The 57,671-nt window shown below is 49.8% G+C and carries 44 protein-coding genes, 2 tRNA genes, 2 rRNA genes and 23 pseudogenes (1 of these 71 running past the window's edge); 47 read left to right on the plus strand and 24 right to left on the minus strand.

Features of this window, described 5'->3' with window-relative positions:
• The 16 genes and pseudogenes from JZM30_RS15215 to JZM30_RS24795 form a co-directional block, all read left to right on the plus strand.
• The coding region (locus tag JZM30_RS15215; protein ID WP_252319698.1) for a hypothetical protein at positions 1-475 on the plus strand (475 nt) is incomplete at its 5' end.
• Positions 465-1,005 (plus strand): annotated as a pseudogene (locus JZM30_RS15220) (phage tail terminator protein). The gene JZM30_RS15215 and the pseudogene JZM30_RS15220, both read left to right, overlap by 11 nt.
• Entirely contained in the window at positions 1,002-1,175 is a 174-nt protein-coding gene (locus JZM30_RS15225; protein ID WP_252319702.1) for a DUF2635 domain-containing protein, read from the plus strand. The pseudogene JZM30_RS15220 and the gene JZM30_RS15225 overlap by 4 nt, the downstream one beginning before the upstream one ends.
• Before the next feature lie 93 nt (positions 1,176-1,268).
• Positions 1,269-2,768: pseudogene (locus tag JZM30_RS15230) on the plus strand (phage tail sheath subtilisin-like domain-containing protein).
• On the plus strand, positions 2,768-3,133 hold the full coding sequence (locus JZM30_RS15235; protein ID WP_252320575.1) for a phage tail tube protein: 366 nt from the start codon (positions 2,768-2,770) through the stop codon (positions 3,131-3,133). The pseudogene JZM30_RS15230 and the gene JZM30_RS15235 overlap by 1 nt, the downstream one beginning before the upstream one ends.
• Positions 3,130-3,453 carry a phage tail assembly protein gene (locus JZM30_RS15240; RefSeq protein WP_252320577.1) on the plus strand — a complete coding sequence of 108 codons (324 nt, stop codon included), beginning with the start codon at positions 3,130-3,132 and terminating at the stop codon, positions 3,451-3,453. Before JZM30_RS15235 ends, JZM30_RS15240 begins: the two co-directional genes overlap by 4 nt.
• Positions 3,454-3,537: 84 nt before the next feature.
• A pseudogene (locus tag JZM30_RS15245) lies at positions 3,538-5,422 on the plus strand (phage tail tape measure protein).
• A gap of 21 nt (positions 5,423-5,443) precedes the next feature.
• Entirely contained in the window at positions 5,444-5,695 is a 252-nt protein-coding gene (locus tag JZM30_RS15250) for a hypothetical protein (protein ID WP_252319704.1), read from the plus strand.
• Between the two features lie 5 nt (positions 5,696-5,700).
• On the plus strand, positions 5,701-5,955 hold the full coding sequence (locus JZM30_RS15255; RefSeq protein WP_252319706.1) for a hypothetical protein: 255 nt from the start codon (positions 5,701-5,703) through the stop codon (positions 5,953-5,955).
• A gap of 52 nt (positions 5,956-6,007) precedes the next feature.
• Positions 6,008-7,327: pseudogene (locus JZM30_RS15260) on the plus strand (DNA circularization protein).
• Positions 7,324-8,282 (plus strand): annotated as a pseudogene (locus JZM30_RS15265) (phage baseplate assembly protein); the annotation flags it as partial. The pseudogenes JZM30_RS15260 and JZM30_RS15265, both read left to right, overlap by 4 nt.
• 38 nt (positions 8,283-8,320) lie before the next feature.
• Positions 8,321-8,569 (plus strand): hypothetical protein, encoded by a 249-nt coding sequence (locus tag JZM30_RS15270; protein ID WP_252319708.1) that lies wholly within the window; start codon positions 8,321-8,323, stop codon positions 8,567-8,569.
• A 5-nt stretch (positions 8,570-8,574) separates the two neighbouring features.
• Positions 8,575-8,985, plus strand: a complete 411-nt coding sequence (locus JZM30_RS15275) for a phage GP46 family protein (protein ID WP_252319710.1) — start codon at positions 8,575-8,577, stop codon at positions 8,983-8,985.
• A pseudogene (locus JZM30_RS15280) lies at positions 8,975-10,023 on the plus strand (baseplate J/gp47 family protein). The gene JZM30_RS15275 and the pseudogene JZM30_RS15280 overlap by 11 nt, the downstream one beginning before the upstream one ends.
• Positions 10,024-10,028: 5 nt before the next feature.
• Entirely contained in the window at positions 10,029-10,619 is a 591-nt protein-coding gene (locus JZM30_RS15285; RefSeq protein ID WP_252319711.1) for a YmfQ family protein, read from the plus strand.
• Between the two features lie 157 nt (positions 10,620-10,776).
• On the plus strand, positions 10,777-11,637 hold the full coding sequence (locus JZM30_RS24795; RefSeq protein WP_438801510.1) for a hypothetical protein: 861 nt from the start codon (positions 10,777-10,779) through the stop codon (positions 11,635-11,637).
• 387 nt (positions 11,638-12,024) lie between these two features.
• Here the strand turns inward: JZM30_RS24795 and JZM30_RS15295 are convergent, their stop codons facing one another.
• Together JZM30_RS15295 and JZM30_RS15300 are read right to left on the minus strand one after the other, a co-directional pair.
• Positions 12,025-12,543 (minus strand): tail fiber assembly protein, encoded by a 519-nt coding sequence (locus tag JZM30_RS15295; RefSeq protein WP_252319712.1) that lies wholly within the window; start codon positions 12,541-12,543, stop codon positions 12,025-12,027.
• Complete coding sequence (locus JZM30_RS15300; RefSeq protein ID WP_252319713.1) at positions 12,543-12,992, minus strand: hypothetical protein; 450 nt, start codon at positions 12,990-12,992, stop codon at positions 12,543-12,545. Before JZM30_RS15300 ends, JZM30_RS15295 begins: the two co-directional genes overlap by 1 nt.
• A 185-nt stretch (positions 12,993-13,177) precedes the next feature.
• Between JZM30_RS15300 and JZM30_RS15305 the strand changes: the two are divergent.
• The 6 genes and pseudogenes from JZM30_RS15305 (at position 13,178) to JZM30_RS15325 (ending at position 17,391) form a co-directional block, all read left to right on the plus strand.
• A pseudogene (locus tag JZM30_RS15305) lies at positions 13,178-13,732 on the plus strand (recombinase family protein).
• 395 nt (positions 13,733-14,127) lie between these two features.
• Positions 14,128-14,475: a dermonecrotic toxin domain-containing protein gene (locus JZM30_RS15310; protein WP_252319714.1), complete on the plus strand. Its 348-nt coding sequence runs from the start codon at positions 14,128-14,130 to the stop codon at positions 14,473-14,475.
• Positions 14,457-14,627 (plus strand): dermonecrotic toxin domain-containing protein, encoded by a 171-nt coding sequence (locus tag JZM30_RS24365; protein ID WP_498038016.1) that lies wholly within the window; start codon positions 14,457-14,459, stop codon positions 14,625-14,627. Before JZM30_RS15310 ends, JZM30_RS24365 begins: the two co-directional genes overlap by 19 nt.
• A gap of 479 nt (positions 14,628-15,106) precedes the next feature.
• On the plus strand, positions 15,107-15,781 hold the full coding sequence (locus JZM30_RS15315) for a hypothetical protein (protein ID WP_252319715.1): 675 nt from the start codon (positions 15,107-15,109) through the stop codon (positions 15,779-15,781).
• The gene (locus JZM30_RS15320) at positions 15,741-16,274 is read left to right on the plus strand and encodes a scabin-related ADP-ribosyltransferase (protein ID WP_252319716.1); all 534 of its coding nucleotides are present in this window, start codon (positions 15,741-15,743) and stop codon (positions 16,272-16,274) included. Before JZM30_RS15315 ends, JZM30_RS15320 begins: the two co-directional genes overlap by 41 nt.
• A gap of 922 nt (positions 16,275-17,196) precedes the next feature.
• Positions 17,197-17,391 (plus strand): annotated as a pseudogene (locus JZM30_RS15325) (helix-turn-helix transcriptional regulator).
• Positions 17,392-17,446: 55 nt separating this feature from the next.
• Here the strand turns inward: JZM30_RS15325 and JZM30_RS15330 are convergent.
• From JZM30_RS15330 to JZM30_RS15360, 8 genes and pseudogenes are all read right to left on the minus strand, one after another.
• Positions 17,447-17,523 (minus strand) — tRNA-Arg (locus JZM30_RS15330).
• 190 nt (positions 17,524-17,713) lie between these two features.
• Positions 17,714-18,133 carry an autotransporter outer membrane beta-barrel domain-containing protein gene (locus JZM30_RS15335; RefSeq protein ID WP_252319717.1) on the minus strand — a complete coding sequence of 140 codons (420 nt, stop codon included), beginning with the start codon at positions 18,131-18,133 and terminating at the stop codon, positions 17,714-17,716.
• Between the two features lie 104 nt (positions 18,134-18,237).
• Positions 18,238-18,633: an autotransporter outer membrane beta-barrel domain-containing protein gene (locus JZM30_RS15340; RefSeq protein ID WP_291829043.1), complete on the minus strand. Its 396-nt coding sequence runs from the start codon at positions 18,631-18,633 to the stop codon at positions 18,238-18,240.
• A gap of 24 nt (positions 18,634-18,657) precedes the next feature.
• Positions 18,658-19,155: a hypothetical protein gene (locus JZM30_RS15345; RefSeq protein ID WP_308167188.1), complete on the minus strand. Its 498-nt coding sequence runs from the start codon at positions 19,153-19,155 to the stop codon at positions 18,658-18,660.
• Positions 19,077-20,702 (minus strand): beta strand repeat-containing protein, encoded by a 1,626-nt coding sequence (locus JZM30_RS24035; protein WP_252319722.1) that lies wholly within the window; start codon positions 20,700-20,702, stop codon positions 19,077-19,079. Before JZM30_RS24035 ends, JZM30_RS15345 begins: the two co-directional genes overlap by 79 nt.
• A gap of 45 nt (positions 20,703-20,747) precedes the next feature.
• On the minus strand, positions 20,748-22,367 hold the full coding sequence (locus JZM30_RS15355) for a beta strand repeat-containing protein (RefSeq protein WP_252319724.1): 1,620 nt from the start codon (positions 22,365-22,367) through the stop codon (positions 20,748-20,750).
• Positions 22,368-22,676 (minus strand): annotated as a pseudogene (locus JZM30_RS24370) (autotransporter-associated beta strand repeat-containing protein); the annotation flags it as partial. It lies immediately after the preceding gene.
• A gap of 15 nt (positions 22,677-22,691) precedes the next feature.
• Positions 22,692-23,090: a hypothetical protein gene (locus tag JZM30_RS15360; RefSeq protein ID WP_252319726.1), complete on the minus strand. Its 399-nt coding sequence runs from the start codon at positions 23,088-23,090 to the stop codon at positions 22,692-22,694.
• 1,485 nt (positions 23,091-24,575) lie between these two features.
• On the opposite strand from JZM30_RS15360, the pseudogene JZM30_RS15365 reads away from it, so the two are divergent.
• Positions 24,576-26,890 (plus strand): annotated as a pseudogene (locus tag JZM30_RS15365) (DUF3772 domain-containing protein).
• 43 nt (positions 26,891-26,933) lie between these two features.
• Here the strand turns inward: JZM30_RS15365 and JZM30_RS15370 are convergent.
• From JZM30_RS15370 to dgcN, 3 genes and pseudogenes are all read right to left on the minus strand, one after another.
• Positions 26,934-27,805: pseudogene (locus tag JZM30_RS15370) on the minus strand (D-amino-acid transaminase).
• Positions 27,806-27,874: 69 nt separating this feature from the next.
• Positions 27,875-28,855: pseudogene (gene dgcA / locus JZM30_RS15375) on the minus strand (N-acetyl-D-Glu racemase DgcA).
• Complete coding sequence (gene dgcN / locus JZM30_RS15380) at positions 28,852-29,853, minus strand: N-acetyltransferase DgcN (protein WP_252319728.1); 1,002 nt, start codon at positions 29,851-29,853, stop codon at positions 28,852-28,854. Before dgcN ends, dgcA begins: the two are co-directional and overlap by 4 nt.
• A 666-nt stretch (positions 29,854-30,519) precedes the next feature.
• On the opposite strand from dgcN, the pseudogene JZM30_RS15385 reads away from it, so the two are divergent.
• Positions 30,520-30,806, plus strand: a pseudogene (locus JZM30_RS15385) (alanine transaminase); the annotation flags it as partial.
• Positions 30,807-30,815: 9 nt separating this feature from the next.
• A complete protein-coding gene (locus JZM30_RS15390; RefSeq protein WP_286673630.1) occupies positions 30,816-30,944 on the plus strand; it encodes a hypothetical protein in 129 nt (42 codons plus the stop codon).
• Between the two features lie 26 nt (positions 30,945-30,970).
• On the opposite strand, the gene JZM30_RS23630 is transcribed toward JZM30_RS15390, so the two are convergent.
• Together JZM30_RS23630 and gspB are read right to left on the minus strand one after the other, a co-directional pair.
• Positions 30,971-31,099: a hypothetical protein gene (locus JZM30_RS23630; RefSeq protein ID WP_286673606.1), complete on the minus strand. Its 129-nt coding sequence runs from the start codon at positions 31,097-31,099 to the stop codon at positions 30,971-30,973.
• A 9-nt stretch (positions 31,100-31,108) separates the two neighbouring features.
• Positions 31,109-31,459, minus strand: coding sequence for a type II secretion system assembly factor GspB (gspB, locus tag JZM30_RS15395; RefSeq protein WP_252319730.1), 351 nt, complete (start codon positions 31,457-31,459; stop codon positions 31,109-31,111).
• 617 nt (positions 31,460-32,076) lie between these two features.
• On the opposite strand from gspB, the gene JZM30_RS15400 reads away from it, so the two are divergent.
• The 19 genes and pseudogenes from JZM30_RS15400 to JZM30_RS15495 all read left to right on the plus strand — a co-directional run bounded on the left by JZM30_RS15400 (position 32,077) and on the right by JZM30_RS15495 (position 47,279).
• The gene (locus JZM30_RS15400; protein WP_252319732.1) at positions 32,077-32,499 is read left to right on the plus strand and encodes a hypothetical protein; all 423 of its coding nucleotides are present in this window, start codon (positions 32,077-32,079) and stop codon (positions 32,497-32,499) included.
• The gene (locus JZM30_RS15405; RefSeq protein WP_252319734.1) at positions 32,462-33,475 is read left to right on the plus strand and encodes a pectate lyase family protein; all 1,014 of its coding nucleotides are present in this window, start codon (positions 32,462-32,464) and stop codon (positions 33,473-33,475) included. Before JZM30_RS15400 ends, JZM30_RS15405 begins: the two co-directional genes overlap by 38 nt.
• Positions 33,476-33,505: 30 nt before the next feature.
• Positions 33,506-33,640 carry a hypothetical protein gene (locus JZM30_RS23635; RefSeq protein ID WP_286673607.1) on the plus strand — a complete coding sequence of 45 codons (135 nt, stop codon included), beginning with the start codon at positions 33,506-33,508 and terminating at the stop codon, positions 33,638-33,640.
• 86 nt (positions 33,641-33,726) lie between these two features.
• Positions 33,727-35,713 (plus strand): annotated as a pseudogene (locus tag JZM30_RS24040) (glycosyl hydrolase family 28 protein).
• A gap of 214 nt (positions 35,714-35,927) precedes the next feature.
• The gene (gene gspC / locus JZM30_RS15430) at positions 35,928-36,677 is read left to right on the plus strand and encodes a type II secretion system protein GspC (RefSeq protein WP_252319744.1); all 750 of its coding nucleotides are present in this window, start codon (positions 35,928-35,930) and stop codon (positions 36,675-36,677) included.
• An 83-nt stretch (positions 36,678-36,760) separates the two neighbouring features.
• A pseudogene (locus JZM30_RS15435) lies at positions 36,761-38,143 on the plus strand (secretin GspD/PilQ domain-containing protein); the annotation flags it as partial.
• A gap of 116 nt (positions 38,144-38,259) precedes the next feature.
• Positions 38,260-39,641 (plus strand): annotated as a pseudogene (locus JZM30_RS15440) (GspE/PulE family protein).
• Position 39,642: 1 nt separating this feature from the next.
• Positions 39,643-40,826: pseudogene (gspF, locus tag JZM30_RS15445) on the plus strand (type II secretion system inner membrane protein GspF); the annotation flags it as partial.
• Positions 40,818-41,180, plus strand: a pseudogene (gspG, locus tag JZM30_RS15450) (type II secretion system major pseudopilin GspG). The pseudogenes gspF and gspG, both read left to right, overlap by 9 nt.
• A 25-nt stretch (positions 41,181-41,205) precedes the next feature.
• The gene (locus tag JZM30_RS15455; protein WP_252319746.1) at positions 41,206-41,379 is read left to right on the plus strand and encodes a type II secretion system protein; all 174 of its coding nucleotides are present in this window, start codon (positions 41,206-41,208) and stop codon (positions 41,377-41,379) included.
• Between the two features lie 63 nt (positions 41,380-41,442).
• Complete coding sequence (locus JZM30_RS15460; protein WP_252319748.1) at positions 41,443-41,802, plus strand: hypothetical protein; 360 nt, start codon at positions 41,443-41,445, stop codon at positions 41,800-41,802.
• The gene (gene gspJ / locus JZM30_RS15470; protein ID WP_438801511.1) at positions 41,799-42,731 is read left to right on the plus strand and encodes a type II secretion system minor pseudopilin GspJ; all 933 of its coding nucleotides are present in this window, start codon (positions 41,799-41,801) and stop codon (positions 42,729-42,731) included. The genes JZM30_RS15460 and gspJ overlap by 4 nt, the downstream gene beginning before the upstream one ends.
• On the plus strand, positions 42,728-43,705 hold the full coding sequence (gspK, locus tag JZM30_RS15475) for a type II secretion system minor pseudopilin GspK (RefSeq protein ID WP_252319750.1): 978 nt from the start codon (positions 42,728-42,730) through the stop codon (positions 43,703-43,705). The genes gspJ and gspK overlap by 4 nt, the downstream gene beginning before the upstream one ends.
• An 11-nt stretch (positions 43,706-43,716) precedes the next feature.
• Positions 43,717-43,839, plus strand: a complete 123-nt coding sequence (locus JZM30_RS23645; protein WP_286673609.1) for a hypothetical protein — start codon at positions 43,717-43,719, stop codon at positions 43,837-43,839.
• 67 nt (positions 43,840-43,906) lie between these two features.
• Positions 43,907-44,751: pseudogene (gene gspL, locus JZM30_RS15480) on the plus strand (type II secretion system protein GspL); the annotation flags it as partial.
• Positions 44,752-44,793: 42 nt separating this feature from the next.
• Positions 44,794-45,021, plus strand: coding sequence for a GspL/Epsl periplasmic domain-containing protein (locus tag JZM30_RS25005; RefSeq protein ID WP_498037998.1), 228 nt, complete (start codon positions 44,794-44,796; stop codon positions 45,019-45,021).
• A complete protein-coding gene (locus tag JZM30_RS15485) occupies positions 45,018-45,530 on the plus strand; it encodes a type II secretion system protein M (RefSeq protein ID WP_252319752.1) in 513 nt (170 codons plus the stop codon). Before JZM30_RS25005 ends, JZM30_RS15485 begins: the two co-directional genes overlap by 4 nt.
• Positions 45,520-46,305 carry a type II secretion system protein N gene (locus tag JZM30_RS15490; RefSeq protein ID WP_252319754.1) on the plus strand — a complete coding sequence of 262 codons (786 nt, stop codon included), beginning with the start codon at positions 45,520-45,522 and terminating at the stop codon, positions 46,303-46,305. The genes JZM30_RS15485 and JZM30_RS15490 overlap by 11 nt, the downstream gene beginning before the upstream one ends.
• 127 nt (positions 46,306-46,432) lie before the next feature.
• Positions 46,433-47,279 (plus strand): annotated as a pseudogene (locus tag JZM30_RS15495) (prepilin peptidase).
• 122 nt (positions 47,280-47,401) lie between these two features.
• On the opposite strand, the gene ypdK reads toward JZM30_RS15495, so the two are convergent.
• On the minus strand, positions 47,402-47,482 hold the full coding sequence (ypdK, locus tag JZM30_RS24375; RefSeq protein WP_367115774.1) for a membrane protein YpdK: 81 nt from the start codon (positions 47,480-47,482) through the stop codon (positions 47,402-47,404).
• Positions 47,483-48,021: 539 nt separating this feature from the next.
• Between ypdK and JZM30_RS15505 the strand changes: the two are divergent.
• Positions 48,022-49,108, plus strand: a pseudogene (locus JZM30_RS15505) (alkene reductase).
• Positions 49,108-49,365, plus strand: coding sequence for a hypothetical protein (locus JZM30_RS15515; RefSeq protein ID WP_252319762.1), 258 nt, complete (start codon positions 49,108-49,110; stop codon positions 49,363-49,365). The pseudogene JZM30_RS15505 and the gene JZM30_RS15515 overlap by 1 nt, the downstream one beginning before the upstream one ends.
• A 72-nt stretch (positions 49,366-49,437) precedes the next feature.
• On the opposite strand, the gene JZM30_RS15520 is transcribed toward JZM30_RS15515, so the two are convergent.
• The 4 genes and pseudogenes from JZM30_RS15520 to JZM30_RS15535 form a co-directional block, all read right to left on the minus strand.
• On the minus strand, positions 49,438-49,995 hold the full coding sequence (locus JZM30_RS15520; protein WP_252319764.1) for a hypothetical protein: 558 nt from the start codon (positions 49,993-49,995) through the stop codon (positions 49,438-49,440).
• Positions 49,996-50,448: 453 nt separating this feature from the next.
• A pseudogene (locus JZM30_RS15525) lies at positions 50,449-51,834 on the minus strand (MFS transporter).
• Between the two features lie 669 nt (positions 51,835-52,503).
• The gene (locus JZM30_RS15530) at positions 52,504-52,785 is read right to left on the minus strand and encodes a hypothetical protein (protein WP_252319766.1); all 282 of its coding nucleotides are present in this window, start codon (positions 52,783-52,785) and stop codon (positions 52,504-52,506) included.
• Positions 52,786-53,036: 251 nt separating this feature from the next.
• Entirely contained in the window at positions 53,037-53,366 is a 330-nt protein-coding gene (locus tag JZM30_RS15535; RefSeq protein WP_252319768.1) for a DUF1266 domain-containing protein, read from the minus strand.
• Between the two features lie 35 nt (positions 53,367-53,401).
• On the opposite strand from JZM30_RS15535, the gene JZM30_RS15540 reads away from it, so the two are divergent.
• Positions 53,402-54,622: an ISL3 family transposase gene (locus JZM30_RS15540; RefSeq protein WP_252317421.1), complete on the plus strand. Its 1,221-nt coding sequence runs from the start codon at positions 53,402-53,404 to the stop codon at positions 54,620-54,622.
• A gap of 124 nt (positions 54,623-54,746) precedes the next feature.
• Here JZM30_RS15540 and JZM30_RS15545 read toward each other — a convergent pair.
• From JZM30_RS15545 to JZM30_RS15560, 4 genes and pseudogenes are all read right to left on the minus strand, one after another.
• Positions 54,747-55,534: pseudogene (locus tag JZM30_RS15545) on the minus strand (endonuclease/exonuclease/phosphatase family protein).
• A 175-nt stretch (positions 55,535-55,709) separates the two neighbouring features.
• Positions 55,710-55,786, minus strand: a tRNA-Asp gene (locus JZM30_RS15550).
• Between the two features lie 47 nt (positions 55,787-55,833).
• Positions 55,834-55,949 (minus strand): 5S ribosomal RNA (gene rrf / locus JZM30_RS15555).
• A gap of 188 nt (positions 55,950-56,137) precedes the next feature.
• Positions 56,138-57,671: ribosomal RNA gene (locus JZM30_RS15560) — 23S ribosomal RNA — on the minus strand (it continues 1,371 nt past the right edge of the window).

Raw genomic sequence — 57,671 nt, forward strand, 5'->3', positions numbered from 1 at the left:
CGCAAGGATCCGTCGTGCTTTTGTGAAAGTCGGTCAAATGCACCTGAAAGCAGCACGTCGTCAACTGATTAAGCGGGGTGGCCGTTCACGACCCGGTGAAACCCCACGGTGGCAAACCGGACGATTAGCGCGCTCTATTGGTTATTACGTTCCGAAAGCGGCATCACGACGCCCCGGGTTAATGGTTAAGATCGCCCCCAATCAGAAACGCGGTGTCGGCAGTAAACCGATTGAAGGGGATTTTTATCCTGTTTTTCTGCATTACGGGGTACGTAGCGCTTCTCGCGGCATGTCTAAACAGCACAAACGACAAAAACGTCACCACCAACGCGGTGGTTGGCGTATTGAGAAACGTCAAAATTACATGGTCGCCACGTTAACGCGGCTGAAAAGTTGGACGAGCTACACGCTAAAGAAAGCACTGCGTCAATCACTGCGGGCAGAGCGAAGGAAAGGAAAAAATAATGAAACTTAGTCCAATTATTGCGGCATTACGAACCTTGTGCCCCCGTTTTGAAAACAGAGTGGGCAGTGTCTCTAAAGTATGAGGATTTACCCGATTGCGGCAAACTGGCTTTACCAGCTGCTTACGTTATTCCGGGAGAAGATGTTGTCGATGAACAACGGTCACAAACGGATTATTGGCAATCATTAACCGAAAGTTTTTATGTCGTGGTGATTTTAAATAATGCACGTAATCAAAAGGGACAATATCCCTCTGTCGACACATTAAATGAAGTCAGGTCTGAAATCTGGCGGGCATTACTTGGTTGGCAGCCAGAGCCGGGTTGTGGGGTGATTAATTATGACGGTGCAGAGGAAGCCGATTCAAACCGCGCCGAATATCACTACCTGTTTAAATTTAATACTGAAACAGACATCAACGCCGAAGATACCCGCCACGATGCTGACCTCAAGAATTTACCAGATTTTCATACCGTTGCTATTGATCTAAACGAACAATCAAGCAGCGTAAACTCGCATCTGGAGATGAAGATAAAATGATGGGTACACAACCAGAAATTGTTTTTATAAAACCCAAACACGGGCGAAAAGTGCCTATTCCGCAATATATGCGCGATACCAAAGAGTATTTTGGGAAATATTTGCCTGAAGAAGGATTACCTGTTCAAAAGACCCTTTTTGGATCAGAAGAAAACAGGGCGATGATATAGAAGAAGTAAGTCAATCCGATAATTCCCCAATTGTGCAAGGGTCGACTGATACCACAAGAACCAAATTAAAAAAGCTAAAGAGGAGACGCAGGAATGACCATTAGCTTTAATACCGTGAACGCTAATCTGCGTGTGCCTGGTTTTTATCCAGAAATGGATAACAGCGCTGCCAATACGATGCAAGCCAGCGGCCCGCACTGCTTATTGGGCATGCACTACCCACTGCACAAATGACTTTGAACTCACCGATGATCATGCCCTCGGCAGAAATGATGCAACAATTAGCCGGTCGTGGCAGCCAGTTACACCGTATGGTGCAAGCGTATCGCCGGATTGATGCAGTCGGTGAACTGTTTGTCATTGCCGTACCTGAAACGACGGGCACTGAAGCAAAAGGGGAGATTGCGATAAGTGGCACTGCAACCGATTCCGGTGTCGTCACACTCTATATCGGCAATCAACGTCTTTTAGCGGCCGTCAAGAAATCAGATACCGCGAATACGGTGGCCGCCGCGCTTGGCAAGGCTATTAACGATAATGAGGACTTACCCGTCACCGCGACTATGGAGGCTGAAAAAATCAGCTTGACGGCAAAACATAAAGGGTTAAGCGGCAACGATATTCCGTTGATGCTGAACTATTATTCTCCGACAGGCGGTGAGAATACACCTTCTGGTTTGAATATCGGTATTACGCCAATGCGTGGTGGCGCTGGCTCCCCCGATATGGATAGCATTATCAGCGCAATGGGTGACTTGTTATTTGATTTTATTGGCTTGCCTTTCGCCGATTCTGCTTCCCTGCAAAAGATGGGCGCGGCGATGAACGACAAGAACGGGCGCTGGAGTCCCTATCAGCCGTTGTACGGTCATGTTTATACTGCCAAAAAAAGGGACGGTCGGTGAACTGGTCGCTTTTGGCGATACGTTCAATGATCCGCATCTCACCATCGCAGGATACGAACCCGCCATCCAGACCGCGCTGGATGAAGTGGTTGCTGCACGACTGGCACGGTGCGCGATATTTCTGCGTAACGATCCGGCCATACCCACCCACACGGGCGAGTTAAACGGAGTATTACCCGCACCGTCTGGCAAACGCTTCACCTTGACAGAGCAGCAATCCCTGCTTTAACACGGTATCGCCACCGCCAATGTAGAAGGCGGCGTATTACGCATTCAGCGCGATGTGACGACCTACCAGAAAAACAGTTACGGGGTGGCGGATAACAGCTATCTGGACAGTGAAACACTCTATACCAGCGCTTACCTTTTGCGGCGATTGAAATCGGTGATCACCAGCAAGTACGGGCGACAAAAACTGGCCGGTGACGGTACCAGATTCGGGGCAGGTCAAGCGATCGTAACGCCAGCCGTGATCAAGGGTGAACTCTGTGCGGTGTATCGCCAGTTGGAAAATGAAGGGATTGTCGAAAATTTCGATGCTTTTCGTCAACATCTCATCGTTGAGCGCAACGCCAATGACCCCAATCGAATTGATGTGGTCTTTCCTGCGGATTATATCAATCAACTGCGGGTATTTGCGTTGGTGAATCAATTCAGGCTCCAATATAACCAGGGTGAGGTGGTGTGATGACGGGAAAAAGAAGAATGGGCGGAACCTGCTATTTTAAGGTGGATGGCCAGCAACTCTCACTGAATGGCAGTGTGGAAGTGCCGATGAATCTCACTGTGGGAGAGGATGTGGTGGGTATCGATGGCAGTGTGCATTACAAGGAAACGCACCGTGCGCCTTATATCAAGGCGGAATTTAAGGTCGAGAGACAGTTTCCCCTCCAAAAACTCACCACAGCAGATGAAATGACCATCACCGCTGAATTGGCTAACGGCATGGTTTATGTTCTGTCGGGCGCGTGGCTGTCGGGTGAATCTTCATATAACGCTGACGAAGGTACGGTTGAGATGGAATTTCACGGACAGGAATTATTTTATCAATAAAATCAATTACACTGAGCAAACCTATTCAGATATACAACGAAAAAATTTCAGTACTGGAGATTCAGGAACCGACGTTTGATCAGGTCGAAAAGTTTGGCATTCCTTTCAGTTACTCTGAGCGAGGCGATATGCGGCTGGATACCCGCTCCGCCCTGTCTTATCTGCCTGAACTGGCGGGGATCCCCCGCTCTTCTGCGCAACAGATGGCGCTACATGATGTCTTTCTCGCCTCAATGACCATCGTGAGTTTTTTTACCGGTGCCCAGAGCCTGGCAGTCTCAGACGACGATTCTACAACGTTGCCTGGTTCTGGCGCATAAACCCCTTCGAATTACGCCGACATCCGCTGAGTCAGTTCCTTGAACTGGGGGGAGAGGCTGTTCGCATCAATAAGGAACGACACAGTGGCGAATAGTTTTGAGTTAAAAGCGATCATCACTGCCGTTGATAAACTCTCTGCCCCGCTAAAGGGGATGCGGCGTGAAATGAAGACCTTCAAGAAAGGGTTTAGCGCGGGAATAGCAGGCGCGGCGGCATTAGGGGTCGGGATTGTTACCGCAATGGCTGGCCCTATCAAGCAGGCAATAGACTTTGAATCGACGATGGCTAATGTCCGCAAGGTGGTTGATTTTGATACGCCTGAGCAGTTTAAACAGATGTCGGAAGATATTCTTAAGCTATCGACAGAATTGCCGATGGCCGCAGATGGTATTGGACAGATTGTGGCCGCAGGTGGCCAGGCGGGGATAGCGAAAGAAGAATTAATGTCCTTCGCCCAATCCGCTGTAAAAATGGGTATCGCCTTTGACCAGACGGCTGAGCAATCTGGGCAGATGATGGCACAGTGGCGTACCGCCTTTCGGTTAACGCAAAATTATGTCGTCTCGCTTGCCGATAAAATCAACTACCTTGGCAATAACGGGCCAGCGAATGCCGCCAAAATCTCTGAAATTGTGACCAGTATTGGCCCGCTGGGTGAAGTAGCGGGCCTCGCCTCCGGTGAGATTGCCGCACTTGGCGCAACGATTGCCGGTATGGGCGTCGAGTCAGATGTGGCGGCAACCGGCATAAAAAACTTTATGCCGGCGTTAACCAAAGGGAAATCAGCGACAAAATCACAAAAAATCGCGTTACGCACCTTAAAAAATAAGCCCCAAAAAATTGGCCGCACAGATGCAGAAAGACGCGAAAGGCGCAATGTTGATGGTGCTGGAAGCCATTGAAAAAGTCCCTAAAAAAGATCAGGCCTCATTATTAAATGATTTGTTTGGCTCTGAATCCCTTGTGGCAATTGCGCCGTTGCTCACCAACCTTAAATTACTGGAAGTTAACCTGGATAGCGTCGCCGATAAACAAAAGTACGGCGGCTCGATGCAAAAAGAATATGCTACTCGTGCCGTCACTACCGCAAATGCAATACAACTGTTTAAAAATCAGATGCGTGTTGCCAGCGTAAGTATCGGTAGTATTTTTCTACCTTCAATTGTCGAAGCGACAGAGAAAATCCAGCCGTTGATTGAGCAATTTCGCACCTGGTCAAAAGCTAATCCAGAACTGATTAAATCCTTCGCCAAGTGGGGTCTTTATCTATTGGGAACCGCGACAGCAGTCGGTGTTGTCACCCGTGCTTTCAGGATTTTTAACAGTGTGATGAAAATGTCGACGCTAGGTAAGCTGGTCACGTTAATGGTAATAGGCGGCGGACTTATCGTCGAAAACTGGGAAACGATCGGCCCGATTATTAAAGCGGTATGGCAAGATATTGATGGCGTTATTCAGGCAATTGGCGGTTGGGAAACCGTGCTCGCCGGCATTCTGGTTTTTGTGACGACAAAATGGGCTGTCGATATGGTGAAATCGATTCGGAATGTCACCCGTGAGATGAAAACATTGGCTAAAAACAGTCCCTCAGGCATCAAGGGCGTACTGGGAAAAGCGGGGATGATTGGTGCGGTATCCATGGGAGTCGAACCGCTTGTCGACAAGGGTCTTAATGCGGTGTTTGGGGGTAATGAATGGTTTCAAAACCTTCGGACAGCGAGTGGTTGGGGCGAATTTGGTCGTTCAATTATTGGCAACAGTCACTTGCTTAAGGATGACAAGGGTAACTGGCAATTTAAGGAAGATACCCCTAATACCCTTGATTCATTTGGTAAAAACGAGCCACGAGACGGTGAAGTCAGACTCATCTTTGAAAATACCCCACCGGGCATGCGTGTCGCCCCGGTTGGCAATACCCTACCCTGGCTGAGTTACGATGTCGGCTATAACCGATTTTCCAAACAGTGAGTGAAACAAAGGAGAAGTCATATGAGTTTTTTAACAATAGACGTTGATAATTACGATAATGGAAACGCATACGAACCAACGAAAACGATAGGGATTAATTTTGAGTCTATAAATTCAATAAGAAAATTAGAAAGTTTAGGTATTCCTCAAATATTAATTCTTTCCGAAAGAAAATCCTTTAAAAACACAAAAGAAAGGGATGATTATTTTGACTATATAGCTAGTAAGTTAGAGGCGATTGATTTATCACCAAAAAAAATCACTAAGGAGTAACAATTATGAAATTTGTAAGGATAAAGTATCGTGAAAATAATAAAACCGAAGATGTGATAGTCAACTTATCAAAAATTCCTTATATTGACAGGATATTCCCCAACAAACTTAATCCCAATCTTACTTATGACATTTTATTTCCTGCGTCAGGGGGAGGATTTTATCGATTAAAATTTAATAATAAAACAGATGCCGATCATTATTTTGATTATGTGATGGAAAAACTTCGTACCGTTAAACTGAAAAACAAGCCCTGGTAATACAATAACATTTATTGATTAAAATCACATTTATTTAAATATAGATGGTTAGATGACGAGCTGGAAAGATAACCTGCGTCCAGCGTCCTTTCGCGGCGTACCGTTTCAGGTAGACGACGAGGGGACTTTCGGACGGCGAGTACAAGTTCACGAATACCCGAACAGGGATAAACCCTATACAGAAGATCTGGGACGCGCCGCACGACGATTTACTATCAACGCCTATCTGGTCGGTGATGATTTCTTCGAGGTCAGAGATCGGCTGATAGTGGCTATTGATACACCGGGACCGGGGACACTGGTTCATCCCTACTACGGTGAAATTGCCGTTTGTATTGACGGTTAAGTGAGGGTAAGCCATAGCGGGCGCGATGGCAGGATGTGTCGCGTTAGCTTTAACGTGGTTGAGGCTGGAGAGCTATCTTTCCCAACAGCTGGTATTGCCACAGGCCAAACGCTAATTTCTTCCAGCTCAGTCTTGAATAATCGCATTGGTGAGGCATTTGCTAACGTGGGCTTAAAAGGTTTACCGGATTTTGCACAGGTTGGCGTGTTAGCGCGTACTAAAAGCATGATTAACAACGTCACTAAAGCTTTTGACACTATTGATAGCGGCATTACTGCCGCTTCAAGGCTACTGCATGGCGATATTTCGGTGATCTTAAAGCCAGGCTCATCCGGTAAAATCCTGGTCGAAGCGATACAGCGTATGTGGCGTGCGGGCAGACGTACTGGGCAAGATGCGGCGACACTGGCACAGCAAATTAAAACGCTAGCGGGTGTTACGCTAGGGCATGATTTAGCGCCGCTGGGCGTCTGGAAAAGTGATAGGCCCAGTGTACAGGCTGAACGTAGGCACAGTAATCGTATTGCGGCTTTGTTGCGTACGACGGCGATCCATGAGGCAACCTGGCGACTAACACAATTGCCACCGCCACGTACTGCCCTATTACCGATTAATCAACGTGTAAAACGTCAGATGCAGGTCAATATTTCTCATCCCGCATTGCATACTGTTTCTGCTACGACAGATAGCCCAATTGAAAGGATAGTGTTGGTCACGTGGGATGCCTTGATTGCAGTGAGAGAAACATTAAATCAATCCATCGAGCACGAACAGGCGTCAACGCTTGACGATGCGTTATTCCTCGCCTTGCAACAGGTAAAAACCGATGCCAACCGGGATATTGCAACACGACTGGCGCAAGTTGAAAAAACAGTTACCCGTACGCCAGAAACGGTGCTACCCGCGCTGGTGTTGGCTGCTACCTGGTATGACAATGCCGCACGAGAAACCGATATCACCCGCCGAAATGCCGTTAACCATCCTGGCTTTATACCGGTTAAACCCTTGAAAGTACCTGCAAGATGAGTGATTACGTGATATTGCGCGTCAACGGGCGCGAATGGGGAGGTTGGACGCGCGTCCAGATTTCGGCGGGTATCGAACGATTATCACGCGATTTCAATGTGGAAATTACTCGCCAGTGGCCCGGTGAATCGGGAAGTGTATCGTTACAGCCCAGAATTAAAAAGGTGAACTTGTCGAAGTTCTGATGGGTCAGTATAAAGTCTTAACCGGCTGGATTGAAGCCACCCCGATACGCTACGACGCTAAAAGTATCCAGGTTGGCATTAGTGGCCGGAGCAAGACAGCCGATTTGATTGATTGCGCCGCCAACTCGACAGTATTTACGAGGGAAACACTTTATCAAATCGCGTCAGAACTGACAAAACCCTTCGGTATTAAGGTCATTAGCCAAAAAGCCCCCAAAACGCCGCTACAGGTTTTTCAGGCTGATTATGGGGAAACAGTCCATGAAGCGCTAAACAAGGCGCTAGGAAGCCAACAGACGCTAGCCTGGGATGATGAAGACGGCAATCTGATAATTGGTACTGTCGGCAATGATCGTGCGACAACAGCGCTTGTCTGGGGAGAAAATATTCTCACCTGTGATACGGAACAGAGTATCCGTGAACGCTTTTCCGAATATCAGGTTGCGGGTCAACGATCGGGTGATGATGACGATTTCGGGGAAGCGACATTAACCGCCATTCGGGCCAAAGCTAAAGATAGCCAGATAACGCGCTATCGTCCACAGTACATTCAACAATCCGGCAATACAACCGGGGCCAGTTGTCGCGCACGGAGTAAATTTGAAGCGCAGCAACGGGCCGCCAGAACCGAAGAAACCACTTATACGGTGCAAGGTTGGCGGCAAGGTGACAGCAGTCTGTGGAAACCTAACCAGCGGGTTATTGTTTTTGATCCCGTGCTCGGCTTTAACAATCGGGAATTGGTCATTAGCGAGGTTGTTTATACGCAAGCGAGGTTGTTTATACGCAGGATGAAGGCGACAGCATCATGCTCAAGCGTGGGCGATTGATAGAAGCGACCACGGACACTTTTATTATTCACGCCAAAACCAAGATCGTGCTGGACACACAACAAGTAGAAACGCCGGGAAAGATCACTGCGGCAGAATCCATCGTTTCACAGGCAGAAGTACAGGACAAAACCGGCTCATTGAGCACCATGCGGATGCAGTACAACACCCACGATCACAAAGGTGATAGCGGTGGCGTAACAGGCAAACCCAATCAACCGATGTAAATAATATGCTGATGAATAAAAAAGTGAATACGGCGTTACCCGATCAGGAACGGCTCAGGCGGGCAGTGATGATCTCGCTTTTCACCTGGCGACGCGCTGAACCGGATGATGACACGGATACGCCGTTTGGGTGGTGGGGCGATACTTGGCCGACCGTACAAAATGACCGGATTGGCTCTCGATTGCACTTGTTAAAACGTAGCACTTTAACTAACCAGACGGCGCAAAAGGCGAAGGAATATATCGCTCAGGCACTCACATGGATGACAGACGACGGTATCGCGCTTCGGGTTGATATTGAGGTAGTACGCTCAGGCATCGATAGATTAATCGCAACTGTCATCCTGATGTTACCTGACCATAACATAAAAACGATGACCATCAACAACCTGTGGCGCGTAATCCATGCAAACTAGCGGCTTTTCGCGCCCGACACTGCCACAACTGATAGACACTATTCGTGGTGATTTGTTGACGCGATTTAATGAAGATAGCGTGTTGCGTCGCCTCGATGCGGAGGTGTACGCAAGAGTACAGGCCGCCGCCACTCACACTCTGTATGGTTATATCGATTATTTAGCGCGTAATATCTTGCCGGATTTAGCCGATGAAGACTGGTTGACCCGACACGATAATATCCAGCGTTGTCCACGAAAAGGGGCAACCAACGCGAGCGGATTTGTTCGCTGGGAAGGTGTACAAAATGCTATATCGCTGCCCACTGACACTGAAATGCACCGTGATGATGGGCAAATCTACACCGTAACAGCGATAAAAAAAGCGGCAAACGGTGTACTTCGTGTGCCCGTCGTTGCAAAAAGCAGCGGTCAGGCGGGCAATTGCGAAGACGGCAACGCGCTACGACTCGCTACGCCTATTTCCGGTTTATCGTCGACCGGCTATGCCGATAGCATCAGGACGGGAACGGATATTGAAGACCTTGATAACTGGCAACAGCGTATTATGGCTCGCTGGTACGATACGCCACAAGGGGGTGCTGATAGTGATTATGTTCGCTGGGCGAAAGAAGTACTGGGAATCAGCCGGGCATGGACACATCGACACAAGAACGGTATCGGCACCGTTAGGGTCATGGTTGCTAGTGATAATGTAGACCATCCTGCCCCCACACAGGAGATATTAACCAAAGTCAAAGAGCACATCTTACCCCTTGCCACCGTTGCCGGAAGTGGCTTAACGGTTTTTGCGGTAACAGAAAAAGCGTCCCCCTCTCGCTTGCCTTATCGACGGATACATCAGAAATTCGAGCCGCTGTCATGACAGAAATCAAAGCCTTCTTACTGCGAGAAGGCGAACCCGGCAGCAAGGAGACCATCAGTCTTGCGGCAGGTGAAGTCGCCCATCGTCTTATTGTGCCAACAGCAGACATTGAATTAACCCAGACGGAAGTGCCGGTATTGGGTGAGGTCACGTGGGCAAAATATAAAGAGTGAGCACCATGGCAAATCTGGACGACGAATACACACAATTGTTGAGAACGTTATTACCACCAGGCCCCGCATGGGATGAAGAAGATCCGCTCATTAAAGGGCTAGCTCCTTCACTGGCCCAAGCCCATCAACATGCTGATAGCCTTATGGTTGAAATTAACCCGACCCAATCGGTTGAATTAATTAACCGCTACGAAAAATTATGCGGGTTGCCGGACAAATGCCTGGCAAATAGAAAGCAGACGATAGAAGAACGGCAACAAGTGCTTGATGCCAAGGTGAATACGGTTGGTGGTATAAGCGAAGCATTCTTTAAAAAGCAGTTAGAAATATTGGGTTATCCCACGGCAACAATAGAACAATTTCAACATCTTGATAGTACACCCGATCCGTCTTGGGGTGACAAGTGGCGCTACTACTGGCGAGTCAATATTCCTGCTGAAGCGAATGTACACTGGATGAGTTGTACCAGTTCTTGCAATGAGTCGATTCGGACGTGGGGAGATAACGCTGTGGAATGCGTTATTGAGCGTCAGTGTCCTTCACATACCCAAGTACTTTTTGCCTACATAAAAGGAGGAAATGATGCATCTCATTGATACCCCAACCGCACAAAAAGATAAATTTGGTCAGGGGAAAACGGGTTCACCAACGGCGATCCCACTACTGGCACACCGTCAACAAAATTGAATAAGTGATATTTATGATGCACTACAGGAAGAAGTTTGTACTGTGGTTGAGCGTTCAGGTATCCGATTGGATAAAAGCCAGCATGACCAGCTTTATCAGGCGGTGAAAAAATTGTCTGTGGCAGAAGCGAATAAAGCGACCATCGCGTTAGTTGATGGTGCGACAGTAGATTTGAATACGCTAAACAAACTTGCAAAAGCCCTTGGCAATGATGCGAAATTTTCGGAAACAGTGATTAATTTATTAAATCAAAAATTAGCAAAAAATCAAAATGGCGCAGACATCCCGGACAAAAATCTTTTTATAAAAAACCTTGGTTTGTTGGAAAAAGAAAATCGTTGGATTAATAGACAGACATTTAACACGCTAATCATCGGCAATATTGATGGTAATGCGGACTCGGCAACTCGCCTGAAAACAGCCAGAAAAATTGCAGGCGTGGCGTTTGATGGGACAGCGCATATCAACCTGCCAGGTGTGAACATGGCAGGCAACCAGAGCACCACAGGTAATGTAGGCACGGCTACGAAACTAGCAACAGCACGGAATATTAATGGAGTGGCCTTTTATGGTACAAAAAATATTTATACCGGGTTAGGACTGGGATTGAAGCTGGTAGCAATATTACAAACATCAGTGCATCAGTTAGGGGAAGTATTATTTAAGGCGCTTGATAAGTCTACTTTAGAAACAACATCATCTTTAAATACACGAGGCCGGTTTATTGAAACAGGCAAGACGAAACTGTTGCTTCTCGAGCATATTGCCACCGCATCACGATTTCAAACTGTGGGGAAATATGTGGTAACATCAATCAGTTCCCCAGATAGCTTCACAACAGAAACGATTATCCGCATTCATTATCCGTCGCACGGTGTCCCTACCGGTTCAACAAAAACATTTCGTCTGGGGGGGATTGATTTATAGAGAAATTGGTTGCTCTTTTGATGGACACGTCAATACCGATGACAACGTTAAGTATACGTACCTTATGACGCTCAATGATGAATTATCGTCAAAAAACGTTCCTGTCATGACTTCATCGACCAGTGATTTTTATATCTATAATAATGCCTATGGCACCAGAACGTTGCTTTCTGATCGTCATGCGTCGTTAATTAATACTGACCAGGTGAATACAAAGACAATTTCTTTAATGCTGTAGATAACCAAAGAGACTCGGCATTGAGTCTGGATATGCTGACTATTATGGTGTACGACATTTAAATTGTCTGAATATCACTACCATACTGCTAAAAGAAAAAGATTAGGTTGCCCTGACAGTATTGAACTTTACTCTGGTTTCTGTGGTGATTACGGCCACGCAATATCCGGCGCTTTGCTGATATCGGCACGGTTTAGCAGCACTCGGTATTTTTTCCAGGCCAGCAGTGCAGCTTTTTCGGCTTCTGTAGCGATGTCAAGGTCTGACGCACCCTGCAACGGCGCTATAATTTTTGCTGCCTGCTCAAGCAGATAGTCTCGTTTATGGGTCGCTTGCTCCTTAAGTTTATCTGCTGTATAAACACGAGAAACAACCTCACCATCGACAAAACACCATTTTCGGTTAGGGACTGACTCTTTAGGCCATTCGGATACTTCTGCCACGCTGCACCCTTCAGGACAGAAACCGCTGATATAGTAACCCATCGAGCGTATAACTCCGTCGGCTTCATACTCGACTTTCATCGTATCGGGCTGAAAGCTTTTCTGGCACTCATACCAGTCTTGACCATCTTCCGAGATAAGAAAAATGGCACCAACAGAAAGTTCTAGCGCTTTTTTATCAGCAGAATCAGGATGATATCGCTTAAAGTTTTTAATGCTTTTCATCACATAAACCACACATTTATCCAGTTACCATTAATGTTTTTTTGTAGGACGCGCCGTTGAACATAATCAACATAGGCATCACCATTACCGTTATACACGCCGGTAATCACATACGAAGGTTCATCACGATAGCCTGGTCCATTCCATATCTGAACTTCCTGCATATGCCCCAATCGAATATCACGCACAAAGGTATTATTTAGCCATCCGCTGATATGACCACCCCAGACCGAACCGTGAATATTGCCATCTTCTTGATAGGTAGCGTCTGCGGCATGGAGTGCCTGCGGGGCATAAAAATGCCCGTTTTTATTGAATACCCAATCTCCGCCACCGTCATTGCCGTTATTTAGCCGGACGCCATCACCTCCCTTGTCTTTGTAGAGCCACATGCTAACGCTACCGTCCTTATTATGAAATCCCAGATGCTTGCGGTCATTCCCTTGCAATAAGATTTGGGTGCCTAGTGAGATAATGTTGCCGTTGATCGTTCCGCCGATACGTTTATCCAGTGCATTTTTTGCACAATCTATCGTTTCCGTTAAACCAAGGTTTTATAAAATCGATAAATTAGGTAAAATTTAGACAATAACCAGCGATTACAAGGCTTACAGAGGGGTGGAAAAGGTTAAAAATGGCAAAAATAGGCTATATGCGGGTGTCAAAAAATGACCAAAACACCGATTTACAGCGAAAATCGCTCCTTTGTGCAAATTGCGACCAGATTTTTGAGGATAAAATCAGCGGAAAAACAGACCAGAGACCAGGATTAAAATGCGCGCTAAATGCACTAAAATCGGGGGACGCTTTGGTGGTCTGGAAGTTGGATAGACTGGGTCGCAGCATCAAACATTTGATTGCTTTAATCTCTGAACTCGAAGATAAAGGGATTCATTTTCATAGTTTGACGGATGCCATTGATACCTCTACGTCTGCAGGGCTTTTTTTCTTCCATGTGATGAGCGCGTTGGCTCAAATGGAGCGAGAACTGATTGTTGAACGTACTAAAGCGAGTTTAGCAGCCGCAAGGAGCAGAGGACGTATCGCTGGGAGGTCATGAGTTTTTTCGGTGACAGATCAGACTCAAGCAGCTAGATTGATCGCCAAAGGGCATAATCGAAAAGAAGTCGCGCCCCTCTTTGTTGTCTCTTTGGCGAGTCTGTATAAATATCGTCCAGTTAATCAGTAACAGGACTTACGCAAGAAGATACATTTATATACATACAGTGTTCTGCATCTAGTAAAATAACTGGTTATTCAGAAAAACGCTTAATTACCTAATTTTAAAAGAATAAAATACGCGCCCTACGTAAATCCTGAGCAAAAGTAAAATTTTAAAAATCAATACCACAGGATTAAAAAATCATTTAAATCAGCAAACTACACTTAATCATAAAAAATATAGTGTAATAAGGAACACCTTTAGAAAAATAACCGTTATTTTCCATATTTAATGAAATTTAACATGTACTAACAAAAAAAAGGATGAAACCAAGGCATGAAAAATAAAAATAGTGAAAATAATAATTTTGGAAGTTAGAAATAACTGACTATATAAATTTAAAAAACAGAGTCATCAAAAATATGCCAAACTTGCAGTTGATGGCAAAAAATTTTATGCGTGAGAACATAAAAAAATTAACTGGACAGGATATCGATCCTGATAAGGTGCGCTTGTATTCATTTAAATCCGCTTCAAATTCACCTAAAACATATTCCGGATGGGAATATTGGGACCCAATAAAATCTTTGACATTGACGGAACTTGCATTCAAAAATTTCAGCGCTCACGACCAAGACCTGACTCCAGATGATTTAAAATTAAAATATGGAGTTTATGAGGAAGGCTCAAAAAATACACCGGATTTTTTAGACTTGGGAATGAATATTTTGGAGAAAAAAATCAAGTACGAATATCACCATCTGATTTAAGAGAAATATTAAATGAGAATAACTTTTACAAACAAATAAAAGAGAATCTAAATCAGTTCTGGAAAAATCATGAAGAAGATATTATTGTTTTAAGTAAAGCGGAATTTGTTTCTTCAGCGAGGCGGGCATTGGCAACGGGTCTTTTTTTCTGAAGATGATTATCTTTTCGTTATGCAAGTGGCTTTACCTCATCTTCCACTAAAAAAACCTGTCACAATCCAACAATTAAAATCCGTGAATGTAAATAAACAAAGTGATAGTTATAGCCTGGGATTGTGGTTACCTTTTATCTTTAACATACTAGAACCTGAATATGAACTATACAAAAAAGCATATTTACATGATAAATGTGTGCGTTTTTTCGATATAAATGGGTACAATTCTACTGACATTTTACGTTTTGTAAAAAATGATGTGGGTAAAAAAATACTTTATATACCCAGTGAAAAAAAGTTTTTGAGGTGTTTTCAAATGATAAAGAAATGCGTCACTGGGTTGTAGAACAAGCTAAAAATTCGAATAATATCAACAAACTGGAGCGGCATTTTTCTTTGCATGACCGCCAGGATAGCTTTTTTATACTGGGGTCGATCATGGTCTACAAAAACTGGCATTAGGTATTTGGGATGAATTGGGAAGCAAAATTAATAATAATGAATGTGATTTTTTGTATGGAGATATATTTGCGAGAGTAGTTAAACAAATAAAAGATAGAAACTTTAGCGATGCGGATATAATGATAAAATCAAACACTAAAATCAGTGTACAGCAATGGCTGGAATATATAACAGTAACTAATCAGCTTTTCGGCCCTATATTAGGGGTAGTTGGAGGTGCTGTTGGCGCAGTTTTAGGTGCGGCCGCATTCTTATCTCAAATAGGACTAGAAATTAACCAAGCTGTTAACGGGGATTCAGAAGAAGAACGTCAGCAGGGGCTTTTGGTTGCTAGTATGGATGTCGGTACAACTTTATTGTTCGCTGGATGTGCTGGTTTTCATGGTACATACTCAAACGACATAACAGATATAATTGACAAAGCATATATTAACAATTTCAGTAAAAATACTAATGCAAAAATTTATGCTGATAAAGTTAACCTCCAAGCTGACATAGCATTTAGACCTGATATTGGCAAAGATGTATTTGTCATACTAAATGGTAAAGAAAATGGCCGAGAAGTCTGGGGACAACTAAATCCAGTAACTAGGGAGCCATTTGCTCGTAAGTATTTTCGTAATACTAATGGTGTCTTAGAAGAATGTAATGCTCAGATTTTTAATAAAAAACAAACGACAAAAATATAAATCTGACAGTTTGATTAATTTACAATCCACCCCTGATGATAATTTTATCCCTGTAAATATTATCGGAAATGAAGACAACCCCCAACATGGTCCTGTCAATTTAAAGAAAAGATTTGATGCAAAACGATGGGTTACCAATGAAAAAGAAATTATAGTATATAGGCAAGATAATCGTTCTCTGAATGAAATAATAGAGCAAGGAGGTTTCCAACCGCGCACATTAGAGATTGGAACAATAAAAGATCATATACTTGGCTCACGTAGTCAATACTCTTACATATCTACATCTAGCGGTAGATTAAAAAGCAATTCTTATGGTAGATACGAGTATAAAATAAAACTAGCGCCACACCATGGTATTAATTCTGAAAAAACTCTTGAACGTATTCATGGAAGTATGAATACACTTTCCGCAAAAAATGTGGAATATCTAATCCCTGGAGGGATATCTCCTTCTCAGATTATTGGCTGGAGGGACTGTGTTGCTAGATAAATCAAATGATTGCGATGAGAAATGACAAAAGAGTTGTTATCAGATATAGGTATGCCTCCTCATGTTCAGTATAGTTAAGTTACGCGCGACAAGAACATGTGTGCTCACTTAATGAGTGTATTGATTGATAAATAAGCAGCATGGCTGGAGAAACCCATCCCAAATAATGTTATGTAATCAAAAAATATTGGTATTCGCATCCTGCACGGGGGTCTTACGAGAAAGATTAATTTATATAAAGCATTTTGGTTTTGAAAATAAGTCTGTCAATTTTGTGAAAGAATATTGGCGCAGCTTCCCATAAATAAGGGTAAATAGCCACGCGATAAATATAAAGTTAGTTTAAATATACTTAAAACACTTCAAGATACAGTTACCTATCCAGTAGATTGAACAGCCAGTAAGAGCTTTACTCATCAGCTCCTGCATCTTCGAGTTAATCCGGTATATACTCAAAGCATTTCAAGATGCAGCGACCTATCGAGCAGAAAGTACCCATAATAAGGTCATCACGCTTCCCCTCCCTAATATCTTGAAGTTTATTAATTATATATGGACTTTACTAACCAGCATCTACAAATATTATCCGGTTAATCGTATCGCTAGAAAAGTCCAAAGTACCACTGATCAAAAATAAAAGTTTAATCCCGTTGTACTGACGGCAATAAAAGTAGCCCATCATTTATTCCGTTTTTGGCTTCAAATATTATATTCAGTATCATCCACAGAATATTATTTGGCCGGAACTGCCGCTAAAAAAATCAAGTGGTGAGGATGCCAAGTTAAATAGATGGGTAGCGACATACTGACTCTATTTAATTGCATCACCACACCCTCCATTCCTACGATTCACAATTCTTCACACCTGTTCACCGTCATGATGAATAGTGAAGCTCCTTCATGTAAAGAGAGGTTTATAAAAATGGCAACCCGTTATATTGGACTTAAAGAAATGTGCCAGCTAACCGGCAAAAGTCATCCCACTCTGTGGCGGATGTAGGCAAAAAAGAAAGAATTTCCTGCGCCACAGAAAAGCTTGAGCGGAACGTTTCTTGGATGGCCTGAATCGGTCTATGAAGAGTGGGTAAATAAACAGCATCCTAACAGCACCTGTTAGAACACCTTTTCTTGTAACGACACCCACCAAAATCCTCATAAGCCATTGATTTTATTGGCACGCCCTGTAGGATTCGAACCTACGACCTACGGCTTAGAAGGCCGTTGCTCTATCCAACTGAGCTAAGGGCGCATAGCGAGATGCGGTTGTGTCGTTTGACAACAGTGGGCTGGATTATACCCACACGCCTCAGTGAGTCAACGAATTGGGCCAGATTTTCTGCCGTACGGTGAATCACTGTACAGTTCTATTGCCGAGCCAACCATTCAGTATGCTGTGTGTTAAAGCCGTTATCATTACCGATGATGATAACGGCGAGCGGTTACCAAGAATAATTCACGCCGAGTGAAACCCGTCCAGCCTTATAAGACGACATATTGGTATCTACGCCGACTGCACCCGTTACACTCAGGTTCGGCATCACAGTGCCTTTCACGCCAAATTTGAATTCAGCCCGATCGGCAGGCATCGATTCCCGTACTGCCGTGTCATCCATGCGCATTGTTTGTGATGAGGGCCCATGCCACCAGTTGGCTTCAATGAACCCCTGCATCAACGTTTGGCCATTTCGTTCCAGTCTGTCTTCATAAAGCCGGACCCCCAACCGTGTGGTGGCGCTGTTATCAGACATATCAAATGCTACGGAGCCGCTGGCCGTTGTGAGATCTTTTGCACGATACAGGGAGTAAATGATCTGAGCCTGTGGTTCCAGGTAATACCGTGCCGTGAGTGATTCAGTCATCTTGAGTTTATATCAGCTCTCAATGGACATTGTCGTGTTGTGCGAGCGATAACTCTCGGTACGTTGCCCCTGGCCTGTCACGTCGTTGTCAAATCGCCCATGCATCAACCAGGTATCACAATATAGGGGCCGGTTTGCGGATCGTGGTGACCAAGCCAGGTGCTATAGCTCCCTGCGCTGTAGCCTTTAACGCTATGGGATGAACGTGAGACCTCATCCTCACTGTTGCCGGAACTGGTGCCGTATTGAGCCATCAGCCCAACCCGAATGCTGCCGTCGTGCCCGTCACTGAAACGTGCGATGTCACTCCCTCCATGTAGCACCCAGCGTCTGTCTTCTGTTTCCTGGTTATCAACACCATCGTGTTGAACCATTGAGCCATCCATGCGTAGCCAGGTATACGAATCTTCTTGCCCCGGCACCTGCCACTGTCTGTCGCGCAGAGTATGTTTATGCATCGCTATTGCCGATTGGCGTTCTTGCAGGTATGAGCCGACCACAGGTGAAAGTAGCGAAACCAAATACTAATCTTGCGCCTCTCCACCATCGCCACCGCGTTTTAAACTGTAATTATATGCACCAACGTTCAATATCCCTGTACTGTTGTACCCATCGGAGTTGGGGTCAAGTTGAAAAGCGTCAGCACTGGTCGTACCGCCATTTTCAGTTTGTACCAAGGCAACGCCTTTGTTGGTGAGCCCTCCCAAGCTATTACCTGTTTTTACCAGAAGTGATGTATGGCCCGAGGCGTTGCTGCCATCAATGATCAGGCGATCGGTGGGGGATGCATCCCCGCTGAGCAAAGTATTGACCACAATGATCCCGCCATTCCCCACATAATCGCCTTTCACTGTCAGTGCTGCGCTGGGGCCGCTGCCGTCGGTCATATTTACCGTCCCCGCATTATTGAGTCCGGCAATGATCTGACTTAGCCCATCGAGTGCTAGCGTAGCTGATTGTTCAACAGTAATGATGGAATCTGTGCCGAATAGCCGTAACCCAGTTGCAATGTGCCTGCGGATATCGTGGTGAGCCCCGTGTAGGTATTGTTTGCTGTCAACACCGTTGAGCCCGTGCCTATCTGGTTGACCACACCTGTGCCGGAAATAACACCATCATAGACGAACGTATTATTACGATTAAACGCCAGCGTAGCATTGTTGATCACATTACTGACGATTGAACCGGTGCTGCTGCCGTCGCCAATTTGTAATGTCCCTTGGGTGAGTACCGTATCTCCGGTGTAGGCGTTCTCCCCAGTCAGTGTGAGCAAACCGGTACCGATTTTGGTCAAGGTTCCTGCGCCTGAAATAATACCGCTTGAGGTTAACGGGGAGGCGAGGGCGATATCAATGGTACCGCCGAGGGCGCCCAATAGGGTCGCCCGTGACGTGGACATGATTGCGTCAGTGGCAAGCGTACCGCCATTAAAAGATAGCCCCCCATCGGACTGACCAAGATTGCTGTCGCTAGTGATGTGCAGCGTACCACCGTTAATTGCTGTACCCCCGGTATAAGTGTTAGCTCCGTTAAGCACCAGTGTGCCGAGATCGGTTTCCCCCAACTGCACATCGCCTTGTAAGATGGTATCGATGGTCGCTGTGTAGGCTGCTCCTGGCAGGCTACCATTGCCAACTCGCACCGTGGTTTGCCCTGAGCTGGTTTCAGTTTCTACCAGTGACAGTTCCGCGCCATTCAAAACATATCCATCAGAGGCGAACTGCATTCCCGATGAGGTAACTTGACCTAGGCTATTATCAACCGTGACGTTACCTGCTTCCGCCTGAAAAATGGCAAAAGCACCATCCTGCCAAGGGGCGTTTAATATGCCATTGGAAACTGTCCAGTTGTCATTACCCACAATAGCGGTTTGCCAGATACCGCTACCGCCATTGACTACACCGTTATTTTTATTACCCGCCGCGCCGCCGCCCCACATATTCAGCGTCAAACCGGTGGTATCAACCAGGTTTACCTGATTCGCAACCGATGTTTGTACATATTCAACCCTGCCAGGCGGAATATCACCGAGTTCCAAACCGTTATTGGTCAGGGTTCCTGTGTAGTCAATGACACGATAGATACCGGGACCAAATGAGTCTCCTGTTGTGGCCGTAACGTTGATTGTCCCATCCAGAACCAAATCCCCGTTAACCTTCACCAGATCGTTAAGGGGTCCCCCCACTTCATAAGGTAATCCAAAGTGGTAATCGAGAATTGAACCACTGTTTAACGTAAGATTACCATTGATGGTCAGTTTATCAATGATCCCTCCCACCGCGCCGGGGGATAGGGTAGCTACGTCGGCAATGGTTACATCACCTCCGATAATACCAGTGCCGCAGAGTGTGGCTCCGCTGTTTACCGTGGTGATGCCTGTGGCTGCGGTTTGATTGCCATTGATATACAGCCCACCAGCAGTAACATTGGTTGCTCCCAAATAGGCGTTGCTGCTCGTTAATACCGTGTTTCCTGAACCGGTTTGAGATACAGCGCCATTACCTGAAATGTTGTCACTATAGGTGAGTAAATTACTGCGTTGGAACGCCAGTGTGCCACCACTCTCCACATTGACATCGCTTACTATTGAGCCAGTGTTGCCGTTATCACCGAGTTACAGCGTTCCGGCAGCGACAGTGGTGATGCCCGTGTAAGTATTCTCTCCTGTGAGAAGGGTAACACCACTGCCACGTTGATTGACCTGCCCGCTACCTGAAATGATTCCGCCATAAGAGAAGTTGTTGTTGCGATTGAATGCCAGCACGCCATTGGTGCCTACATCAATATTACTGCTAATGGAACCAGTGCCAAGACCGTTACCTAGCTGTAGCGTACCGTTCAAAATATCAGTTTGGCCTGTATAGTTACTTGTTCCTGTAAGTGTCAACGTGCCGCTTCCCGCTTTGGTGAGTGAGCCTGAACCGCCGATAGCGCCACTCATTATCAGTGTCGTCGTGGGGGCTACAGCAAATGTGCCGCCACCAATACCCAGAGTGACTGCACGAGTTAAGGAGAAGCTGCCCGTTGTGGCGATGGTTCCGGTGTTCATGCTAAGGCTGCTTGCCAAGGCACCGAGATTACTGTCTGTGCTAACTTGCAGAGTGCCGCCTTTGATCGCCGTACCACCGGAATAGGTATTGAGTCCGTTTAATATCAATGTGCCCAGATCGCTCTTCACCAGCGTGGTTGCTCCCTGTAACAGAGCATCAATGATGGCAACATAACCGGTACCGTCTGAGGTATGGTCGCCAACTTCAACTATGGTTTCTCCTGAACCGGCTTCGCTTTCAACTGGCGTTAGCGCTGCGCCATTGAGGGTATAACCGTCTGACGCAAAATGAATTCCTGCTGCGATAAACTGTCCTTCACTGTTATCAATGGTGACTGTACCAGGGTCAGCGGTGAAGATGGCAAACGCAGCATTGCTCCAGGGCGTGTTAATAGTGCCAGCGTCGAGGGTCCAGTTATCGTTACTGCCAGGAGTCGAAGCCTGCCAGATGCCGTTTCCGCCATTAACAATGCCGTCGTTTTTATTGGCCAGTGCTCCACCGTCCCAAAAATTCAGCGTGAGTCCCGCGCTATTGATCAAATTAACCTGATTGGCAACGGATGTCTGAATAAAGATGCCACTCGTTTCAGGGAGGCTTCCGAGATTCAATTGGTTATTGGTTAATGTACCGCTGTAATCGATAAGGCGATAAAGACCGGGAGTAAACGCACCGGTGGCGGTTTCGGTGACGTTAAGTATGCCGTCCAGCGTGAGATTGACGTTAACCACGGTTAAATCGTTGTTACTGCCGTTGATGACACCTGCTTCACCCAAGGTGTAGTTAAGTACTGAAGTGTTGTTAAGATTAAGGTTCCCGTTAATCGTCAGGGTTCCAACACTTCCAGGGGCCGCGCCGGGCGATAAGATACCGCCATTCGCCACGGTGATAGCGCCGCCGATAGTGCCATTGCCACCCAGCATTGCGCCGTTACTGACTGTGGTTGTTCCGGTGGCACCGCTCTGATTACCGTTGATGTACAGGCTGCCATTATTCACTGATGTAGTGCCGCTGTAGCTATTGTTGGCACTCAGCGTTATCGCTCCGCTACCGTTTTGGATGACCGCACCGTTTCCGGAAATAATACCGCTGTAGTTAATCGCATCACTGCGGTTAAAAGCCAGCGTTGCGTTATTGATGATATTGCCGACGATGGAACCTGATGTTGCGCCGTTACCTAATTGCAAGGTACCGCTTGAAAGCGTTGTACCGCCCGTATACTTGCTATTTCCCGTCAGTATGACGGTACCTGAGCCTGTGTTGCGAAGTGCGCCATCACCAGAAATCAAACCACTGTAGGTCAGTGTGCCAGAACGGTTAAAAGAGAGTAATGCATTATTGGCGACAGACGTATTCCCGCTGATTGACCCTGCATTGCCGCTTACCTCAAGGGTACCTTGATTGATGGCGGTGCCATTATAGGTATTGGCACCAGTAAGTGTCAGTACACCGCTGCCATTTTTGGTTAGGGAAGTTCCCGTAATAGTACTGTTGATGGTAACAGCGTTATTCTAGGTATCAAAAATACTGCCTGCGTCAGTGATGTTCACTGCTCTTGTTGCCGACAAGGTGGCATTGCTGATTAATTGCAATGTACCACCATCAAGTGTCAAGGTGCCTGCTGTGCTACCCAGCGCGCCATCTGCGGCAATTTGCAAGATACCTGCCGCCAGCGTCCAGGGGGTGTTAGCTGTTGTGGTGTTAATCAGTCTCCAGATACTTGAGTCAGCTTTATAAAAGCTGGAGAAATTTTGGAATTTGTTGCCGAATTGCGAGACATCAAAGAGGGTCGACCATTGAGTCCCTGTGGTGTTGCTCGTCAGGTTAGTGGTCGAGCCCCATAATATGAATTTGTTAGTAGTGTCTGAATTTGCAGAGATATTGCCATTAAAAAGCCAATTATATTGCAATTCCAGGCTGTTGATACCCTCGGTGAAATAAATTGAATTTACCCGCGTTGAACCATCTGTATTAAATCCACCTTGAATGGTATTATTATTAATAATATTTATATTCTTTCCGGTAATACCGAATCCGCCGACAGGAAGTGTTCCTGTCGCATAATTACCTGCTGCCCCGGCATTACCACCAGAAATTGTTCCACTATTAGTTATGGTGCTATTATCACCGTAGATTCCTACTCCGCCATTCGCTCCGTACCTTCCACGGATAAGTGTTGAATCGCCACTACTGCCTCCTCTGCCACCGTTGCCTCCAGTAATAAGGTGATTTCCTATGTTAAGGGTAACGTTTTGTGCGCGAATAGCAGATCCCCCTTCACCTCCGTAGGCTGCACCACCAATTCCTTCTGCTGACCCCCATTTCCGCCTGACCCACCCGTAATATTAGCCACGGTGCTCATTGTTCCACCAGAGAGCACTGCTCCCGTGCCACCGCCACCATTTCCTTGTGTGCAACCGTTACATACTGCATCACCCCCATTTGAACCCGAAGCACCTATTGGATAAGAGGCTGTTCCTGAATTTCCTCCTATACCTCCATTACCCGCGGTACCCCCTGACACCGAGTTACCATTGCTGCCATTGCCGCCATTTCCTCCTCGAATGTTGCCACCATCGTTTGCAGAAGAGACATTAGGAGAGTCGAGTCCACCGCTTCCGCCACCACCACCGCCAGCACCACCGTTTATGCCAAATTGGTCATTCTAGTTGTAGTCACTGTTTCCCCCATTTCCATCAGCGAATACGGGCGGTATTATGATATAAAGAATCCCAGTTAATAAAAGACATACTTTTTTTCAGTGTTTCTTTATTAAAGTAATTAGAGCGGTCTTGCCTTGTTGATATAAGTTTTAATGTGAGATGAGCCGTATTTTTTCATTACTGGCCTCTGTGTATGTGACTTGTAATATATGCTTTTCTTGCGGGTGTTTAATGCTTAAGTGAATTTTTTCTAATAGCAATAATGCCAGTGCTAGCCAGATGTTTTGATGCAGGTGCAAGTCAAAGATTTCTTTTTATTATGATTCAGTGTGATATATTTTCATTGTAATCAATTTCTTAGATTTGATATGTGTTTATAGGTATCATTTGATGTTGCGTAATTAACTAAAGCTGATGAGTCATTTCCTTCTTTTAGGTTCTTTTCTAAGAATCAACCTAAAGTTCTTGATTTAGACTGCCACCATTTTATCTAACAGCGTATATGGCGTTACAGTACTGACACATCCCCCTTGCGTATAACAGCAATCTATTGTGTATTAAGCACGTGCAGGTCTGACAATTGCCAAGAGAAGAGCCCTATTGATGCAACGAAACCTTTTGATGCGAGTGCCTCAACGCGCTGTGCAGGTATGGCTTCCCGTCATTTTTGCCGTATTGTTTACTCTGTTGTGCGCCTAGCCATCGGCTACGGCCGCTGATAACACCACGCCTGTGGATGTGGCTGCTGCTGCAAAAATCAATGTAGACAGTGAAGTCGCCAAATTGCAAAAGCAGCTAGATGGCATCAAGCAGCAGGTCTCCAACGCTGCCAGCGACAGCAAATAAGGCGAATTGAATGACGCCGTGCAGCAGTTAATCGGCAACACTAACGATCTCGCAACCGCATTAGCACAGCTTCAGGCGCAAGTCGATGTGCTGTGGCCCGCGCCAGAACAGGGGGCAGCGATAACGGAAACCAGAGAGGTCACGCGTAAACGTGCCACGTTGAATGTGCAAAAAACCAAACTGGACGCGCAACTGGAGCAGATTCAGGCCATCCGAACGGGGGCTCTCAATCTCTCGGCGCAGATTATTACGCTGCGTCGCAATGCGCTAAAAACGCAACTGGCGCTTAACTCGGGCAGTATTCTGGGCGCACGTTTCTGGTCCCCGTTGTTGGCGTCTCAGGCCGAAGATGAAAAGCGATTGACGCAGTTTCAGGCGCAGCTCAGCGATACGCTGAGTACGACCTGGGAGCTGGACTGGCGGTATGGAACGCTATTTTATCTGCTGTTAGCGCTGGCGTTAGCCACGGCTGGCCAGCGTCTATTGGAAAAATATCTGGCACGTGCCGGGATCCGTTGGCTGCCGGAAGGACGGTTGCGCCGCAGTTTCCTCGCTTCTGCTACTGTGCTCTCTTCCGTCACTACCATCGGGCTTGCCGCGAATCTGCTGGACTATACGTTAGCGCGCGCCGGCGATGTAACGGCCGCTATCGGGAGTTTTCTCGATAACCTGGTGAGGCTTGCCGTGTTTAGCGCCATGATTGCTGGGTTGGGGCGGGCGTTTCTTTCCAACCATCGTCCATCCTGGCGCTTGCCCGCTATGGCTAACCCGGTTGCCAAAGCGATGGATCCGTTCCCGATTATTGCCGCCAGTCTGATGTTCGTGTTTGGCATGCTTGAACAGCTTAACACCACGGTGGGCACCTCCGTTGCTGTCACTATCGTTGGGAACGGGCTGTCTGCATTGGCGTTGGCGTTAACGGTGGGGGCGATTGCGCTGCGCAGCAATCAGGTGCGACGGCAGATGGTAGAAGCGGGTGAACAGCCGGAAGCGCGCTCTACGCTGTCAGGGTTGGTGCATTTGGCTACTTTGCTGACGGCGATTGCCGTGCTGATTTCATTGGCAATTGGCTATATCTCGCTGGCGCGTTTCTTGATTTATGAGCTGATATGGGTGGGGATGGTGCTTTCCTGCCTGTATCTGCTGATAACCCTGGTGACCGATCTCAGTGAAAGCATTTTTTCGCCGAATACCGCCAGTGGGCGCCGTATTAAACGCTCTCTCAATCTGGACGATCGTCATCTGGCGCAGGCGACTTCCTTGGTGTCGGTGTGTGGGAAAGTCTTTCTTATTCTGATGGGCGCCGTGGCGTTGCTAAACGGCACCTTTGGTACCACGACACCGATCGAGTTGTTACAAAAATCAGTGGAAATCTGGGGCGGTAAGGGGCTGGGGTCGTTAAGTATCGTCCCGGCCAATCTTGTAAATGCCGCTGTTTGTCTGGTGATTGGTATCTATGTTTTACGCTCATCCCTGCGTTGGTTAGAAGATGATTTCCTGCCGAAGACCACGCTGGAAAAGGGGATTCGTGCCTCGCTGGTTACCCTGTTTACCAATATCGGTTATATCCTGCTTATTCTGTTGACGCTGGCTGCGTTGGGGATCCAGTGGAATAAATTGGCGTGGATTGTTAGCGCACTGTCGGTCGGGATCGGTTTTGGTCTGCAAGAGATCGTTAAGAACTTTATCTCAGGGCTAATTTTACTTACCGAACGTCCGGTCAAAGTTGGGGATTTGGTTAATATCAGCGGTGTAGAAGGGGATATCCGACGTATCAATGTGCGCGCGCCGGAAATTCAACTTGGCGACCGCTCCACGGTGATTGTGCCAAATTCACAGTTCATCTCGCAAAACGTTCGTAATATCACCATGGGGAATGCTATGGGAGTGGCAACGCTGGCGCTAACTTTCCCTCTGGATGCCGATCCTGAAACCATTAGGGAGATCCCGCTCAGCGCTTATGGCGATCATGAATCCATTTTGGAAACCCCCGCGCCTTCGGTAACCTTTAGCCAGCTTACGCCGGCGGGGATGGTGCTGAGTGTGACAGGGTATGTCCCAGCCCCCGTATGGTCTCAGGAGCAAAAAGCGACTTGTTGTTTAAGATTATCAAGCGGCTGCGCGCTGCCAGCATTCCGCTGGCATCTCCTCAGAAAATGGTGCTGGAAAACGCCTCGGACACGACCTTGCTGCCGGAATAACAAAAACGCCCATCGTGAAAAAGCATGATGGGCGTTTTACTTATTAGCCTGAAACAAGCTGCTTTAGCGTTGTTATTCGACCTGTGCTTTCACTCGCGCGACGCAGTCGTTTGGCGATCGGGCCTGGCTTACCGGTGCCGATGGTTTTACCATCCAGTAGTGAAACCACTGGCAGCACAAAGATGGTGGCTGAACTGAGGAAAATCTCGCTGGCGTGGTAGGCCTCTTCCGGTGTGAATGGGCGCTCTTCCAGTGCGATATTGTCCTTGGTGGCGAGTTCAAGCAGTGACTGACGGGTGATGCCGTGCAAAATGTCATTGCTCAGTTGGCGTGTTACCACGGTGTTATCGGCCAGCACGATATAGCAGTTGCAGGAACTGCCTTCGGTGATAAACCCGTTTTCCACCAGAAACGCGTCATCCGCGCCTTTGCTGTGGGCCACTTCTTTTGCCAGACAGGCGGCCAGCAGGCTGACGGTCTTGATATCACGGCGGTGCCAGCGAATATCTGGGCAGGTCACTACGTGCAGGCCGTCGGGTTATCGATAACCGAGCGTGCCTGGGTAAACAGCACCAGCGTGGGTTTCACTTCCGCACCGGGAAAATGAAAATCGCGATCGCCCGCGTTGCCACGGCTGAGCTGTAAATAGATCGCCCCTTCGTGCAGTTGGTTTTTGTCGATCAGCGCTAAATGGATCTTTTTCAGTTCATCAATAGAGACTGGCAGCTGCAGTGCGAGTTCACGGCAGGAACGCTGCAAGCGCGTGATGTGGCCGTCATATTCAGCCAGTTTCCCATTGATGACCGCAGTCACTTCATAGACGGCGTCGGCGAACAAAAAACCGCGGTCAAAAACGGAAACCTTGGCGTCCTGCTCTTCTACATACTGACCGTCAACATACACAATACGTTGCATTACAACACCCCTAAAGAAGGTAAATGGCCTGGCAGTAAAAGTGCATGCGAGACCACACGCGAATCAGCACTAGCCCCACAGCGCGGCTGAAGGCGGGTTGATGATGCTGCCTTGGTAGTCCAGCCCGTTATCGCGATCGCGTTGCAGCAACAGCGGGCCATCCAAATCCACCACATCAGCCCCCTGCGCCACGATAAACGCAGGTGCCATCGCTAACGATGTACTGACCATGCAGCCTACCATAATTTTTAGCCCGTGCTTGACTGCTTCATCACGCAGACGCAGCGCTTCGGTTAAACCGCCGGTTTTATCCAGTTTGATGTTAATCATGTCGTAACGACCCACCAGTCCGGCCAATGAATGGCTGTCATGACAGGACTCATCGGCACAAATCGGGATGGGGCGTGGCAGGGATGTCAGCGCCTCATCTTTCCCTGCGGGCATTGGCTGTTTAATCATGGTAACACCCAGTTTGACCAGTTCCGGCACCAGGCTGGTATAAAGTGCTTCATCCCACCCCTCGTTGGCATCCACGATCAGGCGGGCAGAAGGAGCCCTCGCGCGCACGGCGGCGACGCGTTCCAGATCGTGTTAATCGGCCAGCTTCAGCTTTAGCAAAGGGCGGTTTGCCTGCTTCTCTGCCGCCTGGCGCATGTGCTCTGGTGTGTCCAGCGACAGGGTATAGGCGGTTTCCAGCGTGTGCGGTACCGGCAGAGTGAGGAGTTGCCAGATGCGTTGACGATAGAGCTTGCACTCCAAATCCCATAAGGCGCAGTCGAGCGCGTTGCGCGCCGCTCCCGCAGGCAAACGGGATTGCAGCGTGAGTCTGTCCAGGCCGTTGCGCAAGTCGCTCTCAAGCGAAGCGATTTGCTATGTGACACTGTCGACCGACTCACCGTAGCGCGCGTAAGGCAGACATTCACCGTAGCCGGTAATATCACCGGCCCGAAGGGCGGCAACCACCACATCGGCCTGCCTTTTGCTGCCGCGTGAAATGGTAAACACTTCACGCAGCGGCCAGCTTTCACGAGATAAGGTAAGTTCGGTCATAGGCTGGCCAATGCTTCAACGATACGGCCCACACCGTGACGCACCGGATCAACCGCCGGCAGGCCGAATTCAGCTTCAATGTTTGCCAGCAGAGAGAGGGCGGCGTCTTCATCCAGTGCCGAGGTATTCACCGAGATGCCAACAAATCGGGCGTTAGGATTGGTCAGCCGTGCCATCGACAGGTTGAGTGCCATGCAGGCCGCCAGATCGGGGATTGGGTAGTCAACGCCACGCATGGTTTTGCGTGTTGGTTCATGACACAGTACCAGCGCATCCGGTTGCGCACCGTGAATAATCCCGGTGGTTACGCCTGCGAAGGACGGGTGGAACAGTGAACCTTGGCCTTCAATCACATCCCAATGATCTGCATCATTGGCGGGAGCCAATACTTCAACGGCACCGGCGATGAAGTCAGAAACCACTGCATCAATACTGACACCTGCACCGCTGATCAGAATACCGGTCTGGCCGGTGGTGCGGAACGTCGCCTTGCCGCCGCTTGCCAGAATCTCTTTTTCGATGGCCAGCGCCGTGTACATTTTGCCACAGGAGCAATCGGTGCCGACGGGCAACAGGCGTTTGCCGCTGCGCTTGCGGCCGTTTGCCACCGGGTAGGTTTCTGTTGGATGGCGCACGTCAAACAAGGAACGTCCCAGTTTTGCCGCCAGTTCGCACAATTCCGGTACGTCAGCGAGTTTGTTGTGCAGTCCGGCAGCGAGATCCATGCCGCTTTCTAGCACTTCACGCAAAATGGCGATCCATTGCTGAGAAATAATGCCACCCCGGTTGGCTAAGCCAATTACCAAGGTTTGTGCTCCGGCGGCGCGTGCTGCTGCGATATCCAGATCCGGCAGGCCGCAATCCGCGTGACAGTCCGCCATAAGGTATTGGCCCACACAATATTCGGGATGCCATTGCTTGATGCCGATAGCGACCTTGGCGGCTAACTGATCGTGCGCATCACCAAGAAAAAGCAAATAGGGCTTTTTGATATCCATTATTTTTCCTCATTAAATTTTTGACGTAATAAATGATAAATCGCTATCAGGCGCGTCAGTGATTGTTATCTCTGGATAACAGCTGATTACCTTTGATAATATTCATAGGCTTTTTATTGTCAATATGGCGGTGTTTTTAGAATAATGTATGGCCTTGATCGCGTTTTTTGGCGATTGAGTAAATTGGATGTTTTTTACTTGGTGTTTTAGTATGCGTTGTGCGTTATTTTGTTATTTTCTCGGTTTTTTATAAAAATGCACGGTCATACTGTTTTCTTATTCTTTTTATTTTGTTGTTTTTTTAAGTGTTTTTTGTTTTTGTTTGTCTGCTTCATTTTGGCGCAATGCTATAAAGTTGAGCCCACTAATAATGCAGCGAGTCATTATTTTTCAATAAGCGTTAGAGCCTCATTCACGTTACTCATATCATTGTGTTGAAAACAAGAAAAAGTAATGGAAAGTCATTGTGGCGCTTTGGAATAATATGCTGAACCTTGAGGGGTGATGGCAAATGTCAGCATGAAATTTGGCGATAAGCGCTCTCGCTTTACATTTTTCTTGTTCGCACTCTCGACAGACAACAATTTCTACGATAGCGTAATCATTAGCCCACAAGGGCTAAGCGTCGCTCGGATGGTCCGGGCGCTCACGTATCTTGAGGATGTTATGGCTGATTCCAATTCTCCGCGCCGTTTTACGCGTATCGATCGCCTTCCCCCGTATGTATTTAAATTACCGCTGAGCTAAAAATGGCTGCCAGCCGTCGTGGCGAGGATATCATTGACTTCAGTATGAGTAACCCGGATGGGCCGACACCGCCTCACATCGTCGAGAAACTGTGTACGGTAGCGCAGTGGGATGATACCCACGGCTATTCCACTTCACGCGGTATTCCGCGTTTACGTCGGGCCATTTCACGTTGGTATGACGAACGTTATGGCGTCGAGATCGATTTCACACAGTTGGCCTCGCGTAGCGAAAACCTGTATCAAGGGTTATTGCAAGATGGTACGCCGAAAGAGGCGCAGTGTTCAGAGTTCAACCGCTCACTGGCCCCTTTTATTGATTTCATCAGAAAAGGTTTCAGGTAATACGTCTCACAGTATGTCGCCGGGCGCTACTCAGCGCCCACCTCTTTGATATCGCCGCCTGGCCAGTCCGAAAGTGCATACAGAATGAAAATCTCGCCGTCGGCATCGAATAGCATGATGTCCTGCTGAATCTGTTCGATAACCAACCCTTCCATCGGACTATCTCATTCTTGATAACGCACGCCATTGATCGTTACGCTGCGTCGCGACGGGTCCGAGGTGAACACGTGTGCGCTATAAGTCAGCGGCGGCACCTGTCCCTTTTCAACTTTAGCCGGTTTTGGGGTTGCCGTTGGGGGCGGAGAGGGTTCGGCCTTCGGTTCTGACGGCTGGGATACGGTAGCGGCTTGCGCCAATGGCGGCGCAATCTCGCTCGGTGGGGTTTCGCTGTGTGGCTGCGCTGCGCTAGTCGTTGGTGCCACAACGCTTGCGGGCCTTTCTGTCCAGCGTTGGTGAGCAAACCACCCCAGTGATAGCAGCAATAGCGCATAGGTCGCCAACAGATAGCCCGGCATAGCATAAGTCATTGTCAGGGGCATACGTGGCGAAAGGCGAGGGGGAGCTATCGGTTCCACGCGGGATTTTCCTTATTACATTCAACATGTGCCTCTGCTCGTCAGATTGGATGCGAGAAGGGCGGTAGCGGCAGCTTACACAACACGTGTGTATTACGGGTCTCTTTACATGCCCGATTTTATGGCAAATGAACAGCGCTAAATGCTTTTACCTGATGGTTCTGTGACGGAAATTTGATTTCATGAAAAAGTCATAATCTACCTTTGCACTACTAATGAAACCTTGAGCTTAGTCTCAAAAAAAAGGCGTAGATATGCTTTAATGACCAAGCTAATGAAATATAGTTTTTATTAATAAAGATATATAGTTTCTTTTGTGTGGTGTGCTACATAGTGGTCAATAAATGATGTGGAAAATTTGCATGTGAAAATGTAAGTAACTTTTACGTTAAATAAAATTTAACAACCACAAGCCATGGTTACCCTTGGTCAGGGTGTTTTTTATCTAAATAAAAAATATATCAAAGAATCTAAAGAATAATTTTTATATGCGGTGAAAAAAAACCGCAGGGCATTATGTTGTCTTTTTTTGTTACAATACTGAGGGATAAAACTTTATGTTAGTCAAAAATAGTCGGCGTTTCCGTTATAGCGTTCTCTGTGTAGCATTGTCGTCTTTATTTTTATCCGGATGCGATAACAGTTCATCGCATACCGAATTGGCTGATGAAACGCTACCGGTTAAAACCGCACCGTTTGGTTGGGCAGCACAGTATAAGGATGTGTATGGCACGGCAGCGGCCACAACCGGTGGAGAAGGCGCGCGGGCTGAAAGCATTTACGTCGTGAGTTCTCGCCAGGAATTGAAGGATGCGTTAAGCAATGTGCGCAGTCCTAATTACCTTGCCGGGGATGTCACGGCGGAACTGACCGCCAAACTCGAGCCTAAAATTATCTACTGGGTTGGCACCATTCGTGGTGATGATTTAGGCAATGGTACTTATGCGGACGCCACCTATTTACAAAACCAAACCCAATAAAACCACTTTTGATTTCGATCTGTATGTGAAGGCGTTTGATAAGGATTATCTGGCGCAATTGCAAGCGACGATTGATGCCGGTGGCGCAGAGGCTACAGCGGCGCAGACCGAACTCTCTCTGCTGAAAAAACAGAACGGTCAGCGCTCTCAATATGCCAACAACCAGAAAGCACAGATTCAGTTCCAGGTGCCGCCCAACACCACCATTTTGGGCGTAGGACAAGATGCAAGGCTGGAAGAGGGCTATCTGTCAATCAATACCCTGAGCCATACCTTCAACAAAACGGATAACAGCAACATCATTATTCGTAATATTACCTTCCAGGCACCGCGTGACTTTGCTACTGCCTGGGATGCTGGTGATGGCGCATCAGGGAACTGGAATGCGCGTTACGATGCGGTCTCTATCAATGCCAGTAAAAATGTCTGGATCGATCACTGTACCTTTACCGACGGTGAGCACCCGGACAGCAAAGAGCAGGTGCTGTTTGGTAAACACATTCAACGTCATGATGGTTTGCTGGATATCGAAGATGGCGCGGATTACCTGACCATTTCTTATAACGTTTTTGAAGAACACGATAAAACTACCATTATCGGTTCGGGTGACAGCGATGAATGGGAATACCGCATTACCTTTGAGGGTAACCTGTGGAGCAATTTAACCCAGCGTGCACCGCGTGTACGTTTTGGGCAGGTGCATCTGGTGAATAACTACCATCGGGGTGCCACCGATGCTGATTATCCCATTCTTTATTCCATCGGTATGGGATTCGCTTCTTCTATTTTATCCGAAGGAAACGTTTTTAATTTCCAAGGGGCTGGCGCAGAGGAAAGCACCATTATTGGCGCCTATAAAGGCAGCAAGTTTAAAGATAATGGCTCCTGGTTTAATGGCGCACAGGCTAAAAATTTGAACCAGATCGCTATTGAAAAATGCACAGCATTGCAAGAAGAAGAAAAAGCCGCTGCGTAGAGTGCAGGTAAAGCACCAGGAAACTGGGCATTGGAAACCTGTACTAATGATATTGATTGGGAACCGCCCTATACCTATGCCGTGGGGAAATCTATCGCCGCCGTCGAAAAATATGTTTTGGAAAATGCGGGCGCAGGAAAATTGTCAATATCGCTGCCTGACTAATTATTCGCCATGGATGGTTTTTAACACCGCTTTTTAAGGCTAGCAATAGAACAGTTAATATTCACTATTACACGGGAAATGATTTTATGACGCAATTTTTACCCGCAACCTTGGTATTAGCGGGCTGTGATAATAACTCCAGCCATACCACCACGCCGGTTGACCGCTCCGCTGCACCGCAGAAATTGCAGGTGCCTACTCTGGCCTTTGATGACAGCTCGATTACGCTGGCGTGGGAAAAAACCACGGCCGCGAGCGGTGAGATTAAATACTACAACGTGTACATGAACGGCAAACTGCTGGGCAGCACGCTGGACACCCAGGATAAACACTCACCTGCCAAACCGTATATCGACAACTTCTACAGCAAATTTGATGCGGATAACTGGCACGTGCGCGTCAAATTCCACAACTTCACCGCCGACAGCACGGATGGTTTGAAGCCGGATACCGAATACAAGTTTACGGTTCGTACCGTCTATGCAGACGGCAAAGAGTCAGTAGACAGTAAACCATCACGCAGCGCACCAGCAAAACGCCGCACGTCATTGATGTAAAAGCCGACGGGGCGGTGGATGATGGTACGACGGTAAACACCACGGTGATCCAAAACGCGATCGATTCCTGCACCATACAAGCGTACCCACAAGGATGTAAGGTGCTGCTGAGTGGCGGTGTGTTTAAAAGTGGCGCGCTGTTCCTGCACAGCGATATGACCTTTGAAATTGCTGAAGGTGCCAAGCTGCTCGGCTCCGAAAATCCGGCGGATTACCCGGTGGCGAAAGGCTACTACCTTTATTCGTATATTCGTACCTCATTCAAGGCGAGAAGCTGACCAAACGCCCTCCGTCCTTGATCAATGCGCGGGTGGCGAACGACACGGGCAGCAGCCACGCCGGAACCTTCAAAAATATTCGTATCGTGGGTAAAGGCAGTATTGACGGTAATGGTTGGGTGGCAGGGTTGAGCACCAGCAAACTTGCTGCAACCTTCACCGATGAACTGGGCAATGAACTGCCGCAGATTAGTGCCAGTAGCAGTAGCTCGGCCAAAGTTAGCAGCGACGGTATTCTGGCCAAAAACCAGACTCAAGCGGCTGTAGACGAAGGTGTAGCACTGGATGATGCCTATAAAAACCGCCGTTCCTCAATGATGACGCTGCGTGGCGTGAGCAACCTCTATGTGGGTGGCTTGACTGTTCTGAACCCGGCCTACCACGGTGTGATGGCGCTGGAATCAGAAAATGTGGTGATGCACGGACTGCAACACAAAACCTATGACGGCAATAACGCCGATGGTATTGAGTTCGGTAATAGTTAAAACGTAATGGTGTTCAACAACTTCTTCGATACCGGGTATGACAGCGTTAACTTCGCCGCAGGTTATGGTGCGGGGGTTGAAGAGTTTGGTCAGAAAGCCCAAAGCGGTGCCTGGATCTTCAACAACTACTTCCGTGAAGGTCACGGTGCGGTGGTTGCGGGAAGCCATACCGGTGCCTGGATCGAGAAAATTGTCGCAGAAAATAACGTGATGTACCTGACGGACGTTGGTCTGCGTATGAAGGGCCGTCCGTATTACGGTGGTGGCGCACGTGACGTGCTGTTCCGTGATAACGCGATGAAAGATATCGGCGGTAACGAGCCGTTTATTTTCACCATCGCTTACAGTGCGGATACCAACGATACGCTGCCGGCCAAAGAACCGGCCCAGTTCCGCGATATCACCGTGTACAACATCACGATCGATTGCTCCAACAAGAAGAGCAGTATCGCGGTGGATGGTATGACTCAGACTGCAATGGATACCGCGTATGGGTTTGATCTAGGCCGCGACGCGTATCATAAGAACTTCGATTTTGAAGATGTGAAGTTCCGCAACGTCAAAGCGACGGCCATTGGCTTCCTGTATGACAGCCAGTTCAAGAACGTCACGTTTGACAACGTATTGAATGGTGCACAGGCCTGGAGCTTCGGTGAAGGGGTTTCCAACGTCAAGGTGAAAGACAGCTTGAATGATCAAACTATTACCACGACGGGCTCGCAAGCCATCACGCTTGATGACGCAACGCAGTAACGCCGTAGTGTAACGCTATCCCCACGCCTTCACCGGCGTGGGGAAAGGAGAATGTCTCAGGTGATGCAACAACGCGTACAACATTTGCTGACAATCGGCGCGCGCATGCCTTCTTCCTGGCTCAGGCTCGGGATGATGGGGTTGTTGTTACTGATTTGCCAACAGCTCGCCGTCTGGACCTGGCGCGTATTGTTGCCGGCGCAACCGATGGTGAATGCCGTCTCTCTCGCCTGCACATGCCACGTCAGCGCCTTCGCAAACCACCGTGTATACGCTGTTTGGTCGCTCTCCCAGTGCTACTTCGCTCAAGCCTGTTCCAGAAGGCGTATTAGAAGGGGATATCCCCGTTTCTTCCCTGCAGCTGACCGTGACCGGCATTCTGGCAAGCCGACAGACCGATCGCGCCATTGTGATTATCGCCAAATATGGTCGGCAATTCAGCCGTGGCGTCGGTGACGCCGTTCCTGGCTACGATGCCCGGATTGTGACCATCTCTGCCGATCGTATCGTACTTGAACACCAGGGGCGTTATGAAGCTCTCTACCTGTATCGCGATGAGGTTGGCGCAACCAACAGTAATAGCAGTAGTGCGTCCAAGCCGCCGGTGGCGGCACTGAGCGCGGTACATAATACGTTGAAATCAGAGCCGATGAAGGTGATGGAATACCTCTCGATCGTCCCTCAGATGAAAGATAACGCGCTAGCGGGCTATCGCTTGAATCCGGGGAAAAAAACTGAATTGTTCTACCACCTGGGGTTGCATGACAACGACCTGGCGGTGGCGCTCAACGGCATGGATTTGCGTGATGTGGAACAAGGGCAGCAAGCCATGGCGCAATTGCCACAGTTGAGCGAATTGACGTTGACGATAGAACGCGATGGACAGCGCCAGGATATTACGCTGACCCTGGATGGGGCGGCGGACTATGAGAGTGAACAGCACGCTGGCAGAGATGAGCCGTAACGGGAGACGAACAGGTGGCGCAACGTGTTTTTAGCAAAGGGCGGCGGATGACTGGCTTGCGGTTGGCGGGGGCGGGCCTTCTCATGATGGTTTCTGCCTGGTGCTGGTGCGCGGAATTTTCCGCCAGCTTTAAAGGGACGGATATTCAGGAGTTCATCAATACTGTCAGCAAGAATCTGAATAAAACCGTGATTATCGATCCTGCGGTGCGGGGCTCTATTACGGTGCGCAGCTACGACATGATGAACGAAGAGCAGTATTACCAGTTCTTCCTCAGCGTGCTGGACGTGTACGGTTTTGCCGTGGTGCCGATGGATAACGGCGTGCTAAAGGTGATTGCCGCCAAAGATGCCAAAACCTCATCGATACCGGTCGCGACGGACAGCCAGCCGGGTATCGGTGATGAAGTGGTGGCACGCGTCGTGCCGGTTAATAACGTTGCCGCGCGTGATTTAGCGCCGTTGTTGCGCCAGATTAATGACAATACAGGGTCTGGCAGCGTGGTGCATTACGAACCCTCTAACGTGCTGCTGATGACCGGTCGCGCCGCGGTAGTGAAACGCCTGATGGAGATCGTTGAGCGCGTCGACCGTACCGGCGATCGCAACGTGGTGACGGTGCCGCTCTCCTATGCCGCTTTCCACCGTAGTAACCGACGTGGATCAGTACCGTAAAGATGGCACCGTCTCCACCGCACTGGGTACGGCACTCGGCAACTTTAACGGTATGGCAGCTGGATTCTACCAGGGCAACTGGTCGATGCTGCTGACGGCCATTTCCAGCGACAGCAAAAACGACATTCTGGCGACTCCAAGCATCGTAACGCTGGACAATATGGAAGCCAATTTTAACGTTGGTCAGGAAGTGCCGGTACTAGCGGGATCGCAAACCACTTCCGGGGACCATATCTTCCAAACCGTTGAACGTAAAACGGTCGGGATCAAACTTAAGGTCAAGCCGCAGATCAATGAGGGAGACTCTGTACTGATGGAGATTGAACAAGAGGTCTCCAGCGTGGCCGATTCCGCCTCCAGCAGCAGTTCCGAATTGGGGGCGACCTTTAACACCCGAACTGTGAGCAATGCGGTGTTGGTCGGGAATGGTGAGACCGTCGTCGTGGGGGGGGCTTGCTGGATAAGAGCACCACCGAGAGCGCGTCACGCGTGCCAGTATTGGGCGATATTCCGGTGCTTGGTGCGCTGTTCCGCTCCAACAGCAAACAGGTCACTAAGCGTAACCTGATGCTGTTTATTCGACCCACTATCATCCGCGATCGCCAGCAGTACCAGACGGCTTCCAGCGATAAATACCGCTCATTCAGCGAAGGGCGTGGGCAGCAACGTGAATGGGACAACCGCGATAACCTGTTGCATGACAAACAGTTGCGCTTACCGGGCAGCGGTAACACACAAACATTCCTTCAGGTGAAAACCGCCATTACTGCGCTTTACCCCTCGGGGGGGCCGATGAGCGAGCTTAACGCCAGCACGCCGGAATGGCGGCCGCTCTTACCTTTTGCCTACGCGCGCACCCATCTCGCATCCTGCTATTGCAGGATGGCGCAACGCAGCAGCACAGCCTGATGTGTGATGCGGCGACGACGGCAACCGCACTGATGGAGGCACGCCGCGTGGCGGGCAGCGTTTTCACGGTAGCACGCGTCAGTGCACAAGAGTTCGATCGGCAACTGATCGTCTGCTATCAGTGCGATTCCGATGAAGCGCGGCGTCTGATGGAAGATATTGGCAACGAAATGGATTTCTACACCTTGGTGGAAGAGTTGCCGGACAGCGACGATCTGCTGGACGCTGACGATGATGCACCGATTATCCGTCTGATCAACGCCATGCTGACCGAGGCCATCAAAAACAAAGTCTCAGATATTCATATTGAAACCTATGAGCGGCACCTGCTGATCCGTTTTCGCGTGGATGGCGTGTTGCGCGAGATTTTGCGCCCGCAACGCAAACTGGCGTCACTGCTGGTGTCGCGTATCAAGGTCATGGCGCGTCTGGATATTGCTGAAAAGCGTATTCCACAGGATGGCCGCATGGCGTTGCGCATCGGCGGACGTGCCGTTGATGTGCGCGTCTCCACCTTGCCATCCAGCTATGGTGAACGAGTGGTGCTGCGCTTGCTCGACAAGAACAGCGTCCAGCTCGATCTCGCTGCGCTGGGGATGTCGCAAGCGTTGCGGCAACACATTGATGTGCTGATCAACCGTCCACACGGCATCATTCTGGTGACCGGACCGACCGGTTCCGGTAAGAGTAACACGCTGTATGCGGCGCTGAGCCGCTTGAATGCCACCGAACGCAACATCATAATGGTAGAAGACCCTATCGAGTATGAACTGGAAGGCATCGGGCAGACGCGGGTCAATACCAAAGTGGACATGGCGTTTGCGCGTGGCCTGCGGGCTATTTTGCGTCAGGACCCGGACGTGGTGCTGGTCGGTGAAATTCGTGATGGTGAAACCGCGCAGATAGCGGTGCAGGCCTCACTCACTGGCCACTTGGTGCTCTCCACCTTGCACACCAACAGTGCGCTGGGGGCACTGTTGGTGTGCAATATATGGGGATTGAGCCGTTTCTACTGTCCACCTCATTGCTGGCAGTGCTGGCGCAGCGGCGGGTGCGCACCCTGTGTCCTGACTGTCGTGAAGCGCACCCGGCTGATGCCGTGCAGGCGCAGCAAATGGGCATTACGCCACTCAGCACGGTTTATCGGGCGGTTGGGTGTACACAGTACAACTTTACCGGTTACCGGGGGCGTACCTGGATCCATGAACTTTTACTGGTGAATGACGACGTTCGCGCCGCCATCCACCGTGGCGACGGTGAACTAGCGATTGCCCGCCTGCTGGGGCCGGAGCGTCTCACCATCCGCCAGGACGGCATCAACAAGGTGTTGGCCGGTTTAACCACCTGGGAAGAGGTTATTCGAGTAACGCGGGAGGAGTGAGATGGCGCTGTTTCACTATCAGGCATTGGACGAGCACGGAAAACGCTGTCGCGGCAGTCAGGAAGCCGACTCGGCTCGCCATGCGCGACAGCTACTGCGCGAGCGAGGCCTGACGCCATTGGCGTTGAGCGAAGGGCAAGGCAGTGGGGGGTGGCATCCGCTACACCGCGTTTTTCGCTGCGCCGCACCACGCGCATCAGCGCGGCGGATCTGGCGCTGTTGACACGCCAGTTGGCAACGCTAGTGGCAGCCGCACTACCGCCGGAGGAGGCGCTGGATGCGGGGGCGCGTCAGAGTGAAAAGCCGGCCTTGAGCAACTTGATGAGCGGCGTGCGTAGCAAGGTGATGGAAGGGCATTCGCTGGCGGAAGCGATGAAAACGTTTCCCGGCTGCTTTACCCGCCTCTACTGCGTCATGGTCGCCGCAGGCGAAACCTCGGGCCATCTGGATACCGTGTTGAACCGGCTGGCGGATTATACCGAACAGCGCCAGCAGATGCGCCGCCGCATTCAGCAGGCGTTGATCTACCCGTGCGTATTGACGGTGGTTGCCATTGCCGTGGTCAGCATTTTGCTGTCCGTCGTGGTGCATAAGGTGGTCGAACAGTTTATTCACATGGAACAGGCGCTGCCGTTGTCAACCCGTGTGCTGATGGGCCTGAGCGATATGGTGCGCAGTGCCGGGCCGTGGATTGCCATTGCGCTGGTGGTCGGTGCCCTTGTCGCCCGCGCGCTGCTCAAGCAGGAAACGCGTCGCCTGGCGTATCACCGCCGCCAACTCGGCGTGCCGGTGATCGGGTGTATTCTGCGCGGCCTCAATACCGCGCGCTATGCGCGTACACTCAGCATTCTTAACGCCAGCGCGGTTCCGTTGTTGCAGGCGATGCGCATCAGTGGCGATGTGATGAGCAATGATTATGCGCGCCATCGCCTGTCGCAAGCGACGGAGGTGGTGCGCGAGGGCGTCAGCATGCACAAGGCGCTGGAGCAAACGGCACTGTTTCCGCCGATGATGCGCCACATGATCGCCAGCGGTGAACGCAGCGGTGAGCTGGACAGCATGCTGGAACGGGCGGCGGATAATCAGGACAGAGAGTTCAACGCGCAGATGTCCATGGCGCTCGGGCTGTTCGAACCGTTGTTGGTGGTGACGATGGCGGCCGTAGTGCTGTTTATCGTGCTGGCGAGCATGGTGGTCCCCAGTCTGATGGGGAATAAAGGCAAAGCCGATCGCCAGAAAGCGGTGAGTGACATTGTGGCACTCGAAAGTGCATTGGATATGTATCGCCTGGATAACCAGCGCTACCCCTCGACGGAGCAGGGGCTGACCGCATTGGTAAAAAAACCAGTGATCCAGACTGAACCGAAGAATTACCAGCCGGACGGCTATATCCGGCGTTTGCCGCAAGACCCGTGGGGCGCGGATTATCAACTATAGAATCCGGGCAAGCACGGCAAACTGGATATCTTCTCTCTTGGGCCGGATGGCATGCCGGGCACCGAAGATGATATCGGCAATTGGAACATCGGCGGCAAATAGCGTGGGTCACGCAAGGTAGGGCAGGATGGAACAGCAACGCGGGTTCACACTACTGGAGATGATGTTGGTTGCTCTGCTGGCAGGGATTGCTGCCAGCCTGGTGATGATGGCCTTTCCTTCCGACAGGCAGAGTGCAGTGCCCGGCAGATGGCCTATTTTCGCGCGCAGCTCGATTTTGCCGTGGAAGAGAGTCAACTGAACGAGCATGTGCTTGGTGTACGTATTTATCAGAACCGGTGGCAGTTTATCGAGCTGTTGCCGAATGACGGTGGTGAAACGTCACGCTCGCACAGCGATCAGTTTCTGGGCTACCACTGGCAGCCCTGGCGACCACAAAGCATTACGCCCTCTGCGACTTTACCCGCACGCTTGCGCCTTGAACTGCAAGATATCAAAAGTAAAAGCGCTGAAACGCAATGGCCACGAAGAGGTCTCGAACGGGCGTGACGATGAGACTGACATCCTGATTCTGCCCAGTGGAGAAGTAACGCCGTTTCGGCTGGTGTTCAACGCCGAGCCGAAAACGCAGAACGCCTGGGTACAGGTGGATGCTGTCGGCAACATTATGACCTCGCAGGATGTGCAAGAAAAACGCACGACTATCCAGGGGGCTCGGTTATGAAACCGCAGCACGGTATGACACTGCTTGAGGTGATGGTGGCGTTGACGGTGTTTGCGTTGGCGGGGCTGGCCGTGATGAAGACCGCCATCTATCAGGTCAGCGCCCTGAACCGTCTGGGGTTGAAAACCTTCGCAGGCTGGGTAGCAGAAAATCAGCTGGTACAGTTGAAGCTGGAGAAACGCTGGCCGGAAACGCGTTGGGTAAGCGGTGTCAGTTCGCAGGGCGGTGAGCGCTGGTTCTGGCGTTGGCAAGGCGTAGAAACCGGTGATGCGCAGTTATGTGGTGAAACAATGAAGGGCGAGACAGCCCGCCTTGACGGTGTAACAGCAAGGTCGTTGCACATACAGCGCGGTTTTACGCTGGTGGAGATGTTGCTGGCTATCGGGATTTTTGCCGCGCTGAGCGTTAGCGCATTCCAGATACTGAACGGCGTGATGCGTAACGATGAAATTTCAGCGCGCAAAGCGCAGCGGTTATCAGAGTTGCAGCGGGCGTTTGGTCAGGTGGAGGACGATCTTTCACACATCATTGCTCGCCATGGTCGAGGCAGAGCTGCGTTTTTCTTTACCGGCAGTAAGCAAATGCAAAGTGAAGACGACTATCTGCGTTTCACTCGCAATGGCTGGCTTAATCCGCTGGGTATTTTGCCGCGCAGCGAATTACAGGGCGTGGCGTATCGATTACGTGATAACCAACTAGAGCGGCTGTTTTACCGCTATGTCGATCCTATTCCAGGTGAAAAACCGGAACAGAAAGCGATATTGACCCAGGTAGAAGGTTTTCGCTTACGTTTTTACGGCAGTAACGGCTGGCAGAAATCGTGGGGTAACACCGCGCAGTTACCGCAGGGGATTGAGGTGATTTTAACGCTGCGCGATTACGGCGAAGTGTCACGCATGTTCCTTATCTCGCCTGGAGAGAAGACATGAAGTCGCGCCAGCGTGGTGTCGCCTTGTTGGTGGTATTGCTGATCCTGGCGCTGATGGTGACGGTCGCCGCCAGTATCGCTGAACGGCAAGGCAAGGTGTTTATGCGCACCGACCGCCAGTTGGGACACCAGCAGGCTAAATGGTATGCCCTTGGCGCGGAAGCCTTTGTGGGAAAGGTGATCTTGCGTGATGCGCTGACCACGCCGGAACGCACGACGCTGTCGCAAAACTGGGCGCAGCACGGACGCCAGTTTCCGGTTGAGGGCGGGGAGATCCTCGGTTATGTGCAGGATGGGCTGACGTGCTTCAACTTGAATGCGCTTAATAAAACCATTAGTGACGACAGCACGCCGTATCCCGCACAGGTATTTCGCTGGTTGCTGATCAATCTTGGGGTCGATCCGGCACAGGCTGTAACCATTGTGGCGGCAGTGCGCGATTGGATTGACGAAGACAGCCAGCCAATGGCGAACGGGGCTGAAGATGAAACCTATATGGCAGTGCCCGATCCCTACCGTGCAGCCAACCAGTCGATGGTAGATATCAGTGAATTGCGCATGGTGCAAGGGGTGGATGCTGCGCTTTACCAGCGTTTGTTGACGTTTGTCTGTGCACTGCCGACACAAAAGTTGCAGATAAATATTAATACGTTGCGGGACTATCAGGCACCGCTGCTCTCCGCGCTGTTTCTTAACACGCTAAACGCAGAGCAGGCCAAAACGCTGTTGCAGCAACGCCCTGTGGCGGGGTGGCAAAGCGGAGCTGCATTTTTAGCACAAGGCAGTTTTCCCAATATCAATAAAAGCAGCGCGCAGCGAGTGTTGGTGGCGATAAGTGATTGGTTTTTTGCCCATATGCGGGTTCGCATGGGCGAGAGTGGTGATGTCTACCAAACCAGTCTACTGCATCGGGATGGAAAAACAGTGTCCGTGGTACGACGGTACTCAGGCGGTTACCGCACGGTGAATCCATGAACAGGAACAGTATGAAGACGTTTAATTTTCAACGCGTATTTCCCGGCCGAGCGCTGGCTCTTTCACGCCAGATGAATGAAGGCGTACGGGCTTCTGACAAGCCGCGCCTGATAGTGCGACTGGCTGGGGATTAGTCGGATGTTGAATGGCTGATCGCGCACGGTCGTGAGGGACGCGTTGTAACACAAGGGCAGCGCAGTACAGTTGCGCGAACTGCTGGCGGGGTATCCTGGCATTCACTCAGCCACCGTACTGGTGCCGACGACCGCCGTGACGTTTCATTCGCTGACTATTGCTCGGCAGGCTCGCCGCCAGCTACAGCAGGCGCTGCCGTTTATGCTGGAGGAACGGCTGGCCGTTGATGTGGAAACCGTACACTGTGCCGTACTGGTATGGGACGGCGACCGTGCGACGGTTGCAGTCGTCGCAAAGAGCAAGATGGCGCATTGGGTGGCGCTCTGCGCTGCATTGGCCATCAAACCTGACATCATACTGCCCGATGTGATGGCGCTGCCCTTGCCTGTCACGGGGCTCAGCGCGCTCTGCCACCGCGATCTGTGGCTGTTTCGTCACACAACCGGTGATGGCATGGCGAGCTGGCATGCGGCGTTGCTGGCCGCATTGCCCCTGGCTCACCCCGATGATGAACCCGATGCCGCGGGGAGTGACGCCGACCAAGAGATACCAGTCCTGCACGGTGACAGCTACAGCCATCCGGCACCATCCGCCGGTATCTGGGCGTCTCAATCCACCACGCCTTTGCTGCAATTGGCGGCACAGGCACCGACGTTGTCCCTGTTAGGGCTGGACCAGGGGAATTTGCACCGGCGAGAGCATGGCGCAACGGGTGGAATGCCTGGCGTGGAGCGGCAGCGCTGGTTGGCTGCTATCTGCTGTTATTGCTGGCGGATGCTGTCTGGCAGCATTACCAACTGTATCAACAAGCGGTCTACTGGCAGCAAGAAAGCGTGCGTGTATATCGGCAGATATTCCCGGCAGAAACGCAGGTCGTGAATCCTCGGGTACAGATGCAACAGCATTTATAGCAGGCAGGCGGTGAGCGCGATACGCCTCGCCTGCTGCAATCAATGAATCGCTTACAGGCGTTGCTGGGAGAAAATCAGGACATACGCCTCACCACGCTGGCCTATGACGGTAATCGGCAAGAAATTCGTCTGGCTTACAGCGCGCCTGCCTATCCCGAACTGGAACAGTTCCAGCAACAGGCTGAAACCTATTACCAGATCCAACACGGTGAAATTCGCCAGAATGGCACACGCGTTGAAGCACAGATGACGTTAAAGGGGCAACCATGAGAAACGCCGTCATGACGTGGCGGCACCACTATTGGCTTAGCATTACACCACGTGAGCGTCGGCTGCTGATGCTGGCGGGCAGTGCGCTGGTGCTGGCCGCCTGCTATTTCCTGCTATGGCAACCCTGGCAGCAACGCAGCGAGCAGTGGCAGCGCACGCTGGTCAGGGAGCAACAAACGGTCTCCTGGTTGCGCCAGCAAGCCCCTCGTATTGCACAGGCCGCTGCACCCTTGACATCCCAGGCAGCAGAATCGCGTCATGTCAGCTTGCCTGTGCTGATTTCGCAAAGCAGTAGCCGCTACGGCTTGAAAGCGATACGACTACAACCGCAAGGGAATCAGGTTGCCGTGACGCTGGAGCGCAGTGATTTCACCTTGTTGATGCAATGGCCGGGGGAGATGGAACAGTTGGGCATTAACGTGCAACAACTCGATGTGAATGCCGTGGACGGCTCGCCCGGCAGGGTGGATATCAGCAAACTGGTGATGGAGTGTGCCAATGAAAGCTAGTGCCCTCAATACCGATTCGAACACGGGGCGAGATTTCAAAATGAAAGCGCTGGTAGCGCTCGTGTTCATGCTGGGCTATCTGTTTTTCCTGACGCTGGATGCCCCCGCTAGCTTGCTGACGCGGTGGCTACCGCAGGATCTGGCGGTTAATGGTGTTAACGGCACGGTCTGGCACGGGCAGATTGACGCGGTTCGCTGGCGCGGTAGTGATGTGGGCGCGGTGAGCTGGGATGTCACCTTCTCTGACCTGATGCCCGCGCTGGCGGTGGCTTTCGATAGCCCCGATGGGCCGCGCGGAAAAGGCGTGATCCGAGGCTGGCAGCAGGCGCAGCTTTTTCAGTGGCAGGTGTCTGTTCCCGCCGCTTACGTGGTGAATAAGCTGCCGCTCATTGTCCACGTCAGTGCGCAAGGGAACGTGCAATTACGGTTGCAACACGCCGTTGTCGATCCGCGCGGATGCCAATCGCTGTCGGCAACGTTGAACTGGCAGAATGCCGCATTAGGCACGCCGCTTGGCACGGTTGCTCTGGCTCAGCCGCAGGTACAGCTCAATTGCCGTGAGGGTCGTTTGGAAATGGCGCTGCGCCAGCAATCGCCCTATGTGCAAATTACCGGCAAGGGGAGTTTGGCTGCCAGCGGGGAATACCAGTTTGATGGGCGGGTGGCGAGCGGTGATGCCATGCCGCAAGCGATTGGGCGTATCTTGTCCACGCAGGGTAACTCTGACACGCAAGGTGGTCGTTTGTTGCGTTTTCAGGGGCGTTTGGCGCTTTAACTGCGTGCGAGTGCACAAGCTTGCATTTGGGCGTGTTTTACCGGTTGTTGCTCCTTGCTGCCTGTGAAACGATAGCGTGTAAAGGCGATGCCAACCATTACGAGGATGATGATATGCGAGGCACGGCGTGGAACAACTGGTAGCGTTTTCGGAAGCGTATTCTCTGCTCTGGTGCAGCGCGCTTTTGGTGTTGGGGTTGGTCATTGGTAGCTTTCCGAATGTGGTGATTCGCCGACTGCCTGTCATGCTGGAAATGCAGTGGCGTGATGAAGCCGCTTTGAACGTTGAGGGCGACGTACAACTCGCACAGACTCGTTACGATCTGTGGTGGCCGCGTTCCCACTGCCCAAACTGCCATCAGCCAATCGCGCTGCGTTATAATGTGCCGGTACTCGGTTGGCTGGTACTGCGCGGGCGCAGTCACTGCTGTAATCAGCCTATCGCCTGGCGCTATCCGCTGGTGGAAGCGGCAACCGGAATCCTGTTTGTGGCGGCTGGCAGCCTGTGGCCGCCGGGAGTCTCATTGCTGGGGGGCATTGGCTCTGCTTGCCTTTCTCATTGCTCTGGCGGCGATTGATGCCGATACCTTGCTGCTGCCGGATGCGTTGACGCAGCCGCTGTTATGGCTCGGATTGTTCATCAATCTTAGCGACGCCTTTGTGCCATTGGAGAGTGCTGTCATTGGTGCCATGGCCGGACATCTTGCCCTGTGGGTGGTCTACTGGTTGTTTAAAACTCTGACGGGCAAAGATGCGTTGGGGGCGGGCGATTTCAAACTGTTGGCGGCGCTCGGTGCCTGGCTCGGATGGCAAGCGCTGCCGCAATTGGTGCTGTTAGAGGCATTGGGCGGTTTAGTAATGACCTGTCTGTGGAGATGGCGGCACGGGGGCGATTTCGATCAGCCGCTGGCATTTGGCCTCTGGCTGGCGATAAGCGGCGGTATTCTGCTTTTTGTTCCCGGTTTTTCCTTCTGACGTTTTCATTAACGACGCCAACAAAATGGGCTGAGTGATTCTTCACTCAGCCCTTATTCATTTCTTTTATTCGATTTTATTTATTTTATGCTGTTTGGTATCGAACTCGCGATGACCTGTCACTAAATCATCAGCATAAAAGTACCCGCCCACACCATCAGCATGAATGAGATACCCATAAAAAATACTTCACTGATTGTCATCTTCAGCAAACATACGCCTGCAACGATTCCGATTGTGCGTCTTTTTGGAAAGCATTTACCCCTGCGAACCGACGCAGAGCGAGGGCTTTCCGTCCGTCATAAACAGGGCATGCCCGTTATGATGGAATCGGCGCTAAATCTACGCCTGGTGGGGGGTTGAATATCAATAGGGGGAAGGAGGAAAATGCAATAAATAGCATTAAAAAGCAGCCTGTTCGAGAGCGTCTTTGAGCGAAAAAAAAGGCATGTGATGGCGATTAATGCTACCAATAATCGCGCTGTTGACAGGAAAATGCGAGGAAGGATATCTAGCCAGAAAAAGTATTTGAAATTACGCTTTATCGTTCATCCCTCTTACCCCCCGATGTTTCTCATCATCCTTGCGGATAATACCCGCTCCAAAGGGACGTTTTAACCCTATAATGTGATTTGTCTCGCACTATTTGTTGCGAAGCAAACGTGAGTGCCATGATAAAACACCAGACACATTAGGGTTGCCTGAACCAGCCTTGAGGCCGGTTTCTGAGAAAGGAAATGCTATGTCGAATCTATTCGAGCCCGCCGCTATCGGCGAACTGACGCTGCCTAACCGCATTGTGATGACTCCGTTGACGCGCATGAAAGCCTTTCAACGAAAGAACGCCTGGGCCGCTGATGCTGGAATACTATGTACAGCGCGCCAACGCAGGACTGATTATCAGCGAAGCTACCTCTATCTCACCGCAGGGCGTAGGCTATCAGAATACGCCGGGTATCTGGTCTGATGAACTGATTGCCGGTTGGGCGCGCGTCACCGCCGGTGTGCACGCCGCCGGTGGAAAGATTGTCCTGCAACTGTGGCTCGTCGGGCGCATTTCCGATCCTGTCTACCTTGATGGGAAACTGCCGGTTGTCCCCAGTGCGATTGCGCCTGAAGGCCACGTCGCTACGATTCGCCCCTACAAGAACTATGAAGTGCCACGTGCGCTGGAAACCAATGAGATCCCGGGTATTGTTGAGGACTTCCGTCAGGCGGTGGCCAATGCCAAGCGCGCCGGTTTTGATGGTGTAGAAATACACGCGGCCAATGGTTACTTGCTCGATCAGTTTCTGCATGATGGTTCAAACCAGCGAACGGACCGCTACGGTGGTAGCATTGAAAACCGGGCACATTTTCTGTTAGAGGCAGTGGATGCGGTTCTCACTGTCTGGCCTGCTGGCCGTGTTGGCGTGCATCTGAACCTGATGTCCAATACGCACTCCATGAAGGATTCCGATCTGGCGGCGCTGTTTACCTATGTGGCCCAACAGCTGGATGCACGTCGTTTGGCCTTTATCTTTGGCCGTGAAGATATTGCGGGCAGTACGCTTTATGGCACCGTTGGTGCGTAAACATTTTACCGGTGCCTATATTGCCAATGATGGTTTGACGATAGCATCGGCACAGGCGCTGTTGGATGAGGGGGCGCAGATGCTGTGTCGTTTGGGCGTTGGTATATCGCAAACCACGATCTGGTGCAACGCTTGCGCCTCGGTGCGCCGCTCAATGCCTTGAACGCACAGACTATCTATACCAGCGATCGAACGGGTTACACCGATTACCCCAGTCTGGATGACGCTACCGCCAGCCCACAAGAAGGTGCGTGATGGCGAGTATCAAATTAACGGTGAATTACCTGTATCAGTTGCAAGGTAATGAAAAGAAGCCAGCTCATGCAGTGGCGCGGGTCTATGTTGGGGATACGCTGTCGGCAACGGAAGAAATAACGGGAATGACAGAGGAAGCTGTCAGCAAGTATCTGCACCATTCACTTCCTGAAGGACAGACCGTGCGCGTCGAGTGGGATTCCGCAATTAGCGCCGCTGAGGTGCATATGTGCCCCTGCTGTCACGCAGAGGAGTAAACCGCATCACGTCATACGGCAGCCCGCGCGGATAAAGCAGATATCAGCGCGGGCACTGAGCCGTCATCGACATTACTCGTCGCTTCCGTTTTCCTTGCCGAGCAGCTCTTGAATACGTTGATAGACTTCAGCCACCGTGAGACCACTGTAGGATTCATTGCTCTCAAAATTCATTACTTGCTCAGGATCCACGCCGTGCAACACACCGAGCAGAGCCAGATCTTGTTGAGAAATGCGTTTTCCGGTCAAGGAATCAAACATCTCTAATTGTCCATCAGGATATTTAATCACGGAGACCAATTTACCGCCGAACAGAGGAATGCCTGTCATGGTCAATGAATATTCATTGGCCGCAGCGGCTTCGCCATCATCTTGTTGCTGCTCGGCCTGCTTTTTCTCGGCAGCATCACCTCGTGCAGCGCGCGCCTTGTCAGAAGAGAGGGTCACCTTAGTGCTGTTGGCCGGTGAAAATGTATCGTAAGGATCTGAGCCAGTAGATGAAGATCCGGTTTTACTCTCAGTATTGACTGCCGCTACCGCATTGGGTGATTTGATCACATCAACGGTAGAGACGTTAGGTTGAAAAGTGGCGCCATGTAGATTTTGAGTCTGAATATCTGGAATAACCACAATATAACTCCTTTATATATTCATTACTGGCGGTGTTTAATGCCAACACATCACTTTGAAATAAAGCGAAAAAGATAAAAATGTCAGTAAAATATTTCTTAAAAACAGCTAGTTAACATGTTAATGTGCAATCTCAACGCGTTGGGTTTTGAAGAACGCGACGTCTGGCCCAGCAACCGCTGGTTATCGATGATTTAACCATTGCCCACTAATGCATCAAGCTTATCTGTATGTACACAGAACACAAACCCTTGAAATCACTATCGGCCAAAAAAAGAGCTTTTTTAATACTTAAAATGAATAATAGATGATTTCCGTTATTCCGTACGATAACTTACGATAACTGTGGATGTGGAGCGTTTTTTGATAGTTGGCCAACGCGAATTGGCCAGAACCGTCAATGCGAAAAAAACCTGAGCGATAGAGGGAAACCAATTCCGACCGGTAGATTGATCATTTGGGTTTGCGGGAAACATTGTTGCCCGCATCTGCACTTAACTTGATGATATCCCAGAGTGCCAGCGCGGTAATCAGCCCAATCAGGGCAAACCAGATGCGAAAACTGACTCCCGGTATGGCGGGTAGCATAAGCGTCTCGCTGATCCAGGCACCCGAGCGAATACACAGCGCACCGAGCGTGATACCGAGGCCATTAGCCAACTGCAATGAGGTGCTGAAAAGCGTATTGGCCGAGCTCATCTATTGCGCGGGAACATCGGCGAAGGCCAATGAACTGATCCCAGTGAATTGCATGGAGCGAAACAGACCGCCTAAAAACAGTACCACCAATGTCACCATTTGCGGTGTATCGGGGCTTAACAGTGCGCAGCCTAACAACGACAGTACGCAAAGAATACCGTTACCAATCAGCAATTTTTTAAAGCCAAAATAACGGATAAGCGGCGTTGTCGCAGGTTTCATCGCCAGGTTACCGGCAAAAACCGCCAGTACCAACGCACCAGAGTGAAAGGCATCCATACCAAATCCCACCTGAAACATCAGTGGTAGCAGGAAGGGAACGGAACTGATGGTTGCGCGTAAAACAAATCCTCCGCGCATGGTGATGCGGAATGTGGGAACGCTCAATGCGTCAAGGCGAATCAACGGGGTAGACGCGGTGCGCAGGTGTTTTATCGCCCAAAACATGGCGAGCATACCGGCAGCGATGACGGCAAACGCATATGTCGGGTGACTCTGTTGTTGATTGAGCATTTCCAACCCGGAAACCAGGCACAGCATGGTGATCCCGGTAGAGAGAAAGCCCCGGCTATCAAACGGCAGCTTCTCTTTTGGTTTCTGATTTGGCATTAAACGCAGAGCGATAATGATGGCGATAATCCCTAACGGCACATTGAGGAAAAAAATCCAGTGCCAACTGGCATAGGAGGTGATGAACCCTCCCAATGGCGGCCCAATGATCGGTGACACCAGCGCGGGCCAGGTGAGCGTAGCTATCGCCTTAATCAACTGGTCTTTTGGCATGGTTCTTAATACCACCAGGCGACCCACCGGCACCATCATGGCACCGCCAATACCTTGCGCCACGCGTAACAGCACAAACTGCGTTGCGGATTCCGCCAGGCCGCATAGCAACGATGAAAAGGTAAATATCGCCAATGCCACACTGAAAACGGTTCTGGCACCAAAACGCTCTGCCACCCAACCGCTGGCAGGGATCAGCGCCGCCAGCGTTAACAGATAAGCCGTAATACCAATATTAAGGTCAACGGCAGAAACGCCAAACGAGCGTGCCATATCGGGCAAGGCGGTGGCGATCACCGTGCCATCAAGGAACTCCATAAAGAAAGCGCTAGCCACCAACAGGGCGATACCTGAAATGGGGGCTGACGCGGGTTTACTTTGCTGCTACGCAGAATCCGATACAGCCATAACTATTCCCCTGACGTGACAATAAAAAAGATATTATTATTTAATGGTATAACAGCACTGATAAAGGTGTTATACCACTATTGATCTCAGGGGAAAACTACAATTCCATAGCAGAGTTATGGCTTTTGGTATGCAAACATTGCGCAAATCGTGGTCTTGCAGATGACGCGTAAGTTTATTTAACACAGTGTTGTGAAAAAAATGCCATAGCATATTTTGCTGACGCACCAGTTAAAGAGCCGTTATTTACAATGGCATCCGCTTAATAAAGGGTATAACGGCCACAGTCATTGCCATTAAAGAGATGCTGATGCCCGTGATGCTGTGCGGTGAGGATAAATTTTTTGTCCAACCCAAGATTCATGGTTGAGAAGCTGCTTTTTAAGGTGCTTATCACCCTTATAAAAACCATCAATTAATCCCGCTTTGGAATCATGCAGTGTTATTGCGCTGATTATTCCCTCATTGATATCCACCTCGCATAGCACAAAGTGGCCGCGTGACCCAAAGCACCCGATAGTATTGCTTCATTGCTATGCTCATCGAGTAGATCGTGGGCTGGTGCAGATACCAGATAGGTGGTGCTCTCGATCTGTGTGCTGCGATAAACGGTTTGTTCTATTGGAGTAAACGCAGATGTCCCTTCACTGTAGCCCACCCCCTTTTTTCGCTGAACAGCGTATCCAACTGAAGATTAAGCTCTAAGCACGTGAGCTTTTCACCGTGGGTGTCTGTCAACACACGCAATATTTCCACGATCCTGGCGCGGAAATCACCGAACTGAAAAGAAAGGAGTGACTTCATGGCTTCTTTCATGAGCGTCGCACACGGAGTTTGTGCTGAAGCGGCGGCGATTGGGGGTATTAGGGTGATGGTATTGTTTGAAATGGGCAGTAGCATGTTTTTATATCTCCCATAGGGGGTAAAGGCTGTACAACATGTTCTAAAGGGAAAGGCGATGGAGAGCATTAATAAGGTGATAATGGCGCGGCAGGTCGTTGCGGGGAATAGGGAATAGACCCTATTCCAGATCCTGGAACAGGGTATTGGCGATCAACAGCTAATTATTTGGCGCTGGAAAGGGTGTTAATCGCTTCCCATGACAAACCCAGATAGTTATTTTTCTGTAATTCGGTTAATCCGTACAAGCGTTAACGAACCATATCGAGATTATCTTTGGCGTGGAACAGATAAACGGCAATCAAGTAATCGTAGGTAAATTTACCGAAACCGGTATCGCCGAAATAGGTCTGATAGGCATCATGGATTTCTACTTTAAACAGATCCCACTCTTCTTTATTGATCATATTACAAGTGAAACCCCACCGAACCAGCATGGCGGCACGTTGTAAGTTGAAAGCGACGTAGGGAAGGGTAGTATCGTGATGTTTTTCCAACTGTGTTTCTGTTACCGCTGAAAATTTATCCAGAATAGCCAGTGCTTCACCGGGGTCTTCCCTTGTTGTGGTGGCTGAAGGCATGATAATGGCGTATTAAATCGCCAGAGGTCACCACCATGGACGAAAAGTCTCTCTACGCTCATATCCTCAACCTGTCTATTCCGTGGCAGGTAAAGTCTCTTTCTCTCGATGAAAATGCCGGTTCTGTTACCGTTACAGTTGAGATTGCGAAAAACACTCAGTTAACCTGTCCAACCTGCGGGAAATCTTGTCCTATTCACGATCACCGACATCGTAAATGGCGCCATCTCGATACCTGTCAGTTCGCGACAATAGTCGAAGCTGATGTACCCCGTATTATGTGCCCGGAGCATGGCTACCAGACGCTGTCTGTTCCATGGGCCGGCCCCGGTAGCCGGTATACGCTGTTGTTCGAGTCGTTCGTTATCTCATGGCTGAAAATCAGCACCGTGGATGCCGTCAGGAAACAGCTGAGGCTGAGCTGGAATGCTGTCGATAATATTATGCAACGGGCGGTTAAGCGTGGACTGGCCCGTCGAAAAACACCTCAGGCCGCACGTCATCTCTGTGTTGATGAGGTCGCTTTCAAAAAGGGGCATCAGTACGTCACCGTTATCTCTGATACCCAAGGACAGGCATTGGAACTCAAAGATGATCGCGGAGTTGAAAGTCTTGCTGGCTATCTCCGGAGTCTGGGTGACCGCCAGATTGAATCCATTAAAACCCTGTCGATGGACATGAATCTATCCTATATAAGCGCAGCGCGGCTCCATCTGCCTAACGCGGTGGAGAAGATCGCGTTCGACCACTTCCATGTAGCGAAAATGCTCTGTGCCGTCGTAGATAAAACACGACAGTTGGAGATGAAAACCATCCCGTTACCGGCACGAAAAAGTGCACATCGTTCCCGTTATCTGTGGTTGTACGGTCGCCATAAACGTCATGGTCGAATAGCAGAAAGACTGGAAGCAGCGCAGATGGTTCTGCCTGATACCAGCCGTTGCTGGGCAATGAAGGCGCTGGCCCGGGAACTCTGGAACCGCCGGTATGACGAACACAGCAGGCGTCTGTGGCTGGAATGGATAGGGATGGCAAAAGACGTTGGTGTCCCGCTACTAAGCAGCGCCGCCCGGACGTTACGTAAACGACTGTACGGGATCCTGAATGCCATGAAACACAGGGTATCAAACGGTAATGCAGAGTCACTAAACAGCAAGATAAGGCTGCTGCGGATCAAGTCCAGAGGATACCGGAACAAAGAACGCTTTAAGGTGGCAGTGATGTTCCATTACGGCAGGTTAAACATGGGGTTATGAGTCTCCCACCATGATAGGGGAAGACCCATGTGTATACAGCAGCATAACCAGACTCTTAAGTGCTACATAGCCTATAAAAAAGCCATGATGGTTGACCTTCGTGGCTTTTTTTATTGTTTTAACGTCATACTGGCAACTGAAATTCAACCAATAGCGGGTTGTGGTCAGAAGCCTGGGTAACCAATACAGAAGATTGCATGACGTGTAACCCGCGATAAAAAACAAAATCTAACGGGCGGCCTAACGTTCGACGCCGCTGGTCGTCGACAAAGCGAACCTCACGCAAGGCAATCTCACTGGCAAATTGATAAAGCGCATTGATACGCTGCCGGCTCCAGACATTAAAATCCCCAGCCATGATTACTGGCCCGGCATGACGTTTGACCTGCTCACCAATCGCATCCAGTTGTTTGCCATACACTTCAACGCCGATACTGAAATTAATGGCATGGATATTAATGGCCATCAGTTGCTGAGCGCTCTGCAATGCATAAACCGTAATCAGCGCCGATTTAGACAAGCGAAGCAGAGGCTCTCTCTCAGCGGGCAGCAATACAACGGTTGTGCGGCAGACAGCGTCATCACACCAGAAGGGTGTTGGGGAAGAATAATGGCAGGGACTTGATCGGTAGCAACATAGTTCGCCGTTGCAAAGCGAATCAGCTCAGGCGTACTTTGCGCCTCTTGCAGTAAAACGAGATGAGCATCTTTACCAAAATTTTGCAATACCGAAAGCCAGTGCAGACGCTGCTGTGTATAGATGTTCCACACCAATACACGCAGTACGTCGTTTTTTTCAAGCAGCGGCTCCTCTGGCAGTGCCTGCATAACAGGATACTGTACACCAGAGGAAAAAATTCTCTCTACGGGTTGCCCCGCACTGTACCTCACCGCATAGGTTTTCTTTCGCACAACGAACCTGCTTCTCTCTTCAGTGCTACACGCTATTACTTTAAGCAAAGAACGGCCTGAGTGACAGGGGTATTCGGAAAGACTTGCACTGCATAACAGATCCTTACAGAGCAAGGTAACTATGGCACAAAGTAAAAAGCCCTGAGCAACTGCTTAGGGCTTTTCTTTAATAGGGTGGCGGAACGGACGGGACTCGAACCCGCGACCCCCTGCGTGACAGGCAGGTATTCTAACCGACTGAACTACCGCTCCACCGATACTTTTTCATTACCAGACACCGTCTGATAATCGATATAAAAGCCTGGCAGTTCCCTACTCTCACATGGGGAAGCCCCACACTACCATCGGCGCTACGGCGTTTCACTTCTGAGTTCGACATGGGGTCAGGTGGGACCACCGCGCTATCGCCGCCAGGCATATTCTGTTTTACATCCACCGCTTCTCAGCCATGAATGCCAATCTGTCAACAAGCTGAACTTCTCGAGCACGTGATTATTCGTATCATCCTGATACTCACCCCTTCGGGGCCAGCGCTCCGCGCTGTTCAAAATCGTTCCAGACGATTTTGTCTCTCAATCAACACCAAAACATCTTCGGCGTTGTAAGGTTAAGCCTCACAGGTCATTAGTACTGGTTAGCTCAATGCATCGCTGCACTTACACACCCAGCCTATTTACGTCGTCGTCTTTAACGGCCTTTCAGCGTCCTCTAGGGACAAGGGAGAACTCATCTCGGGGCAAGTTTCGTGCTTAGATGCTTTCAGCACTTATCTCTTCCGCACGTAGCTACCGGGCAATGCCATTGGCATGACAACCCGAACACCAGTGGTGCGTTCACTCCGGTCCTCTCGTACTAGGAGTAACCCCCCTCAATTCTCCAACGCCCACGGCAGATAGGGACCGAACTGTCTCACGACGTTCTAAACCCAGCTCGCGTACCACTTTAAATGGCGAACAGCCATACCCTTGGGACCTACTTCAGCCCCAGGATGTGATGAGCCGACATCGAGGTGCCAAACACCGCCGTCGATATGAACTCTTGGGCGGTATCAGCCTGTTATCCCCGGAGTACCTTTTATCCGTTGAGCGATGGCCCTTCCATTCAGAACCACCGGATCACTAAGACCTACTTTCGTACCTGCTCGAGCCGTCACTCTCGCAGTCAAGCTAGCTTATGCCTTTGCACTAACCTCCTGATGTCCGACCAGGATTAGCTAACCTTCGTGCTCCTCCGTTACTCTTTGGGAGGAGACCGCCCCAGTCAAACTACCCACCAGACACTGTCCCCAGTCCGGATTACGGACCCAGGTTAGAACATCAAACATTAAAGGGTGGTATTTCAAGGTTGGCTCCATGCAGACTGGCGTCCACGCTTCAAAGCCTCCCACCTATCCTACACATCAAGGCTCAAGGTTCAGTGTCAAGCTATAGTAAAGGTTCACGGGGTCTTTCCGTCTTGCCGCGGGTACACTGCATCTTCACAGCGAGTTCAATTTCACTGAGTCTCGGGTGGAGACAGCCTGGCCATCATTACGCCATTCGTGCAGGTCGGAACTTACCCGACAAGGAATTTCGCTACCTTAGGACCGTTATAGTTACGGCCGCCGTTTACTGGGGCTTCGATCAAGAGCTTCTCCTTACGGATAACCCCATCAATTAACCTTCCAGCACCGGGCAGGCGTCACACCGTATACGTCCACTTTCGTGTTTGCACAGTACTGTGTTTTTATTAAACAGTTGCAGCCAGCTGGTATCTGCGACTGCGCAAAGCTTCAGGAGTAAATCCCTACACCTCGCACAGCGTGCCTTCTCCCGAAGTTACGGCACCATTTTGCCTAGTTCCTTCACCCGAGTTCTCTCAAGCGCCTTGGTATTCTCTACCTGACCACCTGTGTCGGTTTGGGGTACGATTCAATGTTACCTGATGCTTAGAGGCTTTTCCTGGAAGCTTGGCATCTGTCACTTCAGTATCGTAGTACCTCGTCATCACGCCTCAGTGTTAACAGTGACCCGGATTTACCAAAGTCACACCTACACGCTTAAACCGGGACAACCGTCGCCCGGATGACATAGCCTTCTCCGTCCCCCCTTCGCAGTAACACCAAGTACAGGAATATTAACCTGTTTCCCATCGACTA

Origin of the sequence: Candidatus Symbiopectobacterium endolongispinus (genome assembly GCF_018777385.1) — a bacterium.
In the GTDB taxonomy this organism is placed as follows: domain Bacteria; phylum Pseudomonadota; class Gammaproteobacteria; order Enterobacterales; family Enterobacteriaceae; genus Symbiopectobacterium; species Symbiopectobacterium endolongispinus.

Bases quoted from the DNA above. Each gene is read 5' to 3' on its own strand.
- JZM30_RS15225 (WP_252319702.1), top strand. From the start codon at position 1,002: ATGATGGGTACACAACCAGAAATTGTTTTTATAAAACCCAAACACGGG.
- JZM30_RS15235 (WP_252320575.1), top strand. From the start codon at position 2,768: ATGACGGGAAAAAGAAGAATGGGCGGAACCTGCTATTTTAAGGTGGAT.
- JZM30_RS15250 (WP_252319704.1), top strand. From the start codon at position 5,444: ATGAGTTTTTTAACAATAGACGTTGATAATTACGATAATGGAAACGCA.
- JZM30_RS15255 (WP_252319706.1), top strand. From the start codon at position 5,701: ATGAAATTTGTAAGGATAAAGTATCGTGAAAATAATAAAACCGAAGAT.
- JZM30_RS15270 (WP_252319708.1), top strand. From the start codon at position 8,321: ATGCTCAAGCGTGGGCGATTGATAGAAGCGACCACGGACACTTTTATT.
- JZM30_RS15275 (WP_252319710.1), top strand. From the start codon at position 8,575: ATGCTGATGAATAAAAAAGTGAATACGGCGTTACCCGATCAGGAACGG.
- JZM30_RS15285 (WP_252319711.1), top strand. From the start codon at position 10,029: ATGGCAAATCTGGACGACGAATACACACAATTGTTGAGAACGTTATTA.
- JZM30_RS15295 (WP_252319712.1), bottom strand. From the start codon at position 12,543: ATGAAAAGCATTAAAAACTTTAAGCGATATCATCCTGATTCTGCTGAT.
- JZM30_RS15310 (WP_252319714.1), top strand. From the start codon at position 14,128: ATGCCAAACTTGCAGTTGATGGCAAAAAATTTTATGCGTGAGAACATA.
- JZM30_RS15320 (WP_252319716.1), top strand. From the start codon at position 15,741: ATGCTCAGATTTTTAATAAAAAACAAACGACAAAAATATAAATCTGAC.
- JZM30_RS15335 (WP_252319717.1), bottom strand. From the start codon at position 18,133: ATGACTGAATCACTCACGGCACGGTATTACCTGGAACCACAGGCTCAG.
- dgcN (WP_252319728.1), bottom strand. From the start codon at position 29,853: ATGGATATCAAAAAGCCCTATTTGCTTTTTCTTGGTGATGCGCACGAT.
- JZM30_RS23630 (WP_286673606.1), bottom strand. From the start codon at position 31,099: ATGGAAGGGTTGGTTATCGAACAGATTCAGCAGGACATCATGCTATTC.
- gspB (WP_252319730.1), bottom strand. From the start codon at position 31,459: ATGCCGGGCTATCTGTTGGCGACCTATGCGCTATTGCTGCTATCACTG.
- JZM30_RS15400 (WP_252319732.1), top strand. From the start codon at position 32,077: ATGTTAGTCAAAAATAGTCGGCGTTTCCGTTATAGCGTTCTCTGTGTA.
- JZM30_RS15405 (WP_252319734.1), top strand. From the start codon at position 32,462: ATGCGGACGCCACCTATTTACAAAACCAAACCCAATAAAACCACTTTT.
- gspC (WP_252319744.1), top strand. From the start codon at position 35,928: ATGCCGTCTCTCTCGCCTGCACATGCCACGTCAGCGCCTTCGCAAACC.
- JZM30_RS15455 (WP_252319746.1), top strand. From the start codon at position 41,206: ATGGAACAGCAACGCGGGTTCACACTACTGGAGATGATGTTGGTTGCT.
- JZM30_RS15460 (WP_252319748.1), top strand. From the start codon at position 41,443: ATGACGGTGGTGAAACGTCACGCTCGCACAGCGATCAGTTTCTGGGCT.
- gspJ (WP_438801511.1), top strand. From the start codon at position 41,799: ATGAAACCGCAGCACGGTATGACACTGCTTGAGGTGATGGTGGCGTTG.
- gspK (WP_252319750.1), top strand. From the start codon at position 42,728: ATGAAGTCGCGCCAGCGTGGTGTCGCCTTGTTGGTGGTATTGCTGATC.
- JZM30_RS23645 (WP_286673609.1), top strand. From the start codon at position 43,717: ATGAAGACGTTTAATTTTCAACGCGTATTTCCCGGCCGAGCGCTGGCT.
- JZM30_RS25005 (WP_498037998.1), top strand. From the start codon at position 44,794: ATGAATCGCTTACAGGCGTTGCTGGGAGAAAATCAGGACATACGCCTC.
- JZM30_RS15485 (WP_252319752.1), top strand. From the start codon at position 45,018: ATGAGAAACGCCGTCATGACGTGGCGGCACCACTATTGGCTTAGCATT.
- JZM30_RS15490 (WP_252319754.1), top strand. From the start codon at position 45,520: ATGAAAGCTAGTGCCCTCAATACCGATTCGAACACGGGGCGAGATTTC.
- ypdK (WP_367115774.1), bottom strand. From the start codon at position 47,482: ATGACAATCAGTGAAGTATTTTTTATGGGTATCTCATTCATGCTGATG.
- JZM30_RS15515 (WP_252319762.1), top strand. From the start codon at position 49,108: ATGGCGAGTATCAAATTAACGGTGAATTACCTGTATCAGTTGCAAGGT.
- JZM30_RS15530 (WP_252319766.1), bottom strand. From the start codon at position 52,785: ATGCTACTGCCCATTTCAAACAATACCATCACCCTAATACCCCCAATC.
- JZM30_RS15535 (WP_252319768.1), bottom strand. From the start codon at position 53,366: ATGCCTTCAGCCACCACAACAAGGGAAGACCCCGGTGAAGCACTGGCT.
- JZM30_RS15540 (WP_252317421.1), top strand. From the start codon at position 53,402: ATGGACGAAAAGTCTCTCTACGCTCATATCCTCAACCTGTCTATTCCG.